Below are 57,671 nucleotides of genomic sequence, written 5' to 3'. Positions count from 1 at the left end.
GAAGTTAAATGGAGAGATTGCTAATACAAAACCATCTAATGGACGGTAATCTAAACGATTCCAAACGTTTTTCATACTATCAGGTTGAATTTGATATACTTGGTTTGCATAATCAACCCCGAAGCGCAAGAAATCTGCTAATTCTTGTGCAGAGTCTATCTCAGCTTGAATTACAGTTTTAGATTGTCCTAACATTGTTGCAGCATTCATTACATCACGGTATGGACCAGAAATTAAATCAGCAGCTTTTAAGAAAATAGCAGCACGATGTTCCCATGGCATATTTGCCCATGATTCTTTCGCAGCCATTGCAGCTTCAATAGCATCACGTAATTCTTTCTCACCAGCTTCTGAGTAGTTTGCTAAAATATGTTGGTGATTATGTGGCATAACTACTTTCTTAACTATATCTGTTTTAATATTTTGACCGTTAATAATAATAGGGATATCTACTACTATTTCGGATTGGCGTTTTAATTCCGCTTTTAATGTTTCTCTTTCTTTTGTACCCGGTGCATATGTATTACCAGGCTCATTTTTAGGTGTTGGTATTTTAAAAATTCCGTTACTCATGCTTTAACTTCCTTCCTGTTGTAAAAATTTTTCTCTCTTCTTGCATTCAATAAATTATAAAATACTTGTAATTACTAGTGCAAGTTAGCAGGCTCAAGTAATCTATGATTTTCCCAAACTAGAGAGGGGTTAGAGATATACTTCTTAATTTGTGTTTTCTCCATGGGGCTGATCTCTATTTAGAGAATTAATTTCAGTCTCCCTAGAATATTGAGTTCCCACTAAATCACTAAAAACAGTCGTATTTCTCTTAATTTGAGAAACAGCTGCAATGATTGGAATGGTTGAAAGAGAAGATCCTAATATAGAAAGTAGTAAGGATGCTGTCACGACATCTGTACCTTTAACTCCTGCACATCCCACTGTAAGAATAACACCTAATAAAGGAGTCTGTAAATTCATTTTAAAAATAATTGGAATTCTTATATAAATTAGCTATAAACACTGATAAAACACCTAATGTTGATGCAAAACCGTTCATATTAAAGTTCGGGGATAGCGGCAATGTCAAATTATAAATATTTTTTGACTACTAACTTCATTACTCTCTAATATAATTTTTTTCTTATTGAGTGTTAATGGTCCGATTACTAAAAAAGGCACAATTCCTTTTTTCAAGAATTGTGCCCTAAAGTGGATTAACTGAAATGCTAATAAAGTTGATTAAAAGCTGCGTCTCTTTGCCCAAGCTCCTTGCATTTTGCTTAGAAATACAATTTGCCCAATATGATATGCGTTATGCATTGCTAAACTCTTTAGTTCAATTACTAATGAATGATCTTCCCCTGGAACCTGTCTATACAAATCTTCAAGTTCTGATGTTGCTAGTAGTTTTTCAAGTTCGCGATGGACATAAAAGTATTCTTGTTTTGTTTTCTCCCAATTTTCTAACGTCTCAGTTGGTAATCGAAATGTAGAATCATTATTTTCTGCCTTTGGTTCATTCGCTGTTTCACCAAGAAATCGCATAAGGAATCTCTTTTCATAGAAAAGTAAATGACAAACTATTTCCCAAATAGAATTCATTTCCCCATTAGATGTTTTCCATTTTGCCTGTTCAAAAGTGATATTCTCTAGTACTTTTTCAAGCGGTGGAAACCAATCTTCTTTATCTAAGCAGCTTGCCCATTGCTGTAACAAAAGTGTCCTTACATCCATTTTCCATCCCCCCCAATTTCATCCTGATAATCGTTCATCCATTTGCCTAAATCTTCATTTACTAAAAGTTGATCTGGCATGACTATAAATTTCGAGGTATACCATCAGATTACCTTCCTTATTCCACAATTTGACCCATAAATGAAAAAAGAGACGATTCTACTAAAGAATCTACGATAAAATTATTAAGTCACATACACCTCAAGACGTATGAATATGTATCGGAATAATAGGTACATTAAATACTTCTGTACAAACTACTCATGCTGTAATTGGAAATAACAATATTTGTCTCTTATTATTTCTTGTAAAAATGTTTAGAACATTATTAGAAGCATTCACCATTATCATTGCATTATTTAATAATTGCTCTAGACTATTATATATGCATGTGCATACATTTTTTTAGGAGGGATACTAATAATGAAAACAATTGATTCACCTTTTAAACTTAAAGGATTACAACTTAAAAATCGGATTGTCATGGCACCTATGTGCCAATATTCTGTAGATAAAGAAGATGGAATACCGAACGATTGGCATTTTGTTCATTATGTATCTAGAGCTATAGGCGGTACAGGGTTAATTATTATGGAAATGACGGGTGTAACTCCTGAAGGAAGAATTACGAATCAAGATTTAGGATTATGGGATGATGCACAGATTCCTGCATATAAGCGTATTGTATCCGAGGTTCATAAGTATGGTTCAAAAATTGGGATACAAATAGGTCATGCTGGTAGAAAGGCCGAAGATGCAATCCAACCTGTTGCACCATCTGCTATACAAGGTGACGCTTTACCTGAGGAAACAAAATATGGTGGACTTACACAACCACGTGCTTTAACCATTCAGGAAATTGAACAAACAATTGAGCAGTTTAGGAATGCTGCAAGAAGAGCAGTTGAAGTGGGCTTTGATACAATCGAACTTCATGGAGCACATGGATATCTTCTCCATCAGTTCATGTCCCCTAGTATTAATAAACGGAACGATGAATATGGTAAGGATTTATCAAAATTCGGTGTAGAGATCATTCGCTCAGTGAAATCGGTCATGCCAGAGGATATGCCACTAATTATACGAATGTCTGCTATTGAATATATCGACGGAGGATATGGGTTGGAACATTCACTTCGTATTGCAGAGAAGTTCAAAGAAGCTGGTGTAGATATTTTCCACGTCTCCTCTGGAGGTGAAGGCGTTCCTGGCAAGTTAAAGCCTGGGAATTATCCTGGTTATCAAGTACCATTTGCCCGAGCTTTCAAAGAGAAACTAGGAATCCCAGTAATAGCGGTTGGCATGTTAGATAATCCACAAGTAGCAGAGGCAACCTTGTCCAATCATGATGCCGATTTAATTGCCGTTGCTAGAGGAATGTTAAATGATCCATATTGGAGTATACATGCAATTAAAGAAATAACAGGAAGTGTCAATCCACCATCTCAATATAGTAGAGGAATTCGATAACAGTGAATGATATAATTGGGACAGTATTTTTCGAAAGGCGATGGCTATGAATCAACCTGACCAATTAATCCATACTTGGGTAAATTTCTCAAAATTTCATAATAGAATTACACACTCATTAGATTATTTTCTTCAACAAAAATACCATTTATGTTTGAATGAGTTTTATTTAATGATGTTTATCAATGAAAGCCGTGAAAAGAAACTCCGGTTACTGCAGCTACAGAATATGATTGGTCTTAGCCAAAGTGCTTTATCCCGTTTGGTTTCAAGACTTGAACAACATGATCTTCATCCAGTAGAACGAGCATGTTATGTTGAGGATAAGCGTAGTGTTTATGTTGTACTAACTCCGAGTGGCCAACAGCATATTGTTGACATTTTAAATGAGGTTAATCGGATCTTACAACAGTCGCTCTCAGAAAAAGATATTAAAAACATAAGATTATTTGCTGAATAGAATCCTATAAAATGCATTACTAAGTCTCTTCTATGAAGTTACCTTGGTAATGCATTTTTTCAAGAAGTTGCTGAAATCATCAGGTACTGTCCTTTTAATATCACTCTTCCAATTTTCTTTATAGGGATTGCCCCACAATAGAATTAGCTAACGAATTCAATAATGAAAGCGAGCGTTGATTCTTATTACAGAACCGCGCTCGCTTGTTGAAGATCCCGCTACATTAGGATACAAAAAACACTAACTGTAGTAAACTTATTATCATTTTTCCATTATCTGTTACGAGTGAGGTACGCTTTTATTTGACTACATATAAGATTACAAGCTGATTGGCTCGCCACCTGTCACCCCATAAATCTGACCTGTAATATAACTCCCTTCATCAGAGGCTAGAAGAACATATACCGGCGCAAGCTCTACCGGCTGTCCCGCACGACCAAGAGGAGTATTTTGGCCAAACTCAGGAATTTTCCCTTCCAATTGTCCGTTATCCAACTGCAACGGTGTCCAAATTGGCCCTGGTGCAACCCCATTAACACGCACCCCTTTAGAAGCAAAGTACGAGGAAAGATTTATCGTAAAATTGCTGATTGCACCTTGTGTAGCAGCATAGTCCATTAAAGAGGCGGATGGATTGAAAGATTGAACCGATGTGGTAGTAATAATCGCACTTCCTGGTTCCAGATGCTCTTCAGCAGCTTTTACGGTCTCAAACATGCTGATGATGTTTACTTTGAAAGTATCATGCACTTGTTTGAGTGTTAAATCTTTTAAGGTTGGCTGTGCAATTTGTTGCGCAGCATTCAATACGAGCGTATCCAAACCGCCAAAAGCTTCCACCGTTTTTGTAACAATCTCTGTCGCTGTGCCATCTTCCCGCAAATCATACGGCAACAGTAATGCTTTTCTGCCTGCTTTTTCAATTAAATCTTTGACTTCGTTCGCATCTTCTTCTTCACCAGGGAAGAATTGGATGGCCACATTTGCACCTTCACGTGCATAGGCAATGGCGGCGGCACGTCCAATTCCGGAATCGCCACCGGTAATCAAAGCATTGCGCTCTTCCAGACGATTGTATCCTTTATATGATTCTTCTCCGCAGTAAGGTTTAGGAATCATTTTACTCTGCAGCGCTGGAGTGTTCTGCTCTTGATCTGGGAATTTTTCTGTATAAAATTTTTTACGTGGATCGGTTAGATGTTGGTTTTTCATTATAACCATCTCCTGTCTTGTAAATATTTAAACCTAGAGATTAAAAAGTTCAAAAAGCTTCACACTTTACAAACTTTCTCAAACTAATCTCTCGTACATTTTTTACCCTATGATCATCATTTTAAACAGCTTCGTTTTTTACCCTTTTCAAAATCACTAATTAATAAGAGCTACTGTGTTAACACCATTACCAAACTCAAAAGAAAGACGCTCTCCTTATTCAAGGAAAGCGTAATTGAATAGTGTTTAGCTTTAATACATATTATTATTTTTATTCGGAAGTGTTTTCCAAAAGTCTACTAAACATATAACACCTATTATTTTAAATATGCTATTACCTATTATAGAATTATGAATAGTAATTCCCCCGATAAAAAAACTACTCAATAATAACAGGAAAAAACCAACTAGAGTTTTCATAATTCCTCCAAACTTATTAAATTTACCCATAATATACCATATACCCGAATTACAGCGCGGTAAAATAAATTTTATTTATAGAGCCCTATATATAAATTAACATAGTTATCCATGTACATTGATAATGAGTTACTTCATTATATGGCCCTTTAATTGAATAAAGCACATTCCTTATTCAAGGAAAGCGCCAAATTGTTGAATAACCGTATTATTTATGGTTCTAAAACTTCTAATAGTGCCTTTATAAAACCTTACTTAAAATTCTCCATGTAAACCATCTACTTCACCAATCTTTTCTATGTAAATCCCTGTTTAGTTATAGTTTTTAGAGCATATATTCTCTCGGTCAATAATGGCTTTTAGTTTGTTTAAATAAGGGGTGAAGTTGATCTTTTTAAATTATAAATTCTAAATAATCCTAGCTGCAAATCGGCTTTCCATCGCTTCTTCTATAAAAAAGTAGTACAAACCATGGCCTTGGTTTGTACTACGAATGTTAATTTGTTTCGTTTTTTGATATTGTCAGATTTAACCATCCAAATATGATGGTAAGAACTGGGCTTAATAGGCAAAAGAAAGCATAAGGCAAATAGTCGATCACAGAAACGTTAAGCATTGAGGCAATAAATAAACCACAAACACTCCAAGGAACAAGCGGATTAACGACTGTACCCGCATCTTCCATTACCCGGCTTAAATTTTTCGGATGTAAGCCTAGTTCTCTATATTGTTTCTTAAAGGCTTCCCCTGTTAATAAAATGGATAAATACTGTTCTCCTACTACTATATTAATACCAATTGCAGTAAAGGCCGTCCCTGTAATCAATGCACCAACTGATTTTAATAAATTTTCAATTTTGTTTAGCAATGTTTGAATAATACCTAAAGCAAACAATAATCCACCCATGCTGAGGCTTAGCACCACAAGCATAATTGTAAAGAACATACTACTGATACCACCACGAGTTAAGAGTGAATCAATTACTTCAACCCCTGTTTCAGAAACATATCCGCTAAATAAAATTGCACAGTAATCACTAACTGATAAAGAAGTATGAAAAATTGATAAGAAAAGTGCTACAAGGGAACTAACAATAAGGGTTAAAAATGCCGGCACTTTTTTGAATGTGCAAACAATCAAGACGAGCAGTGGTACAATGGCATACCAATGCACAAAATTTGCATCTTGTAAACTAGCCTTATAGAACACAATTGTCGTGTTATCTACTCCTTCTACTGAAGGGGATAAAGTTGCATATAGGACACCGCTAATGAAAAACGCAGGAATCGTTGTCCAACTCATATTTTTAATATGTTCAAATAAATCAATATTGACAATGCTTGCAGCTAAATTGGTTGTATCTGACAATGGAGACATTTTATCGCCAAAAAACGCTCCAGATACAATAGCGCCAGCCGTCAAGACAAGCGATGCATCAATGGCTCCTGCAATACTTACAAAAGCAACCCCAATCGTCGCTACAGTCGTCAATGAACTACCAATTGCTGTACCAATAATCGCAGTAATGATAAATACAATCGCATAGAAGAAACTTGCCGATACGAGAGAAAAACCTATATATATAAGCGTTGGTATTGTACCGCTTAAAATCCAGCTACTAATTAGTATACCTATTAAAAGGAAAATATAAATAGCTCCTATTCCTGAAATGGCTCCAGATCTCATACTTTCTTCCAACACTTTAAATGGCACGCGTTTTAGCAAACCGTAAAAAATGAGAAGAATAATAGATAATAGAATAGGGATATGTGGTGTAGCACCAAACTTTCCTATCGAAATAGAAATGATTGAAATAACGATTATTAAAATGAATAATGATTCGAATACTGACGGTTTAGTTTTTGCCTCAATAGAAAACATTTGCTTACTCCTAGATGATATAATTTCACGCTTTAAACTTCAACGCTTCAACGCGGTAAAGTCATATATCATTCTAGCACGGATTTGCTAAATGTCAATAGAAGAAGAGATTTTAAGAAATAAAAAGATATCGGACCTTGATAGTATTCTATAGACGGATTTTACTTTGTAGTAGAGAAACTAAAATCCGGTTCATAAACTTTTATATTTTTTTCTATATGGAAAAAAGAAAAATAATAATATGAATCCGACTATTAAAGTTAAAAATGGAAATATGAAAGGGAAAAATAACGTAGGAATACCTTCCCAAGCATCTGTATAATAACCAACTGTATGAGGACCCACATTCCCTGCATTTAGTAGTTCTGTTTGTAACGCATTACGTTTTGTAAAACTAAAAGAATCATGGCTTAATGACCCACCTTCATCTAATGCATAGAGACTGTACATTAATTTTTCATCTGAAACCGAGCCAACAATATCTCCATTCGGCATTTCTTTTTTCAATTCTCTTGTTTTCTTCAAAAGCACAATAAATTGAGTTTTATCCTTCTTTTTATCTTCTAAAGTTAAATAAGCAAGCTCACCATAGTATCGATTTAACCCTTCTTCTTCTATCCTTATTGGATATTCTTTTAATGTATCTATTACCTTTCCATCTACTTTTACAGATAAATCTGCAATGCCAATTTTAAATTTATAGGGGTCTATATAACTTTTGCTTTCCTTTATCGTTTCCTCTATTTCTACAGTATGATCGTTGAAATAAAAAGTCGTATCCGTAGGAGGAAACCCTTTGCTTACATTTGTAATCGTGTAGAGTCCAACCATTCTTTGATTATGTATAAGCTCCATTATCATTTTTGATCCAATTGGCAAAGAAGTTAAAAATAATATCAGTCCCAATAAAAATAACATTAATCGTTTCATTGTTTATATTCACCTCTAGTTTTAACACCACTTTACACTTTCTTATATTGTTCCTATCCCCCACATTTACTAATTATATTTTCAACATATCATTATCTTAATCTTTAATAGAAAATCACCTTCTTATTAAAGAATTGCTCCCTCTAGTTAGTTATATAACTAATTTTGTTTACCTATTACCGGAAACATATAACTAATATCCTCTAACTCTTTTATGAAGCTTTCTAAATATGATTGGTCTGATACAAACTCGAAGGTAAGTACCGCACCACTTCCTACTGGATAGCATGTCTCTCCAGACCAACTTATATGACCTAATTTATTCATTTCACCTTCAAAATGTATAAAACCATCTAAGTTTTTCAATATTGCTTTTCCTGATAAATTCTTTTTCATCAACTTCAATTCATTTACAAAATCTCTAATATCATCTGTTCTTAAACTAGCATTAAAATCAACATAATAACCTGGAATTTCAACCTTTACTTTTGAATTAACCCAATTTCCATCCCAGTAATCCGTACTATTCGGATATTCCCTAGAAATGATATCGATTTCTACTTTCGTACTTTCACCTAATAAACGGAATTTCATTTTATCACCTTTATTTCTCTTTTTTAGTTAACTTCATTCCACTCCACTTTCTAAAATGGTGAAAGTCCTCTTATTACAATTAATTTCTGCCAATGCACCATATGGCAAAATACATTTCGGTTCAGTATGTCCGAAATTCAAATTATAAAGAACAGGCAAATCTACCAAATCATTTTCCTTCATGACAATTTGAATGACTTCCTTATATTCATCATAGTACTTCTCATCCTGCGGCTTTCCAAATATGATTCCGTTTGTTTTTTGTAAAATACCTTGTGCAGCATAATTTCGCAACCAATATTTTATAAGATGCGGTTCCGGTTTTTCTTCAGATGTTTCAAAGAAAAGGATGCTATTTTCCCAATACTTTTTCTCCGGCCAAATTTCTGTTCCTTTTGCAAACTCTAAAACTTCAATACAACCACCTATCAAACGTCCTCGTGCTACACCTGATCCTTGTAGTACTTCGTAACCTAAGTTTTTCTTTGTTGTACGGCGACGGTTTTTATTTTCTTCTATCCATTCTAAATGCTCACTTGTCCAATGGTTCGCTGGTTGAATTTCACCAATAACGTCATTTGAGAAGAGAGTTCGATTTACCATCTCAACCGTATAAGGATCCATGTCCACATTTTCAGCAAAATCGGTTAAGATTGCGGGACCATAAAAAGAAGATATTCCCCCTTTGTAACAAAATAAATGTGAGATGGTCACATCCGAGTAACCCATCAAAATTTTCGGGTTTTCACGTATAACATTAAAATCAATATAGGGTAGTAAACGAATGCTATCTTCTCCACCAATATTTGCAATGATACCTCGTATACTTTTATCCTTAAACGCCGTCATTAAATCTTCAGCACGAGCTTGCGGATGTTTATAAAGATAGTCTCCTCCCTTCAAACTATTGGGCATTGGTATAACCTTTAATCTAAAAACTTCCTCTAACCTCTTAACACCTTGTTCATATCGCCATCTTAGTGCTGGTTCACCTGCGCCACCCCAAGAAGGACTAACCGTCGCAATTTTGTCTCCCGGCTGCAATTTTTTTGGCTTAATTAACACATGAACCCCTCCTATTTATGTTTAATTTTAATTTCTATATATTTATTAAATTACCTGCTCTGATTCAACTATTTTGAACGAATATGAAATAAGTATAATTAATGGTTTTCCCTATTTAATTTTTTAAAAGATAAAATGCACCTTGAAAAATAGATCAAGGTACATTTCAAATCGATTATTAAATTGGTGATAGTTCGCTTTCTGTTACCCATTTATGGTTCTTTACTTCTTCACCTGTTGTAGAAGTGTAATCGACCATATAGACAGTCGTTTGTTCAGCGGAATCAATTGTTGCTGTAGCTCCGTCCATCCCTTCCATATGCTTAGCTTTAATCTTTGCTTGTACACCTGGTTCTAACGGAGATTCTCCAGCTCCTTCTAGCTCTTCATGAATGACCCATTTATGATTATTTACCGGCTCACCACCATTTGTCGGAGTGAAAGATACTGTATATACCGTAGTATTAAAAGCACCAACTATCGTTGCTTCAGCTCCTTCCATCCCAGCCATATGATCTGCTTTAATCATTGCTTTACTTCCTATTGGAAAAGTTGGTGTTGTTGCTTCTTGTAATCCTTCAGGAATTTCACCATCACTAGAATGATTCATTGTGGAATGGTCCATCCCTTCCATATCATGGTTTTCTGTTTCAGTTGTTTCTGTATTTTCATGGGAATTATGCTTTTCAGTAGATTCTTCATTATTATCTCCAGCACATGCAGAAAGTGTTAATGCTGCTGTTAAAGAAATGATACCCATCATCAATTTATTTGCCATTCTACTTCCCCCTACTTTTTTAATCATTTATACAACTCGTTTTATTCCATTTTCAATAGATAGTTGTTTTAACTTATTAATTGATCTCTACCTATTCGCTTTAAAAATTTATAAAACGTTTCCCGTTTTTTTCCCTTCTCTGAATAAATAGCGATAATCTTTTCTACTGCTTTATATAATTCGTCGGGTGTTATATTTTCTAAAAGTAAAGAACCAACCTCAGCGTCTTTCCCTTTGGCTTTTCCTCCAACATATAAATTGTAACGGTTTCTTATTTTCATTACACCAATGTCGCTTAACATAGGTTCGCCACAACCAATCGGACAACCCGTATAGGCAACTTTTAAAGTAAAAGGTACAGCCATTCCAGCAATACGTCGATTTAACTCTTTTGCTACAGGCATTCCTTCTTCTTCTTCTCCCTTGCAAAAGTTACAAGTTCTTAAGCTCTTTACAAAGTTGCCAACCGGATAACAAACTAACCCAACACGTTGAAATTCTTCGATAATTTCTTCTTTTTTATTTTCAGGTATTTCAATATAAAGTTGCTGGAAAGTAGTTAACTCTATTTCTTCGCTTTCGTCCATATAACTTGAAATCATTGCAAGTTGTTTGGCGTTTAGTTTTGCTCCGAAGCCGATTCCCCCATTAATAGCAATTTTGATTTTCTCGCCCTCCACATAACCCCTCCTTCCTTTTTCTACCATACATTGGTAAGGTATATAATTTTGCTGACACTAGACGCATTAATAAGTGTTATTTCCCATTTTATTTTTTTAATTTCACTCTTTGTAAACGTAATGCATTTAAAACTACCGACACGGAACTGAACGCCATCGCCGCTCCAGCAACCCAAGGGGCAAGAAATCCTGCTGCAGCAATTGGAATTCCAATCGTATTATAAGCAAAAGCCCAGAATAAGTTTTGCTTTATATTTTTCATCGTTTTACGACTCATTAAAATTGCATCAGCAATACTATTTAAGTCCCCTCGAATAAGTGTAATATCTGCTGCTTCCATTGCCACATCTGTACCTGTACCGATAGCCATCCCAATATTAGCTGTAGCTAATGCCGGAGCGTCATTAATACCATCACCAACCATTGCCACCTTTTTCCCCTGCTGTTGAAGTTTTTTCACTTCATTTGCTTTACCTTCAGGAAGCACTTCGGCAATGACTGCATCGACACCTACTTCTTTACCGATTGCTTGGGCAGTTCGTTCATTGTCACCTGTCATCATGATGACATTAATACCCATTTCTTGTAATCGACGTACAGCTTCACGAGAGGTTTCTTTAATCGTATCTGCGACAGCAACTAAGCCAGCGTACTGACCATTAATACCAGCTAGCATTGCTGTCTTACCGTTCTTCTCCAATTCCTCCATTGCTGGTAGAACAGACGTAACATTAATTCCGTATTGTTCCATAAGTTTACGTGTACCAATAACAACTCCTTGACCCGAGACTGTTGCTTGCACACCGAAACCAGGAATCACTTCAAAAAACTGAATGTTCCCAAGTTCTATCTCTTTCTCTTGAATACCTTGAAGGATCGCTTGTGCTAATGGGTGCTCCGATTGTTTTTCAGCTGCACCAATCAATGATAAAAATGTTTCTTCGTCTTGACCTTTTGCTACTAATACATCTGTTAACACCGGTTTACCATGTGTAACAGTACCTGTTTTATCGACTACTACTGTATCGATGCCTTGTGTTTGTTCTAGATGCTCCCCACCTTTAAACAAAATACCAAATTCTGCCGCCCGACCTGAACCTGCCATAATGGAAGTTGGTGTTGCTAATCCAAGGGCACATGGACATGCAATAACTAATACTGCAATTAATACTTCAAGTGCTGGTGTAAACTCACCTGGTTGAACCCAAATCATCCAAACTAGGAATGTAAGGATAGCAATCCCCACTACGATTGGTACAAAAATTCCTGAAATTTTGTCGGCTAAACGTTGGATTGGCGCTTTAGACCCTTGTGCATCTTCAACAACTTTAATAATTTGTGCTAGAGCCGTGTCACGTCCAACTTTTGTTGCTGTCATTTTAATAAAACCATTTTTGTTAATTGTTGAGCCGTATAATAGGTCACCTGCTGCTTTATCCACTGGTAAACTTTCGCCTGTTAACATCGATTCATCAACGGCTGTTGTTCCTTCTACTACTTCACCATCAACTGGAATTTTTTCACCTGGTTTCACTAAAATTGTATCACCTATTACAACTTCTTCTAACGGAACTTCTTTTTCTATTCCATCACGAATAACGATGGCTGTTTTCGCTTGAAGCCCCATTAATTTTTTAATCGCTTCCGATGAACGACCTTTTGCTTTTGCTTCAAACAATTTCCCTAACAATATTAATGTAATTAATACCGCGCTTGTTTCAAAATATAGATGTGGGTCGTGATGTTCTCCTGCTGTAATAATAGCTTGATAGACACTATAAAAATAAGCTGCTGAAGTACCCATAACAACGAGTACATCCATATTGGCGCTGCCATTACGAAGTGCTTTATAAGCACCAACATAAAACTGTTTACCTATTATAAATTGTACGGGGGTTGCTAAAATAAGTTGAACCCATGGATTCATTAAGAAATTAGGTACATATAAGAACTCTGTAAAGGAAAAGTGACCGACCATCGTCCATAATAATGGTAAAGATAAAATCGCTGAAATGACGAATTTACGTTGTTGATCTTTAATATGCTTTTCACGGTGATCTATCTGTTCCTTTTCATCTTGCTTTTGGTGTGCACCATAACCAAGTTTTTCGACCTTTGCAACGATATCCGCAATAGTTACTTCTGAAGGATTAAATTCAATCGTTGCTTTTTCAAGGGCTAAATTGACATTTGCTCTTGCAACGCCATCCAATTTATTTAGTCCCTTTTCAATGCGTGTTGCACACGCTGCACAAGTCATTCCTGTAATTTCAAACTCCGCTTTTTGTTTCACAACACCGTATCCAAGTGATTCGATTTTCCTTTCAAAATCAGCTTCACTCAATTTTGTCGGATCATATTTAATGGATGACTTCTCAAGAGCTAAATTGACCGATGCTTGTTCAACACCTTCCATTTTATTTAACCCTTTTTCAATACGTGTCGCACACGCTGCACAAGTCATACCTGTAATTTGGATATTCGCTTCTTTTACTTTACTTGCTTCAGTACTCATAACTTTTACACCTCTCTTTATACCTATATAGGGTATAATTTAATGAAAATGAGAGAGTGCTACGAAAGCACTCTTACTCTACATCATATCCTTGTTCTTCAATTGTTTCTTTAATTTGCTCTAATGAAACTTGAGATTCATTAAAGGAAACATCCACTAAAGCTTCGTCAAGGTTCACACTTACTTGGTCAACACCTTCTAATTTACCAACGCTTCCCTCTATAGCTTTAACACAATGTCCACATGACATACCTTGCACGTTTAATGTTACATTTTTCATAGTATCTTCTCCTTTTCATGTCTTTTGAATACACCATAGGGGTATGTTTCGTTTAAAAAAATTTATTTTTTCATTAACTTTTGTATCGTTACAACTAACTCGTCGATTACTTCATTATCACCTTCTGAAAGCCGATCTACTACACAACCCTTTATATGTCCTTCTAAAAGAATTTTTGCTACACTATTTAATGCAGATTGTGTGGCGGAAAGTTGAGTAATCACATCATCACAGTATACGTCCTTTTCTATCATACCTTTAATGCCTCGAATTTGACCTTCTATACGATTTAATCGAGTTGTCAAATCCTTTTTCACACGTTCTGGATGATGACTTTTTCGACAAGAGGTACTATTATCATCAGTATGACAAGCTTCTGCTTTCACTGAGTTATCCATCTATTCACCCTCCTAACTTGCATTCATCATAACATACCCGCAGAGGGTATGTAAAGTGATAAATATTTTATACTTATTCTCCCCCTCTCTATAAGCTTTATGGAACAGTTTAATAACCAGTTATTCCCCATCATTTTCTAAAAACAAAACGAGCACCGTTTTGACAATATGGTGCCCGATTTACGAAAAGTTTTAGTCCATAATTTTTACGAAGTATTCATGGTTGAATCGAATAAAATCACTTATTCTCTTTATCGTAAGATTAGCTATTTCATTAAATTTGGAATACAAAGGTTGAATCGATTTCGAAAGTTCCTTATTATTGTTCAGGTCCTCCCGATTAACAACAAACTTTTCCAGACTGCTAGGCCCGCTATATCTTTTAAGAACCGATTCCGTTTCTTCTAGAAGTTGGTACATGGTCCCTTCCCCAAAAAACTGTAGTCCAGTTTTAATTGCAGACCAAATTTTTGGTTGAGCTATAAAATAAGCACTCCACCAATAGAACTCAATTACAGATTCAATTGCATGATCATAATATATATGAAAAACAAACAACGCTTTTTGCCCAGACGTTAGTTCTTTATAAAAATGTACTTTTTCCATCGTGCTATTTTCTTGAGCCATTCTTTTTTTATACTCCAATATTAATGGTTTAAAGCAAGCATGAAATAAAGCTTCATCGGCTAAAGAATCGAACTCTTCTCTTTTCATTATAACGAGCATTCAAATATCACTCCCTTCCAATTATTATAAAGTAATTGAAAGGTAAATTGATAATGTTAACCATAATTTCACAGTTTTCTTTCAAATTGATAATTTGAAGGTATTGTTGAAATGAACAAGATTTGTTTTTAGTACTCAGAAAAGATGTCTGTGACTAGTCATGAAAACGTCAAAAAATCAGATACTCGTAAGTTATTGATTAGGAGCAAATTGTTGTAACTCGACTTGAAGAAGTAATCGGATTTGAGCTCTCTCCTATTATTATGTTGTGTACCAATGTGTTGCAGTCATTTGAAAGCTATTCGTTCTCAATGGACACCACCTTTGGCAAACTAGTTCTATCATTATTTTCCAAATGAGTAGACTTATAACATTTAGATGCTATTTGAGGTGTTAACATGAATATAGAAAAAAGATTATATGAAGAAGCAGTAGCACTAATAGAGAAAAGATACCCATTAGGTTGGGGCGGAGCTGCGGCAATGTACACAACAGACGGAAAAATCTTAACAAGTGTCGCTCCTGAAATTATTAATGCTTCAACAGAATTATGGTTGAAACAGGAGCTATATTAGAAGCTCATAAACTTGATACTCAAATTACCCATTCTATTTGTGTAGTAAGAGATAATGAAAAATCTGAATTTAAAATTCTAACATCTTGTGGGATATGTCAAGAAAGACTTTTCTATTGGGGACCAAACGTAAAAGTGGCTGTTTACACTCCTGAAAGAGATATTCTTTTTAAAACATTGGAGGAAGTTCAGCCTTTCCATTAGTATAAAGCGTATAGTTAATAGGTGAAAAAACTTAAATCGGAACAAGGGAACCCAAACAATTATGGAGTTCTTTTTCATTCATCTAATTATAAATAATAATAAAAAGATGGTTCAATTCGACCATCTTTTTAAATGATAAACGTATCCACTTTTAAATAGCTTTGTTTCTATTTTTTAAAGAATAATCTATGAAGCTGAATAATTATTAATGGTACAATTGCTAGCCCATAAATGGTTAACAATTGCAGTTGGTCTAGCATTGCTACATCGAATAATCCTACTATTAACACAACATTCAATAGTACAAACCCGATAAGAAAGGCAATCCACACCGAAAGATTCGAGAATAGGCCAATTTTAAATAGCGATTCTCTTGAACGACAGTTAAAGCCATGGAACAATCTTGATAAACATAATGTGGCAAAGGCCATCGTGCTGGCAACCATCGTATCACCTGTTGCTAACCCTCTTTGAAAAGCGATAATCGTGACAGCAGCAATAAGTAATCCTTCTAATCCTATTTGAGTAACAAAGCTTTTATTTAATAAAGGTTCATGTATTTTTCGAGGTTTTTCTTCCATCACCTTCTTACTATGGGGTTCTAAACCGATTGCGATCGCTGGTAAACTATCTGTTAGTAGGTTAATAAATAATAAGTGTACCGGTGCAAATGGAGAAGGTAATGCAAAAAGTGTTGCGTATAAAACTACTAATATCGCTCCTGCATTTCCAGACAATAAAAACTTAATGGCATTTTTAATATTTTCGTAAAGACTACGACCGTTGGAAATAGCTTTAACAATCGTTGAGAAATTGTCATCGCTTAATATCATCGATGAGGCATCTTTGGCAACTTCTGTGCCCATTATTCCCATTGCTACCCCGATATCAGCTTGTTTTAATGCTGGACCATCATTGACACCATCGCCAGTCATTGCCACGACATTCCCTTTTTCCTGCCAAGCTTTAACAATACGTATTTTATGTTCCGGTGATACTCGTGCGTAAACGGAGTAGTTTTCAACTTGTTCTCTTAATTCTTTATCTGATAAATTTTCAATTTCTTTACCTTCAATTGCTTCAGAAGGGTCTTTTAAAATGCCGATTTGTTTTGCAATGGCAGCTGCCGTTATTTTATGATCTCCCGTAATCATCACCGGTTTGATTCCTGCTTTAATACAATCTGCAACAGCTTGTTTTGATTCCTCTCGCGGCGGGTCCATCATTGCGACTAAACCAATAAAAATTAATCCATTTTCGTCTTTTTTGCCAATTTTAGTTGAATTCACTTCTTTATAAGCTAATGCGAGTACTCGTAACCCTTCGTTAGAAAAATTACTATTGATTTGTTTAATAATTTCTAGTTGTTTGAAAGTAATATTGGATACTCCTTGAGAAGTTCTAATTTTCACCAAACGGGGAAGCAGTACATCTACAGCTCCCTTTGTAATCATAATAGTTCGGTTGCCAACTCGATTAACAGTACTCATTAACTTACGGTTCGAATCAAAAGGTATTTCATCAAAACGTTCAAACTGCTTGCGAATATGAAGTTCATCGATGTTATATTCATTTCCTAAATGTACTAGAGCTATTTCTGTTGGATCTCCAATTTCCCGATCGCTAAACGTAACGGAATTATTACATAATAAAGCCATATGCAGAAATGTATGATGAAGTTCGTTACTAATTTGTAATTGGTCATGTTGAATAACTTCATCGTTAATTAATACCTTTTGGACTGTCATTTTATTTTGAGTCAATGTCCCCGTTTTATCTGAACAGATTACTGAAATGCTACCAAGACTTTCAACCGCATGGAGTTTACGGACAATGGCATTTTCCTTTGCCATTTTTTGAGTTCCAAATGCCAACACAATGGTTACAATCGAACTTAATGCCTCCGGAATAGCCGCAACTGCTAAGGAAACTGCGAACATAAATGAATCAACAAGCTCGCGACCACGTAAAATATCCAAGCCAAAAATAATTAAACAGATGATAATAATTCCAATGGCAAGACGCTTTCCAAATTGTTCAAGACTTACTTGAAGGGGTGTTTTCTTTTCTTTAGCACTATCTAGTAAATTTGCTATCTTACCAATTTCAGTATTCATACCAATTGACGTTACAATTGCTTTACCGCGGCCATTTGTAACAAAACTACCTGAGAAAACCATATTTATTTTATCCCCAAGTGCTACTTCTCTTTCATTAATAACTTGTGTCATTTTTTCGATTGGCAGTGATTCGCCTGTTAAAGAACTTTCGTTAATTTGTAAACTATGGCTTTCAATAATTCGACCATCTGCACTAATATAATCACCGGCATCTAAAACAAGAATATCCCCAACGACAACCTCCTTTGAAGGGATTTCAGTAACTTGTCCATTTCGAAGTACTTTTGCAACAGGGGCTGCCATTTCTTTTAAACTATCTAATGATTTTTCCGCTTTAATTTGTTGAACAGTGCCAAGTATAGCATTTAAAATGACAACAACTAAAATGACAATGGAACTTTGTACTTCCCCTAAAAATACAGAAATAACAGCGGCAACCATTAAAATAATGACTAAAAAGTCTTTAAACTGTTCTAGAAAAATTTGAATTGCACTTTTTCGTTCGCTCTCTTCAATTTCATTGTATCCATATTGTTTCTGTCTTGTTCGCACTTCATAATCCGTTAATCCTAGATGGTTTACTTCTAGTTCATTCATTACTTTTTGAACAGGTTCTCGGTAAAATTCTGTTGCATTCATAAAAATATCCCCCATATCCATGTATTTCGTTTTATCTCATGGCAAATGAAACTATTCTGTTAACATTTTATGATTTCTAGTAAGACAGAAGGATGCTATCCTTTCACTCAAATTTCCCTTAAAAAAATGACTTTCTGATTCCTAACTATTTTCAAAATGACTAGTTACTTTTATATCTATCTTTCATTTATCGCAACCATCTTTCTGTAACGTACAATAAATTATATGTATGAGAAAGATAAATATGTGAGATTATTTTCAAATGGAATATAGAATAAATGCCTAGTATAGAAGTACATTTTCTCTACTTAGAAAGGAACAATATGTTTTACATAGTAATAAAGGCTGCTCTAGAAGATTGAATACTAGCTTCTAAAACAGCACTTTTTAAAACATATAGTTTCTTCTATTACATTTTAAACAACCCGATTAATATAAGGGCAATACCTGGTAAAAACGAAAGTTTTTTAACCCAATTCATCTTTCTAAAGATTAAACCGATGTTGATGCCTACTATGACAAAAATGACACTTGAAACTGTTACAACAATCGAAAATAAAATCGGAGGTAAATCAATCAACGCCGCGCCAATACCAGCACCGAAAGAATCTAATGACAATGCTAGCCCTAAAAACAACGCTTCGATACTACTAATACTTCCCGAACGATCAAAATCTGCTTCTGTCGGCTTTTTTAATATTTTTATCATTAGTCCTAATCGTTTCATTTCAAATTCAATAACTTTTATTTCCTTTTTACTTAATTTTGAAGTACTGTCGGACGTGAAAAATTGATATAGAACCCATATCCCAATAACTACTAAAATAATCCCGCCTACTCTTTCTGCAGCTTCATAGGATATAAACAATTCGATTATCGAACCGATTCCCATAGCCAATAATAAAATGATGAAAGTGCAAGAAAAGATGATAAAAAACGATTTTAACGGTATTTTAACCTTTCGCATTCCGTATGTTAACCCAACTGTAAAACTATCAAGACTAACTGCAAAGCCTAATAGCAGTAAAGATAATACGTCACCCATGTTTTACTCCTTTCATACGCCATTACCTATTTATCGTATGAACTGGCTTATTAAAGTGATAATGATTAGGTTTACTGATTTGAATACATAAGTACTTTAAGCCACAAAAAAGGCGAACAACCTGTTAAAGTTATTCGCCTAAATTTTAACCCCAAATCTCTTTCGAAATATCGACAATATACTTCAGCTTTGCCCATTGTTCATCCTCAGTCAGAATATTTCCGTGATGAGTAGAGGCAAATCCACATTGTGGACTAATACATAATTGCTCTAATGGTACATATTTTGTTGCTTCTTCTATTCGCGCTTTAATATTTTCCTTATCTTCTAATTCTCCGTGTTTTGATGTGAACACGCCAAGTACTACTTGCGGTCCACCATTCGGGATATATTTTAACGGGTCGAAATCTCCAGAACGGTCATCATCATATTCCAAGAAAAATCCGTTTACTTTTTCTTTTGCAAATAAAGTTGGGGCAATTTTCGCATAACTTCCTTCAAACGCCCATTTAGAACGGTAGTTTCCTCGACATAGGTGAGTCGTTATAATAAGATCTTCTGGTTTATCTTCTAGTACTCCATTTACAACACGAAGAGCTAAGTCGATTAATTCTTCACGAGAATAGCCGCTATCATTAAATGGAATTTCAGGCGCGTTCAACCCTGCAATATATACATCATCTAATTGTAAATAACGGCAACCTGCATCATAAAAAGCTTTAATCGCATCGCGGTATGTTTGGATAATATCCTTTGTATATTCTTCAATATCTGGATAAATTTCTACATTTCGAATACCGGCATTAAACAATTGGTTTGGGCTAGGGATTGTTTGTTTTGCAACTGCTCGATCACCGACAATGTCTTTAAACTCAATAAAATCTTTTATATGTGGGTGATCCGGGTTAAAGGAAATTTTGCCGATTACCCGCACATCGTATCTTTCCGTTTCCTCCCCTTTAAAGGCGAAACCATGAGCTGGAACATATCCTTCTACTCCATTTAAATGTTCGAGAAAATCCGTATGCCAAAATCTTCGGCGAAATTCTCCATCTGTAACAGCTTGTAGGCCGACTTCAATTTGCTTATCGACGATTTTTTTAATTTCTTCTGTTTCAATTGCATGTAATTCTTGCTTTGTAATATTGCCTTCTTGAAAATTCTTTCTTGCCTTATGAATTCTTTCTGGGCGTAATAAACTGCCGACATGATCTGCTCTAAATGGAGCCTTTATAAGTGTTTTTGTCATAATGTAATCTCCCTCTTTCCTTTTATTCGCTTGATGTAAAGTAAGTGTAGCATAGGGAAATTATTATAACGTAACACATAAAATCTATTTCTTGCTATAGCTTTTAACTATAACTACTGCAGCTCTTCTTCGATCGATTCTTTTAAATATTGAATATACGTATGAGCCAACGTACTATTTGTGACGTTTTTATGGGTAATATAGCCAACATGGATTTGCTCATCCACCTTTAAAGGTACAGCGATAATGTCTTTACTATTTAATTTGTGACTAATCACCCCAGTTGAAATGGTATAACCATTTAAACCGATTAGTAAGTTAAATAAAGTTGCCCGATCCGTCACCCGGATATTTTTCGGTCGAGAAAGGGTGCTAAGAATCTCCTCTGAAAAATAAAAAGAATTGTAATCTCCCTGCTCATAGGATAAATACGGATAAGGGTCTAAATCGGATAATGTTACATAGTCTTTTCTAGATAGCGGATTTGCTGAACTAATAAACACATGGGGATTTGCTGTAAATAGCTCATGGAATTGTAAATTTCCTTCCCGTAAAAACTTGTGAATAACCTTTTTATTAAATTCATTCACATATAAAATACCAATTTCACTTCGTAGATTCTTGACATCATCAATGATTTCATATGTCTTCGTTTCTCGTAAACTAAATTCATACTCCTCTGGGCTATATTCTTTTAATAAACGTACAAAGGCACTTACCGCAAATGCATAATGTTGAGCAGATACTGAAAAGTGTTGTTGCGGAGATCTTGTATTCGTATATCGATTTTCAAGAAGTTCTGCTTGCTCAACGACTTGCCTAGCGTACCCTAAAAATTCTGACCCTTCAGGCGTAATCAAAATCCCTTTATTTGATCGCAAAAAGATTGTTATCCCTACTTCCTCCTCCAACTCTTTTATAGCATTGGAAAGGCTAGGTTGACTAATAAACAAATTTTGCGCTGCTTTGTTAATTGAACGACTTCGAGCTACTTCTATCACATATTTTAATTGTTGTAACGTCATATTCCATCCCTTTTCTTTCCTATTTATGTAACTAATAAAATTATACTTTAAATGCAAATAATAGAATACCTTATCAAATTATTCATTCTCCCAAAATGAAAATAGATATAAGAACTGTGGTAATTTCATAAAAATCGAACCACGCTATTCCAAATTTTCTACAAAAAAAAGAGCTCAATTTCACCTGTGGAATTGGGCTCTTTAACCGTAGCATATAATCATAATCGAATTTCTAAAAACAACGATTAATAATTAAAATAGTCTATTAATATTCCCCTTTAATGACAAAAAACGATCCTCGAATCGTTCCAGCTAATTTGGACTTTTGTCTGGCAAATTTAAACTTTCCTTCTAACTCCTTCGGTATTTCCATCCCTTCCGAAAGCTTAAATTCAACGGCCCGTTTCTTAGGATCATCTACCGTATACATAACGTTGATCGCAAGACCATCTTCATAGAAGACGTAGGCAAATTGAATATTTTCCACTTGAAATCGTGATGTTTCTAATGGATTCGCTGCAAACTCGATATCCCGCTCTTCTTTTAAAATTCGATTCACATAATCAAGGGTTTCTTGGCTTTCACTAGCTGGAACAACCGTAAATTCATGCTTGTATTTGTTCATAAAGTAACGGGCTTCATTAGCACGTAAACCAGCTAATGATTCTACTACAGGTGAAGATTCTAATCCAATTGTAGACACATTTTTAAAATCAACAATAGAAGTCATTTCCATCCCTCCGGTAATTTTATCGTCTGACGACAGGAATCCAAATTTCGCCAAAAACAATTTCATCGCACTGTCCCATCTCAACCGTTGCATTTGGTCCACCGACATAGGCAAAATCCTTTGCTTCTGGCAAGACTTGACCAAAGGCAATGCCTGTCAGTTGGTTATTCAATTCATTAATAGACGTTCCTTCGCCTTTTACAACGAGGTATTCCCCTTTAGGGAATTGAATTAATCTCGATTCGCCTAATTCCGGTGCCTCCTCTTCTGTTATAACGCCAGCATAATACATCATCTTGTTATTGACCGCCTCATTCACTGCAAAAATGTAATCATTCGTAGCGATGGCTTTTAATGCATCGAGTTTTCCATCTTCGCTGAAATTTTTCCAAAAATCTGCTTTTTCTTTGTTTAAACCGGCAAAATCTGTGTAATTGCTTTTTAACTCAGTTCCAAAACCTAAAACGATAAAACTTTCTTTTTCTTCTAATTTGTAATTTTCCATTTTCATAACCTTCCTTTTTTTAAAATTAATCAAATGATTTTGACTCATTCACTTGATACGTTTATGATAAGCTTAAATCATGTCAAAAAATGATACTGTTTAGGAGCCGAAATGAAAAAAGTTGAACGAATTAATATTATTATGCGGTATATAAACAACCGCGCCCATTTTACAATTTCTGAACTCATACAAGAATTCAACATCTCTCGTTCGACGGCTATTCGAGATATTCGAGAAATTGAGGCGATGGGGATGCCACTTGTTGCTGAAGTTGGCAGGGATGGGGGCTATTTTGTCATGCACAATTCTGTCCTTCCCGAAGTTCGGTTTACAGATAATGAAGTGAAAGCCCTTTTTATTGCCTTTATGGCCACAAGAAATCAACAACTTCCCTATCTAACAAGCCGACAATCTTTAGCTGAAAAATTACTCGGCTTAATTTCAAAAAATCAACAAGATGATCTTGTTCTGTTAAATCAAATTTTACTATTTGAAGGAACCAATCCAAATAATCCTGATTTACTGGAGCTATCTGATCTCCCCCACCCTATGTTGGAAAAACTCATTCAAATCTTACTTTTGGATAACTATTTACAGATTACCATGAATGAAGAGGATGGCGTGAAAACTTATCCAATTTATCTTTTGCACCTTTATAAAGAAAAAAGCGTTTGGATGATTGAAGGCTTTAACTTAAAGGAAGAAAGAAAACAAATTTTTCCTGTCGACAATCTCACCGATGTCATTGTCTATCCTTCGAAAAAAAGAGTAAGTAGGAAAAAGATTTTAGAAAAATTAAGGCATCAGGAAGAAGTATTCAACCTTGTCCTTGAAATAGGCCCTAAAGCAATCTCCCAGTACAAAAAGTATCATCCTTTTAAAGTTTCAATTTCCTATACGAATCCTTACCAAACGACAGCAATTTTAAAAACTTTTATTAATGTAAATAAAACAGAAGACCTGATTGAATTCACAAATTGGTTACTTTTCCTTGGCACAGATATTAAAATTAGAGAAATGCCAGAAGAAGTGTTAGAGCTTATAAAAGAAAGATACTGCTTATTCTTTCCATAAGTACTGGCTTTGCTATTTCCAATTTATTACTCTATTATTAATCGGAAGAGCTAAAAAATGAATCGGTTACACTAAGTTGGACAGATACTATAAGGGCTAGTAGACTTAACATACTAACCTAAAGGGAGCCTGCTATTATGCCACGTCAACGTCGAACTTTTACAACAAAATTCAAATTACAACTAGTAAAGCTTTATGAAAATGGAAAGTCTCGTGCAGATATCTGTCGAGAATATGAAATAACGCCTTCTGCGTTAGATCGCTGGATTAAAAACCATCAAGAGACTGGCTCATTTACTGCAGAAGACAATCGTACTGAAGAAGAAAAGGAATTAATTAGATTACGAAAAGAAAACCAACGTTTAATGATGGAGAATGACATTTTAAAGCAAGCAGCGCTGATCATGGGACGAAAATAGATGTGATTCGAAACAACGCTCACAAATATTCAGTATCAGCAATGTGTAACGTCCTCAACATCGCCAAAAGCACCTATTACTATCACGCCAATCTGCGTGAAAAAGAAGCACATGACAAAGAAGAAGTTGAGCTTTCCAACGATATTCAACGCCTTTTTAAGGAAAGTCGTAGTAACTATGGTACTCGTAAACTTAAAGTAGAATTAGAGAAACAAGGTAAGATTGTTTCCCGTCGTCGAATCGGTCGAATCATGAAACAATTAGGACTGGTATCAAATTATACTGTGGCCCAATACAAGCTGCATAAGCAAACCTGTAATGAAGCACCAATCAAAAATGAGTTAGATCGGCAGTTTAAAACAGAAGAACAATTCGCAATAGTTGTCAGTGATTTAACATACGTCCGTGTTGAGAAAAAATGGCACTATGTATGCTTATTTGTCGACCTTTTCAATCGAGAAATTATTGGTCACAGTACCGGTCCAAATAAGACAGCAGACCTTGTATATCAAGCATTAGCTAGCATAAAAGGGAATTTACATAACATGAAGATGTTCCACACAGACCGTGGGAAAGAGTTTGATAACAAACTCATTTCAGGGGTCTTAGAGACATTTGGGATTCAGAAGTATGAAGGCTGCCCTTATGATAATGAAATGGCCGAAGCGATGTTCAAAGTATTTAAAACCGAATTCGCAAATGGCGCACACTTCGCTTCTCTTGAACAGCTATCTCTTGAACTTAATGATTATGTTCATTGGTTCAATAACATTCGAATTCACGGAACACTAGGCTATTTAACGCCTGTGGAATTCAAGAATAGGTCCTTATAAAGGTTGTCCAGTTTTGTGTTGACATTCCACGGTTAACCCTTTTACCAATTGACATATCGAAAAATCCAGATATATAATTACTCCTATGGAACTTATTGATGTATTCAAAGCGTTATCAAACGAAACAAGACTCAATATCCTAGAGTGGTTAAAGGAACCCGAGAAACATTTCCCAAAACAAGGCGCTCACCTACCAAAGGAGGTAAGTTATAAAGGGGGAGTTTGTGTTGGGGATATTCAAGAAAAGGCTAAAGTTTCTCAATCTACGGTTTCTAGCTACTTAAATATGATGCAAAAAGCTGGTCTACTTGAATCAATTCGACATGGTCAATGGACTTACTACAGACGAAATGAAGAATTTATTCAACAATTAGCTAATTATTTTAAAACAGAGATCTAGTAAATGTTGATTTCTGTTTTTTTATCAACTTATATATCTATATATCTAGATATACAATTATATGAAAAAGGAGATATATCCCTATGCGATTTATATCTTATATACTTGCACTATTGGCAGGGGCAGCCCTTAGCTTTGAAGGAGCTATCTATGCAGAATTAGGAAAAACAATTGGACAAATCGAAACAAGTTTTTATAACTTCTTTATGGGTTCGATAATCATGGGATTATTGTTACTCTTTTTTGGGAAAGGGAAGCTTTCCTATACATTTGAAGCACCTAAATGGTCATTACTTGGAGGAGCATTAGGTGTTGTTTATTTAACATCAATCGTTGTCAGTGTCCCATTCGTTGGTGTCGGTATAACAATGGTTGCTGTCATTATCGGACAACTAATAATGAGTATGGTGATTGAACATTTCGGTTGGTTAGGCAGCAAAAAAACAATGATTAATAAAGAAAAGATATTTGCGGTTATATCAATGATTATTGCACTTATTTTAATCAACTAGGAGGACTAATGATGGGGATATTTATGATTTTATTTACATTGATTGGCGGAATCACATTAAGTGCCCAATCGTCTATCAACGGGACATTTAGTCGGAAAGCTGGGACAATTGAAACAACATTTCTAACCTTTTTAACGGGAACAATGTTTCTTACGATTTTCATTTTATTTTTCGGTGGCGGAAATGTGCTTGCACTTTTTGATGTGCCAAAATGGCAATTAAGTGCCGCATTATTAGGCACTATGTATCTACTATTAACGGTTATGGCAGTCCCTAGAATTGGCGTTATTGCAACGAATATTGCTGGAATAGCTGGTCAACTTGTGATTGGCGTAGTCATTGATCATTTTGGATGGTTTAATAGTTTAGTCATTGAATTTGATACGAAACGTATTTTTGCATTATTATTTATGATTCTTTCTCTTTATTTTATCTATAAAGGGAATAAACGCTCAAAGGAAATACTGAATACACAATAATACTATTCACTTTTTGGCAATCCTCCCTTTAAGAGGATTGCTGATTAAGTACCTCACACTTAACATTTACCAGAGCGGTTGTTTTAAAAAAGTTTCTAAATCCAATTTTAAATTTTCCTTTACTTCTTCATTTTCACAGTATGTTGCAAAGGTTAAATATCCAATTCGAATATATAAAAAGAACACAATTCATTTTTAGAATTGCGCTCAATGGTTAGTTGATTCTTCTACTATAAAATACTTTTTCTCTACTCTATTTTCCGTTATCTCCAAAAGGTTGAACAATCTGCTTTATCTAAAATATTAAAATCAATCATTTTTTCAAGTAATGCGTAATCAATTGGGCTATTCCACGGGAATCGAACGAGACCTTTCGTATGACTATATCCAGCCTGCACAATCTCATTAGTAAAATGAGTAATCCCTGCCTCTTCAGGGGCAACAGCTAAATGATGTTTCGCTACACTAAAGCCAATAATATATGTACCATGGTCGGTAAACATAGGCTGCTTCCATTTAACTACTGGCGTTAAATTTGGATATTTCTCACTTACCCAGCTTAAAACTTCTTCTGTTCGTTCCCGATGTTGCATATTTTCGATTTTCTCTAAAAATTCTGCGAATACTTCCATATTTTCTCCTCCTAGAATAGAAATAATATATTTTAAGCTTATACTGAAAAATTAAAATTTCCTATAAGTTTAATACAATAACCCTCATTTTAGATATTTATTATTTTATTTAACCCCTTATTAATGGAGTGATATGTAGTTTACTTCCTATATCTTTTATAATTGCCGTTTACATCAGAGCAATTTTAAACCAAACCTATTTTTTCACTGCTCAACATTTCTATCATTTTCTCGAGGGAAGTAGACGAATATTTATCTTTCCGGTAAATAAAAATCGTTTTCACTTTTCCAAATTGTTCAGGGATATCGTGTTGGACAAGCACTCCTTCATTCACATGTTTAGCTACTACACTACGAGGAAGTAAACTGATACCTAGCCCTGCAGATACACAACCAATTATTCCATCAAGAGTTCCAAACTCCATTATTTTTTCTGGTATCACCCCTTCATGGTGTAACCATTTTTCAAATCTTGCTCTGTAAGAACAACCATTTCGAAATACTAATATCGTTCTATTTTGTATCTCTTTTAACGAAGTTAAAGGTTGATGGAACGTATCCGTTACAAGGACCAACTCTTCTTCTATAAAAGTTTGACAAGAAAGTTCCGGATGTTCAATAGGACCTGCAACAAAGGCGCCATCCAATTCATATTGTAAAACACTTTGTACATTTTGCTCTGTTGGACCAGTTTTTAATGTAAGATCAACATCCGGATACTCACGATGAAACTTTGAAAGCAAAGCAGGTAAACGAACTGCCGCAGTTGTTTCCATTGAACCGATCGCTAAAGGTCCCTTTGGTACTCCATTATCATTCATTACTTCTTTTACCTCTGCTAAAAGTTGAAAGATTTTATCTGTATAAACAAGTAATACTTTCCCTTTATCCGTAAGAGTCGTTCCTCGATTGTGTCGATAAAATAACGTCGTTTGAAGATCACCTTCCAATTGTTGAATTTTTGCTGTGAGATTGGACTGGGCATAATTTAGTTCCTTCGCCGCCTTTGATATACTACCTGACGCTGCAACAGCTCGAAAAAATTTTAACGATTGGATATCCATCGTCATCCCCCTTTTTTGATATATAAATTAATGATGACTTCATATCAATTTTATGTATTATACCATATATCAAAAAACAGATATGATAATGATAGAAATAAAAAACAAAACGAGGGGGTGAAACATTTGAAGAAGCATCTAATTTTATTTTTAGTTGGCGGAATTTTCTCACTTATGATTGCAATGGGAATTGGAAGATTCGCTTATACACCTATCCTACCACTCATGCAAAAAGACCTTTCGTTTTCTGACACAGTAGCAGGTTACCTTGCTTCGAGTAATTATGCTGGATATTTGGCTGGTGCAATAGTAGCAGGATTACTTCCGTTGAAAAAGCATAAAACTAATTTTTTAAGAGTTAGTCTTATCATCAGTGTGTTGACCACCTTCGTTATGGGACTTTCCCACTCTTATGTTTTAATGCTTATCCTTCGTTTCGTTTCAGGAATCGCCAGTTCATTCATTTTTGTTATCGCTTCTAGTATTGTATTAGATAAATTATCTTCTGCCGGTAAAACAAATTGGTCAGGCATTTTTTATTCTGGCGTTGGGTTTGGGATCTTTTTTTCAACCCTTTTCATTCCAAGTTCTAACGATTTGTTTGGATGGGAAGGAGTATGGATAGGATTAGCGATTGTAAGCATAGTTCTTACGATCTTTGTATGGATGTGGCTAAAAGATTCCCTAAACACATTGACAAAAACGGAAAAACAAGATGAAAAAATTCAAGTACCTCCCCCAAAATGGCTAACATGGTTAATGATTGCCTATGGGTTAGAAGGCTTAGGTTATATTGTAACAGGAACATTCATCGTATCGATTGCAGAAAATTCACCAACATTTAGAATGGACTCATCCTTTGTTTGGATTGTTGTTGGGTTAGGTGCAATTCCTTCCTGTATACTTTGGTCAACATTAGCAAAAAAGCAAGGTTTTGTAATATCATTAGTTTTATCAATGATTTTACAAGCTATCGGAATTGCTCTACCTGTTTTCTGGACATCTCAAATAAGTCTTATTATTTCTGCACTATTATTTGGCGCAACTTTTATGGGAATCACTACCCTTGCTACTACATTAGCCCGTCAAATGAACCCGGCGAATAGTAGTCGAGTCATTAGTTATCTTACGGCTATCTATGCCATTGGCCAAATGATTGGTCCGACTATCGCTGGCGTTTTAACATCCTTCACTCAAAGTTATAACGCTGCTTTGATAGGAGCAGCTGGCGTTGTCTTTATTGGCGCATTGTTTCTTATAAGCGGGATTCGATTTGAACGAAGACCACCATTAGAAACTTCAGCCATAAAATAAAAAAGAAAAGAGGGAAATATTAATGCCATACGTAAATATTAAAATTACCAACGAAAACGTTACACCCGAAAAAAAAGCAGCCCTTATTAAAGGAGCGACTCAATTACTTGTTGATGTTTTAGATAAAAATCCGAACACAACGGTCGTTGTCATTGATGAAGTTGATACGGATAATTGGGGAATCGCAGGAGAATCGATAACGGTTCGAAGAAAAAACGGTCAGTAAATAAAAGGATAACAACGAATTGAAATCCAATGTTAAAGCAAAAAGGAAGACTCTCCTATTCATCTTCCCTTTTTGCTTTTTTCATTGTCTTCTTTTAATCATTTTTTCTACCAAACCGTATTGCTCGACATTTACACCCATAGTTTATTCGACCGTATAACAAAATAATTTGTGAATTTTTAAAAATTTGGATGGAATAAAGTTATTAATCCCGATTCCGACGTTGACTTTCCTTTATTGTTTTAACCATAGCTAAAAAGAAAATAATTACAAATATCCATAAATTCGATGATGGATAACATTTTTTTCCATACTCTTCATTTTCATTCAATTATATAATAAATTTTCAAATTATTTTTAAAATTAATCGAAATATTTTTTTATAACATGTTACATTCGAAATGTACCAAAGAATATGGATAGAAGGGATGGAACGTAATGAAATATAAAATCGAAACTTTTCCAAACTATCGTATTGCTTATATGCGACGTGTTGGTCAATACGGTCCTGCTAATATGGAAGTAATGGAGAAGTTAAAAAAATGGGCGAAGGAGAATAATCTTCTTAATTCTGCAATTTTGTTTGCAATTCCACTAGATAACCCAGAAACAACACCACCTAATCAGTGCAGATTCGATGCTTGCATTGTCATTCCAAATGATTTTCAAGTAGATAATTCAGTTCTTGAAAGGGAACTTTCTGGGGGTGAGTATTATGTTTATGAAGTAAAACATACAACAGAAGAAATACAAAAAGCATATCCGGCTATTTTTCAACATTTACAAAATAACAATTTCCAAATCGATCATAAACCAATTATGGAAAAGTACATTAGTGATATGATTAGTCACCCTTATTGTGAAATATGTGTACCTATTAAACAGTGATATAGTTTAATTTGTTGATAAGGTTATTTCTACATTACTTCAATTACAAACGAATAAAAGAAAAATAAAAAGGATTGAGTCCGGTTTAATACCGAATTCAATCCTCTAAACTCTACTTATAGAATGTTCTCATTTATTTGAATACTTCAATTTAAGGAAGCTTTTATGGAAAATATATTAAGATCATCAAGTTATTTAATTTTCCAAAAGTGATAGACATTAAGAGAGTTAATTTTTACAACAATCCAAGTCGTATTAGACTTAGTAATACATTACAATTAAACTAATCCTCCCAATAAAAAATCGCATCCATCACTAAATATTCTCTAGGTTCCCGATAAATTGTTGCTATTTCCGTTTGAAAAGATAAAGGTTGATTTAATTCTTTAGCCTCTAAAAGCTCATAATCAAACTCTTCCAAAACTTGTTTCAAGTTTTCTGCAATTGTTTGGAAATCTTTACTTATTTTTAATCGATGTGGACCACTAAGTAACGTCCCATGTGCTCCACCAACTACTTCGTTTGTTTCGGTACGTATTGTTTTATATCTGTCATCTTCACCCATAATTGCAACAGGTGCTAAACGACAAATATCAATAATGATCCCATCTGTCCTTATCTCTCGACGCCCATATTTCTCTTCAACAACTTTAACATCCTCTTTCCGATAACAAAATAATTCAACAAAGGAAGCGTATCCACTGCCAAAATGATTCCACTCTGCTTCACATACTAAATTTGGAATACGGTTTATTCGATGAAATAATCGCCGAATATGTGCTTCTATTTCTTGGTCATCATTTATACTATAGGGGAACTTATTCCCAACACTTTTCCCAGCAATTAAGTCTTGTAATTGTTCATTATTAAACATACATAAAACTCCTCTCCCTTTTAGTTTAAATGGAAATTAAATCTAAAATCCCCTTAAGTCTCCTACGTTTGATATTTAATAAACAACTTTAAACAATACTCGTATTTTTTTTAGATATAAATTTCACATTTTCCAAGACCATCTCTGGATGAAGTTCTGGAATCATATGTCCGATGTCTGGAATGATATTTAAAGTGGCATGGGGAATATCCTCTTTTAATCGCCGCGCTTGATCAATCACCCCAAATGGATCATTTTCTCCCACTGCAATTACTGTAGGAACTGTAATTTTTTTATATTCTTCACATAAGATTTTAGAGGTTTCAGGGAATACAAGCACATCCTCCCTATTTGCTCTAAAATGACTTGAACGGAATCCGATTGCATATAGCTCTTTTGCATACTTTTCTGGTACCTGCTCCGGAGCAAAAGTTTGCTTGGCCATTGAGAAAGCCATACTTTTTGCTAAAGGTGTTTTAAGTAATAAATTTAAAATCATTCCAGCAACTTCCTTTGGAAATTGTAGAGCATAGGAAAGGGTCATCGTACCGCTCCAAGAATGGCCAACTAATATGATTGGTTCATTGATTCCAAGTTCTTTTAACGCTTTATGAATAATAGAAGCTTGCGTAATGGGAGTAATTTTTCTTTTTTTAGGCCTTTCACTATATCCATAACCAGGTCTATCAAAGGCAATTGCATGATAACCTTGCTGAGCTGCCATTTGAACGGTTTCTTTATAATCACTGCTAGAGAGTATTCCCCCATGTAGAAATACAACTGGTTGACCGGTACCTTCTGAAATATAATGTAACTTTATATCATCATCTACTATTATAAATTTCCCAACCGGCTCATATAATTTTTCTGCCTTTTTAAATTGCCACTGATTATAAATGAACAGTAAACCATTTCCAACAATCACCATCAATATTATCGAGACAGCCATCAATTCATCCTTTCTTTTTACTTTTTTACGTTGATTTCAAATAAAAGTTGCATTATTTCATATAAAAATCAATAAAAAATAGACTAAGAACGTCTTACCTATAAAAATATTCCTTAAAAAATAAAACCTTAATTTTTCCCGCTATGAGGAAAAACTAAGGTTTTGTAAGTTGAAATAATTTTTATTTATGAAGATACCAATTCTCCCCATTTTGAAAGAATATTCTATCCTGCGCTTCCTTACCGACAGTTTCTTTAATTAATTGTATATCATCATATGAAAATCGATAATTCGCTCGAGTTGATGGTAAATCACTACCAAATATAAGAGAGTTTGGATTTTCTCTATATAATATTGTAATTAATTCTCTAATTTCATCTCGTTCATAACCTACCCGACCAAAACCCGTTAATCGAATCGGAACGTCTGCGTTCACAATTTTTTTCAACTTATCCATTGAACATTTTTGCATCCCTAAATGATCGATGGATACTTTTGGCAAGGTGAAAATTAATTCTTCTAGATCTTTATCAATCGTTTGTAAATTAAGATAGAGTTCTGTCTTCCAATTACATATCTTATATACTCGCTCTGAAAGCTCTTTAATTTCTTTCGGTGATGCAGATAACCCTCTATATAAGTTAAATCTTATTCCCTTTATTCCGATGTCATTTAATTTTAAAATCTCTTCATTGGTCGTATCAAATGGTAGTTGTGTAATACCTACAAAATGATTTCCTAATTCTGAAATGGCATCCGTAAAATAATCTTGATGATATCCTTGAAAGGAGCCTGATACAATGGCTCCTCCAGTTACTTCAATCGACAATTCTTGTAATTCATTTAAATAATCATTCACCGTATAAAAATCTGGGACAAATCCTTGATTTTCTACAAGTGGAAATTTTGGATCAATAATATGAAAATGTGAGTCAAATATTTTTTGCATAGCTACCCCCTATAATATAAACATTAAAATTACCGTTGCAACAATGGCAAACCCTAATCCGAAAGGCGTTGCTTTATAAAGTAAGTCATTATAAAATTTCTTAGATTCTTCTTCGCTCAACCCACTATTCCCAAGGATCAAACTACCACCTGTAGAGAATGGTGCTAAAGCTGTTGATTGGGCACCGATAATAATTGCCACTGCAATTAGCGAAGCACTGTAACCAGTAGGAGCGATGATTCCTGCAATCATTGGGAACATAAGCGGCGCAACAACACCTAACGTACTACTAAAGATTGACATAATTCCCGCAATAATTGTGACAGCAATAGGAACAATAAAGGACGGCATATTATTAATCATAGAAGCTAATAAATCAATGGTACCTGCTTCTACCGCCACATCAATTAACATTCCTACCCCAGAAACTAGCCATAACGTACTCCAAGGGATTCTCGTCAGTACCTCTTTCGATTGATTTCCAGCTAATTTTAAAATGTATGCTACGATTGCGAACACAACTGCCAGCAAAGTAATATCCGTACGTGAGTTAATAAACTGAATTGTTTCGTTTTCTGGCATAAAAGTGGCGAGCATCGGTATTCCAAGTACAATTACCATAAGTAGCACTATAAGAGAAATATTAACTTTTTGCTTTTTTGAAAACCTTTCTGGCTTTTCAATATTCAGTTCAGCAATTTTGCCATTTTTTCTATCAAAAAACATAAGGATTAACATGATAAATATTGGATAAATAAATGAAACAACAAAAATATCCCTTGTTAGTAAATTCGCCTGTTCAGCAAGAGCGGTTTCACTAATCAATGAATTAAAGAGTACGCCATGGGCACTATACATAAAATTCGCACCAGAAAGGGACCCTAATGAGACTGCAAAGGAAGCATGTAATTTATTCATTCCTGATGATTTACATAAGGCCATCGCAATCGCACCCATTACTGCCACAGAAGTAAAGAAACCAGCACCCATTCCAGAAACTAATGCCGTCACAAAATACAAAATTAATGGCAGCCATTGAGTATGTTTTTGAAATTTATAAAGTAATAAATGGGCAATTTTTTCTAAAGTACCATTTACAACTGCAAAATTAAAGAATAGCGCTAAAGTAAAAATAACTAAAAATAATTTTGTTGGGAACGTTGCCAATAAATCATTTATAGACATTCCTAAAACAAAACAACCAATAATATAAGCAAACGCTAAAGCTACTAATCCCGTATTTATATCAAGCTTTTCACCTAAATAAATCGCAATGATAATTGCTAGTATAATTAAAATAGAATAGAACATAGTTACCTCCTTCGTATATATCGCATATATGTAGTTTATGGATTTTTTTACTATGAAAAATGGTATTTAATATTGAGTTATAAATTTTTAAATAGATTCGTCCATATGCAATATTGATATTCGGCTTGTATAAACATCAATGGAAGCACTTACAAAATAGAATAAACTAAAAAACACCACCTCTTAACAATTCATTTTTTTATTCTAAACTTAAGACTGATTTGTATTTGTACATGTCTCCACGATAGGAAGAAGCACCAGTTAAAACACACTCATCTTTTACTTTTAAATCAACACTTCTATATAAAATTGGAGAGCCAACGGAAACACCAAGGACGGTTGAAATCTCTTCATTAGCAAGAACTGCTTCGATTTCAATTTCCCCTTCGGTAAGAGACATATCAAACTTATTTAAAAATAAATGGGAAAAAGAATAATTCACATACTCTTCATCGGTAATCTGTTCACCATACTTTTTTAAAAGATACCGATTATCGATAACAATCGGAATACCTTCTGAAAGTCGTAACCTTTTTACTTGATAAACTTCCTCTCCAGGTTTCACCCCCAGTTTCACATCGATACCTTCTGGACATGGTACGGATCCACGAAACAGCAACTTGACATGAAAATTTTTTAAATACCAACCTCGAAAAAAAGTATCCAATTTGGCAATATCTGTTTTTAATTTGTCCTTTCGAACAATAAAAGTACCTTTCCCTTGAATGCGTTGCAAAAGACCTTCCTCTACAAGTAATTGAACTGCCTGACGAATTGTCATACGAGAGACATTAAACATATTGATGAGTTCATCATCACTTAAAAATCTTTCTTTCCCAGCTTTGTGCAATTCATCTACTTTTTCTCTTAAACTATCTGCAATTTGAACGTACTTTGGAATATGAGGATTATAATTACTCATGCACACCCTCCTATGGATTTTCTAAATAAACATATACCTAATTTCATCTATACATCTAGATGACTTGTTTTACTATTTTATAGTACCAATACTTTAACGTCAACTTTGTTTTCTGAATTTTCAATTCCCCTTAGCATGAAGATTAATTTTTGAGCTTAAGATAGAAGGGAGATTCTTCTATTGAAAGAACCACCTTAAATAAATATGTAATACAACTATTGTCTATTTCCGGAACAACGAGCAATAGCTTGAACAGCGAGTTTCAACGCTTTAATTCGTCTTTCTAAAAGTGTTCTTTGGGGACTACCAATTTTAGATTTAGTATAAATTTTCTCCATTGATGGAAATAAACTAATCAGAACATTGTAAGCTTCAACTAAATCTTTCTGGGAATAAGAATGATTTCTTTCATTCCAAACGTTCTCTAGCATTGCTAAACCTTTTAACAGCTTTTAGTCGTTTTTTTACTAAGGTAATTTTTTTGCCATTTTGGCTCATTTGGGATAAGGCATTTTCGAGTTTACCGATTGACGATTGTAAAGATTTGATTGATTCTATTTGATCAACATTCGATACATTTTCCATAATAGCAATGTCCTTTCCTGTTTTAAAATATGGTGAACATCATTAACCTTAACTTGACTTAATTATTGAATCGACTTTTAAAAATCTAAAATTTATTTTAATTTTTAAAATTTTTTATTAAAATGATTTATATTGAATAATAAAAAGGAGAGAAACCATGAAGAAAATATTGAATATTTCATTAGCCCTTTTGCTAGTATCTGTATTTTGTTCAACTTCCACTCCTCATGCAAAAACAAAGGATAATAATAGTGATATTGATTTGTCCATTATTCCATATGTAAAAATCTTAGAAAAGCTTAATAATGAATATGGAATAAAAATGTATGTTTCAGATGAAGATAAAGTAAAATTTTATAAAAGTATATCAAATATGACTCCAAAACAATTTGAAAAGCTGCAAAGAAAACAATATAAAGAAGCACTAAAGTATATCCATGAAACAACACCTTCTTATGATAGTGCTGATGTTGGTAATCCTTATCCTACTCCAATTCCTAGGGCAGATAAAATAATTCCAGCCGTTCCGGTAGAGTAATTATTATTTAGCGTAACCGAAAAATGAAACAATTGAAAATAAATAGACCTCACATATTAGTCTTTATAAAATGTGTGGTCTATTTTTATAGCCTCTAAAAATTTCCTTTTATTAAAAAATATAAAAATTGAACCCCATCCTATTTTAGAACGAGGTTAGTAAATAAGTTATAAATTTACAACATCAATTTTATACGTTTTTTACAAGGTTAACTATATTACTGCTGGATGATTTGAATGAAATTTCCGCATGTATCATCAAAAATTGCTATTGTCATATCACCCATTTTTGTCGGCTCCATGATAAATTTTACGCCTAAATTCAGTAATCTTTCGTACTCCTTTTGAATATCGTCTACACCAAACATAGTTACTGGTATACCATCTTCATATAGCTTCTTTTGGTATTCTTTAGCAGCTGGATGTTGATTTGGTTCAAGTAATAGTTCTGTACCTTCTTGTCCTTCAGGAGAAACAAGTGTAATCCATCGATATTCTCCAGTTGGAACATCATGCTTTTTGATAAAGCCTAGCGTCTCCGAATAAAAATTTAACGCCTTCTCTTGATCATCTACAAATATACTTGTAACAATGATTTTCATATTATTTGTTTCCTCCTCGAATAATAGTGTGTTTTGTATGCTCCAAACAATATGGTTATCTACTAAACTATTTCGACTCGTTCATCCCATAAAATTATCTTTATTCTATCCATCCTTTTAACAAGTCTTTGAGAGGCTCATTATTGAACAGAAGTTCTCGATATTTCCCCTTTCGTTTTGAGAATACAAGACCTGCATCTTCCAATATAGATAGATGTTTTGCTATTCCTTGACGCGAAATGCTAAGGTTATGCTTCATTATGAGACGAGCGGTCAGTTCATACAATGTCATCTCGTTACGTTCCGATAATTCATCTAATATAAGCCGACGAGTCGAATCAGCCAGTGCTTTAAATATTGTGTCTGTATTACTATTCATATTTCAATAATACGCAACTAAATGGTTGCGCGTCAAGTTTGAGCAACTATTTAGTTGCTTGGAAATATATAAAAGGCTAGCAAAATTATTTCTAGCCTGTTCTACTTCTGATTTAATTAATCCAATGAGTGATAATTGATATCGGTCAAAATTGAATTTATCTTATCCAGTCGTTTTTTTGTTTGATCTGGATAATTAATTGCAAGAGCACTCATTATATAATCTACAATAAATATTGAAGATACAACGGAATTATGAAATGCGATACTACTAGCGTTACATGGTAAAACTAAGTCTGAATATGTGGTAATGGGTGCTGAATAGCTGTCTGTAATAGAAATAATTTTCACACCATTTTTTTTCGCTGTCCGTGAAAGATCAATAATTCTCCTTGCATAACGAGGAAAACTTATAGTAATTACTAAATCATTCTCATTCATATTAACAACGTTATCTACCCAATCACTAACATCAGCCACAACAAGACTTGTATTACCAAACAATCTATTTAGCCCATGAGTCAAGTATTGTGCAACCGGTAATCCACTCCTAACACTCGTACAAATAATCCGGTTAGCGGACAAAATCATTTTTTGGGTTTCTTCAAGGGTTTCATGTGAAATCATCTCAATCGTGTTTTGAATATTGTTAATTTGTTTCTCTGCATATCGACCCCAAAGATCGTCTTCTTCCATTCCTTTAATATTGGCTTCAAATCTTGTTTGGGGTGCAGCTTGGTTCCTTAAATTTTCTTGTAGTCCCTTTTGAAATTCAGAATAACCTGAATAGCCAAGGTTAAATGTTAACCTCATAATCGTTGTCGTACTTGTTTTTACTACACCTGCAAGTTGATCGACCGTTAAGAAGGCTACATCAAGTGGATGTTTAATGATATAGTCTGCCACTCTTCGTTGTGTTTCTGTTAATTCTCCAATTTTATGTTGTAATTTTTCGATTGGATTTTCCATATTATCTCTCCAGACAGGTGGTTATTGTAGTAAATATTCCACCTTGTTTCATTTGAGAAAATATTATCACGATTTCTCTATCTTGTAAAAATGAAATTTGTCAGCAGAAAGAGAACAGTTCAATCATTTCTCTCACTCATTAAAAATTAATAGAATTCACTACTTCAGGAAAAGTATCCTATATAGGACCATAGTCAAAAATCTAAATTTATGAACAATTTTACCGTAAAACAAACCTATCGTTGTAACAATAAAAAAAGCAGACTTATCCATTTGGAATTCATCTGCTCCGTTTATATTAACGAACAAGCTCAAACTCTTCACTCATTTTATTTGAAGAACTTTCTTCGACTTCATTTACTTCATTCACTTCCTTTTTTGGATAATAACCGAGAATGAAGCCAAATATACCAGCAATTGCACTAATCATAAATGTTGGTTCTGCAAACAATTCCCAAGTTTTCACAATCCACTCACCTTTTTGAAACAGAAGACCAGCTAACTGACCAAAGACAAGACATGTTCCACCGAATAAAAACAATAAAAGACAAGTTTTAAATAAAAAGGTAATATACTTTTTCATTTTTTCTACTCTCCCTTAGAATAAAACTGGCAAGAATCCCATTGCTATGAAATAGCCAATCAATAAAATTGGAACAACATAATATATGACTAACGGTATAAATGTTTTTTCAGGACTTGCACCAGCAAGTGAAGCGGCAATAAAAATTGATCCGGAAGCAGGAGGTGAAGCACCTTCAGTTGAGGCAAAAACGAGAATTGCTACTACTGCAAGTAACGGATCGACGCCTGCTGACACCATTGCTGTAAATGCAACCATACCAATCGCAGTTAAAGTTGCCGTTGATGATAATGGTCCGGCAACAATTGCAACTAGTAGTGAAATTATAAGTATCATTAACCACTTAGAAATATCGATAGAGCCCATTAATGTTGTTAAATCTTCAGGAAGTCCAAGATCTGTTAAAACTTGACTAGCTGCATAAGCAAATACAAGCAAAGCACCAATCGTTGAAAAACGAGGAATCGCATTATTTAAAAAATCAGACCAGCCCGCTACTGTTTTTGGTAGTTTTGTCCAGCCAACCATCATGCTAATCAAAATAATTAAAATCGGTATCCACGTAATAAGTGAGATACTCCCCATTGCATCTTCACCAATATTAGGATTTTCCATAAAACTTTCAGCAAGAGGACCAATCGTAACGACAATCGGAATTAATGCTCCAAAGAAAATCAATGTTGACTTCCATCCTGTTCTTAAGGCTTCTTTCAGTGGCTGAATAAACTCCGGTGAGATCGGTTTAATATTATCCCGCTTAACGAAATACATGATAAGGAATACACGATAAATGACTTGATAAATTCCTGAAATAAATAGAGCTACATACAAATCACCTTCTGAAACAACAGCTGCAATGGGTGCAAATCCAAGCATAATAAACATTGAAGCACTAGGAGGTAATGCTGCCCCTAGACCTCCATTACCAGCTACAATAGTAGCTGCCCGTTCACGTGTGAAATTGGACTGAACCATCCACGGTGCTGTTATGGAGCCAGTCGTAGCTGTATTTCCCGAGTTCGATCCTGCAAGCGTTCCCATTATTGCGGATGCAATTGTATCAACATATGCAGCTCCCCCAGGAAGCCGACCTAACAAGGAATTTAATATTTTCACTAAACTTGAAATGATTGCAGTATGATCGATAACATAAGCCATAAACACAAACGCAACAGAAGCATATAATACATCATTTGTTCCGGCAAACAAGAGACCGTTCCACATTAAATCTAAAAATTTTGAACCTCCAAATAAAGAAGTTGCAATAAAACCTACCAGCATTGCTTCTGCAATATTTCGTTTTAGAACTACATTCCAAAAAACAATAATGCCAATAAATACAAGTAATGCCCAGATTCCAACCCCCATACATACACCCTCTTTTTCATTTTTAGCTTTGTAGTAGTAACAACAACATTCATTGCCATTGTTTAAGTTGTAACTTTAAATTCCTCAATTACCTGTCTCCAATGTTTTGGCTTTTCACCATGATACTTCTCTTTTAAATTTAATGAAGCAAGTTTTTCAATTTTACTTTTTGCTGCTTTTGTCATCGATGAATCAATTTTGGCTGATTCTAGCATATTAATTGTGCCTCCAAGTTCAATAGAACGACGAGCTGCATGTAGTGCTGTTCCTGTTACCAAACGATTCATTGTTTCTTCGAATGTTCTGCCATTGATTGTTTCACTAAGTGAATCAATGACAAGTTTTTCTACATTAAAATGTTGAGCAGCTTCCAACATTTCAAGGTAGAGTCCAACAACTCCTTTCATATAAATACTTCGTATTAATTTTGCGGCTGTTGCTTCACCAGGTATTTCACTAACTTTCTCGATATTCATACCATATACAGTCATCATTTCAATAAATCGATCTGTTCCATTACCACTCGCAAGAATAGGAACCCTATGTTTATAAACTGGTAGAGGTCCCATCATCGCAGCATCGACAAATTTCCAACCAGAATTACTTATATTTAATCCTATCTGCTTTTTGATATTGGGAGATGCTGCCGAAACATCAATATAAACGCTTTCATTTGTAACTAGAGACTTCAATTTTTCACTAACTTCAAGTGCCTTATCTGCAGGTACAGCAACAATAATAGCCTTTACGTCTTTAATTGCTGCCTCCATAGAATGAACTATTGTAACGTTAGACTCCATAGCTCGACTTCTAATAAGTTCGCTATATTTCGGTTCATCCCAAAGCGGATCATATGCCTTCATTTTTTGTATTCCTTGCTCCTTTAAACCTGACGCTAACTCAAAAGCAGCCTCACCAAATCCTATAAATCCTAAATGCATATTCGTTTCTCCTTTTAATTACCAAATTCTCTCATTTTTTCAGCTAGCCATACTGGAGCTATACTGAATTTATCTGTATTCCCTACTTTTCGATTTTCCTCATAGCTTACAATTGTCTGTAGACGTTTTTCCTCATATTTAAATTTTGCTTCTGCTTTTTCCAGTACTTGTTCAATTTTTTCTTTTGATACAACAACAACTCCGTCATCATCACCGACAATTAAATCACCTGGAAAAACGGTAACTCCAGCGCAAGATATTGGTATATTGATAGCACCGGGGCCATCCTTAAATGGACCATTCGGAATGAATCCTTTTGCAAAAATAGGTAACCCAATTTCAATAAGACTTTCTTTATCACGGACAAGTCCATCTATAACAATTCCTTCAATACCAATTGCTTTTGCCGCTTTAGCCATTAATTCACCGAGATAAGCATTTTCTGTATGACCTTTTCCATCCGCGACAAGTACAAATCCTTCTCCCCCGCAGTAAATACCCTGGTGTAAGAAAAGATTATCTCCTGCTCTCATATCTACAGTTAAAGCAGTACCAACTACTTTCATTCCTGATGAAACTGGCTTTACTTTATAATCCATCGAACCAGTACATCCTAGAGCATCAGAAATAAGTGTTGTATTAAGTTTTTTAGCCCTTTCTATAATTTCCTTTGATAAAAGCGATGTTGTATAGCTCAATTGAATACTCCCCCTATTTTTGAAAAATGTTTAAATCTCTAACTTTATTTTTCTTTTAATCAAGCTGATAACGCTTTCAAAGATGGCATAACAGCTGACCATATGTAGTAAAAATAACAACTTAAAAATATTTTGTAATATTTATTACTACTTAATTGGAATAATATCATCGTTATTTATCGATGTAAATATTTTTTTGAACATTCAAACTTTAATTTTCTAAATCATATAAACTATTTTCTTGTACTGTTCGGAAAAAGACCGAAATACTTACCTTGTAAACGAAAAAAGAGTGCATTTTCCTTCTGGAAATGCACTCTTTAATCAATCGCTATCTATCTTTTATTTTTAACTGTATACATTACTCTATCAAATTTAGTTTCACCTTGCGATAAATGGCACCAATTTTTTTCATCGATAGGTTGAATTTTAAACTTTGATCCAACTTTTTCTAACATTCTTTGATAAGATTTAATATCCCAAGAATCATCGACATGTTCATATAAGTCTTTTTGTACAAATTCTTGGATAATAAAATTAGTAATAGAACTATTGTCCACTAAATTTCCAAAAAACTTCTTAACATAATCGATTCTTCTCTTCCTAACGGTTCATCGGTTAAGATATAAATTTTAAATACATTAACAATGTCATGTATATCTTCTTTCATCTAAAAAGCAAAGTGGTTCTAACCTTTTATCCTCTTCTGTAAAAGGTCCTCTCGTATCTTCGATAATGACATACGCTAACATTTTATTTTCTTTATAGAAACGAAAAATTTCTAAATCTCGTAATCTTAATTTTCTATCGATTGAAATCATTTTTCACCTATCCTAACAAATTAACATTTTCTGGAATATCTACTTTTACTACGGTTCTCTCTTATGAAAAGTTTTACTTTCCCGAGACCTATTTCAGTTTGATTAATGTTATTAAAAAATTTGCATGACTCCCCGGGAAGAATCGTGCAGATTTTTACGTTGAAGTTGGAAATTGTTACGGTTAAGATACTTTAACGAATACTTACTATTTTCTCAATTAACCGTGCCATTTCTTTAAGCTTCGGTAAAAATTCTTCTAACAACTGTTGTTTGGAAACACGACCTGCATGAACAGAACAGTTAATGGCAGCAATCACTTGACCATTTAATTTACGAATAGGTACAGCTATGGAACGAACACCTTCCTCCAACTGCTGGTCAACTCCTCCCCAGCCCTTTCTTCGAATGTCCATTAATATCTCGTACAATTCATCTTTATCAACAATCGTATTTTCAGTAAATTTTTTAAACTGAAACTTATTTAAACGTTCCTTTAACTCATCATCGGGTAAATAGGCAAGCAATACTTGGCCCATGGAAGTTGAAACCGCCGGCAAACGAGATCCGACTTCTAAATTAATCGACATTATTCTTTTTTCCGAAACTCTTGCCACATATAAAATATTATCATCATCTAAAATCGAAATAGAACTTGATTCACCGGTTTCTCTAACAAAAGATTCCATAACAGGTTGAGCCATCTGCCAGACGGATGTTTGAGAAGAAAGATAAACCGAACTTAACTCGATAATTTTCATAGTTAGTGAAAAATTTGCATGATCTGATTTTACATACCCTAAATATTCCAATGTAAGTAAAATTCTGCGTACTGTTGGTCGACTTAAACCGGTCATTTGGGCAATTTCACTTGTTGTTAATGAAGGATTTTCTACGCTAAACGTATTTAACACTTGAAACATCCGGTCAATTGATTGGATATAATCTTTACTTTCTTTAAAATCGTCCCTATTCATGTTCGATATCATACGATTGCCTCCACAAGTAAAAAATGTACGTTATGTGAAAATGTGTACACATAACGTACATCAACCGAAGGAAATATGCAATCAATTTATCCCATTAATTAAAGTTAACCAATAAAGAAAATTAGTATCTTTTTAGTAATTAAAAGAAACTTTATTTAGTACTGTTAAAGTACTTATTAATAATTTGTTAAACAGGAATAGCCAATTTAGCAGAAGGAACTAAATTCTGTTAATGTATTATTATAGAAAAAATTAGCATCGAACAAAAACTTTACCAAGCAATCGATTTGATAGAAAAGAGATATCCATCAGGCTGGGGTGGAGCCGCAGCCATGTATACGGAAAATGGTCAAATCTTAACCAGTGTAGCACCAGACGTTATCAATGCTTCGACTGAATTATGTATTGAAACGGGTGCCATTCTTGAAGCACATAAACTAAATACAAAAGTCACTCATACGATTTGTGTAGTAAGGGAAGATGAAAATTCCGAATTTACCGTTTTATCTCCCTGTGGTGTATGTCAAGAAAGACTTTTTTACTGGGGAGAAAATGTAAAAGCGGCTGTGACTAATCCAAATGGTAAATTGGAATATAAATCATTAAAAGAAATACAACCATATCATTGGTATAAAGCCTATCAAGGTTCATTTTAAATAGTGATATTGTTTAAGTTGTAGAAGACAAAAATAGGAACTTTCAGTTAGATGGAAGTTCCTATCTTTATTTAAATAAAGAATATTCAATTGTAAGACTTAAGCATTCCATCTAAAGATTTCCCTTTTATTTAAGTTCAATTTTATCTGTATGTTCATTCCCACTTTGATCAACCCATACGATTTCAATGGTGTAATCCACATTATCCTTTGGAGCATCTCCAAAATATAAATTTGGATAAGAAAAAGGATGTAAAGAGTATTTTGTACCATCAATATCTATGCCATTTTGGAACTTTATTTGTTCGAATATTTTTTTATCATCTTCTAAAAATAGCAATTTTTTAACTGTCAACTCTTCTTTATTTCGTTGTTGAACGGATACTTTCCATCCGATAGAGCTACCTCCAATTTTTTCATTTTTATATTCGGCTTCCCATATTTCATTTTCGGAAGTTCCTTGTAATTTGTTTTGAGAATTAGTCCAAAATACGAAACATCCTATAGCTATAATAATCGTTAAAACTAAAACACCGTAAAATTTCATCATTTTTCTTCTTCCTTTATTTTCAACTTTTCATCTCCTTCATATTATTATACACATTTTTCCAAATCCCTTTAAATTGAATGTTTTTTTATCACATATAGGAAAGAGCATGTAATTTGATCCAACTAATTATATTGAATCAAAACCATGCTCTTAAAATCTTTTTATTCCTTCATTCCCATAAGACGTAGACTATTTAATGAGACGAGTAAAGTAGCACCCATATCGGATAAAATAGCAATCCATAACGTTAACCATCCTGGAACGACTAGTAGCAATGCTAAAACTTTAATTCCTATCGCAAAAATAATGTTCATTTTAATAATATTTAACGACTTGCGACTTAACTTTACTGTAAATGGTAGTTTTCTTAAATCATCGGCCATTAAAGCTATATCTGCAGTTTCTAAAGCCGTATCCGTTCCAGCTCCTCCCATTGCGATTCCAACAGTCGAAGCAGCCAATGCAGGTGCATCATTGACACCATCCCCTACCATAGCGACCTTTCCAAATTGAGATTTTAATTGTCTTATCGAATTTAGTTTATCTTCCGGCATCAATTCTGCATTAACAGTTGATACCCCAACGTAACGTCCAATCGCATTCGCAGTACTTTGATTATCTCCTGTAAGCATTATTGTTTTATCAATTCCAAGTTGATGTAATTGTTGAATTACATCCTTACTCGATTCACGCACTTCATCCGCAACAGCAATGACACCTAGAAGTTCCTTTTCTGTACCGATGATCATGATGGTTTTCCCTTCGTTTTGAAGGTCTATGAATAACCGTTCTAAACTTTCGTCAATCGTTAAAAGTTCTTTAAATAGTTTCGTGCTGCCGACATAAACTGTTTTGCCTTGTACAGTTCCTTTAATCCCTTTGCCAGTTAAAGAAGCAAAATCTTCAACCACAATATTTTGATAAACGATAGATGCTTCTTTTGCTTTATTCATGATTGCTGAAGCAAGCGGATGACCAGAACGTGATTCTAATGCTGCTAAGAGGGCTAATAAGTTCTTTTCCTCCATATTTTCGTTCAATACATGAAAATCCGTTACAACTGGAACCCCTTTTGTTAACGTACCTGTTTTATCAAAAGAAATTGCTTTAATAGAGCCCATTTCTTCTAAATAAATGCCACCTTTAATTAAAACGCCTTTTTTTGCTGCATTTCCTATGGCAGAAACAATAGATATAGGAGTTGAAATGACCAAAGCACAAGGACAACCAACGACTAAAACTGATAACCCTTGATAAACCCACGTCGACCAACTTCCACCAAAAAGTAAAGGAGGAATAGCGGCCACAATAACCGCAATCACTATAATGATTGGCGTATAATATCTCGCAAATGTATCTATGAATGCTTGGGATGGGGCCCGTTCTGCTTGGGCTTCTTCAACAAGTTCAATGATTTTCGAAATCGTCGTATCCTCGACTAATTTTGTTATTCGAACTTCAAGTAACCCTTCTTCATTTAAGGTACCTGCAAATACTTCATCGTCTTCCTTTTTATACACAGGAACGGACTCACCTGTAATGGCTGCTTGATTTACGGTTGAATTACCTTTTACGATAATGCCATCCATTGGGATTTTCTGACCTGGTTTCACAATCATCATGTCACCAATTAAAATATCCTCTACAGGTACCAACATTTCTTGATGATTCCTTTTAATAAGAGCTTCTTTTGGAGCAATATCCATTAGTGAGCGAATGGATTGTCTGGCTTTATCCATGGAAAATCGTTCAAGCGCTTCACTTATTGCAAATAAGATGACTACGACCGAAGCTTCCGCCCATTCTCCAATAATCGCTGCACCAATTACTGCAATTGTCATTAATGTTTTCATATCAAAATCAAAACGACGTAAGTTTTGTAAACCTACAATAAAAAGGGAATAACCGCCAATGACAATGGATGTTAAAAATAATAATGAAGTGAGGATGTTTCCTTCCCCATTCACGAACATCGAGAGGTATCCAAAAACAATGAAGAGAGTTGCATAAAGTAAAGTATTGTATTTTTGATAAAATGCTTCATTTTTTACTTTAGAAATTTCCTTTTCTTCCCCGCTTCGGGAACTAATTTTATCAGGAAACACTTGAAGATTCTCAAATGAACCGGCTTTCGTTAGTTCTTCGATGGAAACTTCCCCTACAACACTAATTTTTGATGCGCCAAAATTCACTTTTGCATCATGTACACCTGGAAGTTCTTTTACATTTCTTTCAAACTTTCCTGCACAATTTGCACAGGAAAAACCTTCTACACGGTATACCTTTTTTTCTTCTATTTCTTTTGTAACATCATTCATTTCGAACTCCCTCCCTTTGATGGGCGAAAGCAACTTCAATTAGTTGTTTGACATGATCATCATCTAATGAATAATAAACCAATTTACCTTCTTTTCGGTATTTTGCTATTCCTAAATTTTTCAACAACCTTAAATGATGGGATGCAGTAGCTGTAGTTGCTCCTACAATGTTTGCCACATCACAGACACATAACTCTCCACCTAAAAGTGTAAAGGCAATTTTAATTCTTGTCTCATCAGATAAAGCTTTAAAAATTTTTGCCACTTCGAAGGGATTTTCCTTCGATAATTTATTTTGAATTGAAACGACTTTCTCCTCATTTATACACGTAATTTCACATACATCTTTTTCTTTATTCACTCTAGACACCCCATTTATTCAAATGAATATTTGATTGTTAAAACTAATATATTCAATAACATTCAAATAGTCAAATGATTGTTTGAATATTTTGTATAAATTTGTTCTCATTCAATTTTTTATTGTTCCCTACTTCCCATTTATTACGTCCACCAATACTATCCTGTATAAATTTTTTATAGAAATATTTTGTTATCCGCTTTTCCCCATTCGCCCCCCACAATCCTTGAGGAAATATTTATAGATTTTTCGTAAATATCTAAATCCATTTTGAAGGTGATCGAATGAAATTTAAATCAATTAAATAGCGACCTCAAAGTTGATATCGAATTAATAGATAACATTCTCCTTCGTTACATTCCCTTATACGAAAAGTTTCTACAATTTCATCAGTGAATAGAAGGATTGATGTTCCATTTTCCCTCACAATTTTTCTATAATTTAGTTCTAGATTTCAAGATAAAGAAATATGATAGTAAAGTGGTCATATTTTGCTCCCAACAGATTACGAAAAATGAATAAATTTTTATTTATTCTAGTCGATATTTAATCCATCTACTCCAGACACTTTTTACTGCTGTTTTCGTCTAGGAAGTATATAATAGTTTTAACGGAGGTACAGCATGTTAAAAATTAAAAGTATAGATTTTATTAAAACTGTTTATGATGAATCTCTTTCGCATAATATTTTTTCTATAGCAAATATACATTTTTCCAACTATCCACCGATTAACGGAGCCCTTCTATATTGGAAAAAGAATTTGTCCCGTTCGGAATTTACTCCTGAAGGTGATTATAAATTTTTCTATGATTTGGCCAATATAACTTATTACGCCTCTGTTAAGTTTCCGAAAAACATCAAATTAACGAGGGATCAAAAACAGGAATTGGCTTATATTTTATTAGACGAGCGCGGTTCAATCGGAACATATAGTTTAAAAACACATCCAAGTCGAAGAAAAAAATTCAATCCGAAATTATCTTTGGCAAAACTAGATTTCCCAAAAAACTTTGATATTAAATCCATTCCTTCATATGTTGGTCCAATTATCGATGAAATTGATATGACTCACATTCTAGATAATAATCCGGAGATGTCCAAACAATTTATTCATGATTATTGTTTTTGGAGATATAATCTAGTCAAATTGCATCCAACCGAATTTGAAGAATATCTAGATTACGTTGATTTTTCATATATTTGCTATGCTTGTGACCAATTAAATGAACAATATTTAATTGAACATCTAGATCAAGTGGATGTATCAACCCTTCAATACAATTATCCAGTTTTATCTAGACTATCAGCGTCTTTTAAAAACTACATAGTTGAACAACTTAGACGGCAAAAAATAAAAATCAACGAACATTTTGAAGGTGAAATCGAATTATTTATTGAAGATGAAACATATTTTAGCGAATATAGTACAATCCATCTTCTAGATGAAGACGAATTAATAGACGAAGACGAGGAAAAATTTGATTTCCACTTTTTTGAATATGATCGTGGACAATATAAGTGGCCTGGTAGCGAGCATATGGTCAAAGGTATCCCTTCATTAGCTTGTCAAATTTATGATGATATGGGCTATAAAAAACGGTCAAATAAGGAAATGGATAAGATTTTTAATGCCTATTCAAAAAAACAAATGGATTTAATGTGTGCGGTTTTTGAACCTCATTGGTTACATCGTTACCGGGAGCATTTAGATTGGCGTATTGTTTGTCAATATAACGGGTATTTGTCTGAAGACTTTTTAAATGCTCATTTATCTTATATTGATTTTGAAGCACTAGGAAACAATTTATGGTGTGAACTATCGGAAGCATTTATCGAGAAACATATTCATCACTTTAATCATAATCAACCCGTTCCAATAATTATCCGTCATCTTACAGAGGAACTATATTTAAATTATAGAGATAAAATTAAAGTAGATTCTGATTTGTTATATCAATATTACGGTGCTATCGGCAACGATGAATATGAACGTCTACAAGAATTATTAAGTGAATAGAACAATCGGTTATTAGAGGGCAGTGAAAGCTGCTCTTTTTTATTAATATTAGTGCAAACAAAAACAACCTTACTCTTTTCTTTTTATAAGTAAGATTGTTTATGGGATATTTTGAATGATTTGATAAACGTTCAAGTTTAATACCTCGTTTAATTTTCCTTTTGTATTTAATGTCATTTCAACGAATTTTTCTTCAAACTCCCCTTTAGGCACTTCCTTCTAACTTTTTTGCTTGTTCATTGAAAGCTAGTAGCTGCTCCTCAGAAAGTTGGAGCACATAATAATAAAAATTAATCGGCTCTAAACCAAAATCCATACATTTTGAAACATAATAATCATATCCTTCTCGATAAACAGACATATTTATTCCTCCTTTATTTGTTATATAACAGAATATTATAATTGAAGTTAATATATAACAGAAAAATCTACTTGTCAATATGTTTTCTACACAATAAAAAAACTCGCTCAAAAAGGCGAGTTCAAAATAAATTTTATGAAATTAAATTTTTCACTACTTTCGAAATCGTAGCTCCATCAGCTTTACCAGCAAGTAAAGGTTTAGCAATCTTCATTGCTTCCCCCATATTTAAACCTGTTTTGACTCCTGCTTCAGTTAGTACAGCTGTAATTTCTTCTTCAGATAATTGTTTCGGTAAGAAACTTTTTAACAATGCTAATTTTACTTCTTCTTTTTCAATTAAATCTTCACGATTTGCTTGTTTTGCCCCATCTAACGATTGGTTCGTTTGCTTAATTTCACGATTAACAACCGCAACTTCCTCTTCTGTTGTTAAAGCTGATCCCTTTTCTTTTTCTGCTTTATCTAATGCCGATTTTAAAAGCGTTAAGACACCCTTTGCAATCACATTTTTTTCTTTCATTGCTACTTTTAATTGCTCGAACACTATTTCTTTTAACATGTAGTTCTTCCTTTCGTTATATATACTTTTCCATTCATTAGGAATGGTTGAATACTATTACTATACACCGAATCCCTTCATGATACCAAGGCTAAGAAAAATCGTTTCCATTTTTCTAAAATACCTTTTAAAATTCGCAAAACTCTACTTGATGCAACGATAAAGATATTTTCATTTATATGATATATTTCTACAAAAAATCGTTTTCATTCTGTATTACGATTGTTATCTTACATAACTGTGTTATATTCAGAAAATTTAGTATTGAAATAATCTTCCTAACTTATATAATAGTCTTACCATTAAAGAGTGACACCTAGAGAGGATTTGAATGAGTTATGAAAGAGTTTTTTAATAAGCTATTAACTGGAATGAGTTTAGGAATTGTTGTTTGTTTAATCCCCAACGCCCTTGTTGGTGAAATATTAAAACTTCTCATTCCCTATGCACCATTTCTAGAAACGATATTAAATGTTTCTATCATCGTCATGAGTCTATTACCAGTCATTATTGGCGTAATGATCGGTATACAATTTAAATTAACGCCTATTCAAACATGTTCCGTAGGATTAGCTGCATTCATTGGAAGTGGAGTTACTACAGTAGCGACAGATGGAACGATGACAATCGCAGGTATTGGTACGGTTATTAATATTGGTTTAACAGCAGCGCTAGCCGTATTATTTGTGCAATGGTTAGGAACGAGATTAAAAGACTGGACATTGCTAGCAATGCCAGCGTTAACGATTTTTCTTCCTGGGATTATTGGATTATCAATCTTACCTTATGTAAAAAATAGTTCATTGATAATTGGTGAAGGGATTATGTATGTCACAAGCCTTCAACCAATCGTAATGGGGGCAATCATAGCCATGATTTTCTCCGTTTTAATTTTATCACCAATTTCAACGATTGGGGTTGCAACGGTTATTATGCTTTCAGGTATTGGTGCTGGAGCAGCAAACCTTGGTGTTTGTGCATCAGGTGTTGGTATGTGTATCGCAAGTTACCGTGCTAACAATTTTGGTACAGCGATTGCCCATATTGCTTCTGCTAAAATTCAAATGCGTAACTTCTTTATGAAACCAAAAATTGCCTTTCCAATGATTTTAACGGCAGGAATACTAGGAGGACTTGGAGGGCTATTCCAAGTAATCGGTACTCCATACAGCGCTGGATTTGGACTAGCAGGATTCGTTGGACCTTTAAAATATTTAAACTTAGTTGGCTGGAATACTGAAAGCATCATTATTTCAATTACATTATTTATTGCATTACCGATTATATTAAACTTAGTTTTCTTAAAACTTTTCGAAGCGAAATTAAAATGGTTAAAATATGAAGATTATAAAGTAACTTACGAATAAGGGAAAACACCATTTCTTAAGAAATGGTGTTTTCTTTATGGCGTTTGTAAAAAAGCAGTCAATTTTTCCATTTGACTATTTGCTAAGTTATATCCCATTTCATAACTTTGACGCATCACCTTTACATCTTTCTCCATACTTTTCATCGGATATTCCGGTCTAAAAATAAAGGCTTTTCCTTCTTCTTCTAATCTTTCACATAATGATAAAGTTTCATTATATTTATCAATACGAACTTGCATAAGTTCTACAAGTTTCGGATATTTCCTTTTCAATAATTTCATAGCCCATTTACTTTGGGAGTCCAATTGTTTACGATACCCCTTTGGTCGGGTTAGTACGAGAACATGTTTATTATAACCATCGTCTATCGCTTTTTGAATAGGAATGGGGTCAGCTAACCCTCCATCAAAGTACGGAATGTCATTTATTTTAATTTCGGGAAAAAGAATAGGAATAGCGCAAGTTGCTCTTAACATCATACATTTTCTATCCATTTCTAATGCATTCATATATTCTACTTCGCCTGTCATTGCATTTGTTACCCCAAACAATAAAGTGCCATCATATTTTTGATATGTATCCCAATCAAATGGATCTAATTGGTTTGGAATTAAATCATAGGCATAATCCAACCCAAATATGCTTTTTTCTTTAAAGAAGTTTCGAAAACCCATATAACGTTTATCATGACGGAAATTAATGAGCACTCGTAATGTACGTTCCTTTTGTTTAGAAATATAGGAACAAGCATTCATTGCACCAGCTGATATACCAATAATGTATGGCATCATTATCTGTTGATCTAAAAAAGCATCTAAAATACCGGCTGTATAAACGGTACGAAAAGTCCCTCCTTCTAATATTAAACTTGTATTATTTCGATATAATTCGTCCATCTTACCCCTCTTAACTTGTCATTTAGTTAAATCGTTTCATTCGATCAACAAGAACACTTTTTCTTGCATAACCGAATCGTTCATAAATTTGTTTTAATTGTTCATTATATCCTTGTTGCACATGATGATGAATCGTTGTGTAACGTAACATCGTAGCAGTTACTTTAAATCCAACATTTTTTGAAATTGTTTGAAAGATCCGTTCAATTGTTTTTACCGTAATTGGTTCATATTGCTTATTCCCAAGTCCTATCCATATGTAATCAATGTTTTTATAAAATGGGAAACAATTTTCAGTTTCTATTTTTAATAAGGATAACCAAGCCATTTGACTTTCTGATAATGGAAGTTTTCTATTTTTTGATCTCTGGATAATCGTAATATAATGATCATCCATATGACTCCATCTCATAGCTACAACTTCAAAGGGTTTTAAACCAAGTTCAAGTATAATATTCACAATGCAAAAGTTACGCAATGCGAGCCATTTGTATTCTGCTTCTTCACTATGTTTATACAAATGAAGCCAATAATTTAATACTTTTTCTAATTGATTAGTTGTTAATATTTTAAATGTACTTAAACTACTATTAACAGGCTTTAATAGTTCAACAGGATATGTATCAATGATATCCCGATCCTTTAAATACGATAAAAAGAATTTTAAAGATGATAGTTTTCGATTGATGCTTGCAACTGAATTATATGTTTTCAATAAATGCTCTTTATAAAATGATATAAACTTTTTTAAATCATTATCCAATGATACATCATTGTCGTTTATAAACTTTAAAAATTGCTCTGCATCGATACAATACTGCTTGATTGTATGGGGTGATTTCTTTAATGATTCTAAATAAGTTTTATAATAGTCGACTTGTTGGATCATTATTCCCCCTCCTTATTTACGTAAAGCGTGGATAATATGAATGTTACAGCTTAGTCATTGTGCGTGCGTATATAGTTTAAAGTATATAATAAGTGTCGGATAATATGCAAATACAAAAGTGACAAAACAAACAAGATATGATTAAAGCAAATTTGCCGTTAATTTATAGAGGGAAAATCTTTTTTTGTCAAAAATATATCCATTGTTAGAAGTTACTTTTTTATTAAATATTCTAAATTTAGTTCGATAAAAAGTGCTTGTTGTATATAATGGGGGTATCTAAGTTAGGAGGTTGTTTCCGATGCAAGTACGAACAACTCGATTGGAAGAAGAGGATGCGAAAATTATTTATCAAGAAACTGCTGGATTAGCGATTATTACAATTCATCGTCCCCAATTAAAAAACGCTTTAACGGCGAATATGTGGGAACAATTGGCAAAAATCGCCTTACAATCACTTGATAATCCGAAAAATAAAGTGTTATTGCTTCGTGGATCTGGAGAAAATTTTACAGCAGGATCAGATATTAAAGAATTTAACTCCATTTCTTTAGAAAAAGCAGAAGAGGCATTTGTTTTAATGGAAAAAACGATATCTACTATCGAACAATTACCCCTTCCTGTCATTGGTGTCATTAATGGTCCTGCAATGGGGGCAGGGTTGGAATTAGCATTAGCCTGTGATATTCGGATTGGTTCAGATAAGTCCCGTTTAGGTATTCCGGTCGGTAAATTAGGAATTACGATTAATAATAAATTTGCTAAACGTCTTGTCGATTTAGTAGGACCCTCGGCAACAAAGGATTTTGTTTTTACTGGTCGTATGTACAAAGCTGAGGAGGCCTATAGAGCAGGGTTACTAAACTATTTAGTACCCGAAAAGGATTTAAATAAATTTGCGATTCGTATGGGGAAATTAGTGGCAGGCATGTCACCAGCCTCCCTTCTTGCAATTAAACGGTCCGTACAAGAATGTATCGATTCAGTACCGGTATTATGGAATTCATCCACAACCTTTGTTGATCATAACGATTTTCCTGAAGGTGTCCGCGCATTTGTTGAAAAAAGGCAACCACGTTTTTCCCGTTATTAAAAAGAGAAAGGTCCGTTCCAAATCAATATGAAACACTGCCCATCCCTTATTTAATCCCTTTTATAAAAAGTCGAATATGGGACGGTTCAAATTCAAAATGGCGATTAAATTGCTCTGAAATCATACGCTGTATATTGGCCATTTCTTCCACTACACTATAGTTGATCGGTGATGATATATAAATGGAAAGATAAATAATCGGTTGTTTCTTCATAACAAATTGAACCGAATTCACTTTTGTAACAACTTTATTTTGACGAATAATATGTTGTATCAATTCTGAATAAACATTTCGGGAAATGGCGACTACTTGACGATGGAAATCTGGTTGAACAATTGTCGTTTCCCCTACTTTCACTTTATTTTTTGAAACAATATCAAATCCTTTCTGAACTAACCGTTTAAAAAAGTTTTGCCCTACTTGTTTATATGGGATAGGCATTACATGTTTCCCTTGGGTCACCCTTACAAACTTAGCCATTTGGATTTCCCTTTGGGACCTAATGTCTTCAATGCGGTAAAATACTTTAATAGGTGGTAAATGAAGACGTTCAGCAATCTTTTTGGTCATTTTATCTGAAGTTCCTATAATGAGAATCGATTGCACATGATGTTCACGAATTGCATCGACAACTTCCCTTTTATGTTCTTCATCCTGGAAAATAGCACGGCGAACAGCTGTAACCGTATTTTTCTCAAATTTCGCCGAAGTTCCAGCTTTTTTCTCCCCATTCATGATGAGGAGACCGTCATCGATAATCGCTTCTATTTGATGTTCATAAGCAAATTGAAGGGCACTTGTACTTTTCCCTGTGCCACTCGGACCACTTAATGAATAGACGATCATCTATCTCCCTCCAACCTATTTTTTACTAGTGTAATGGATGAACAAAAAATTAGCTATTCTTTAAAATCATGTATCCATTTCCACCGTTATATCCCTAAAGATTCTCTATAAAATATGTATTTTTTATCTTTTCTGATTTTATGGCGAATTATCAACCGTCCTATGTTAAAATGTGATTTATATTTGTTTGATTATAAGGAGTGTTACATCTTGAATATTATCCCCTCTAAGAAAATGTCATTATTTGAACCTGCCATTTTTGGTGATTTAAAAAATTACGCGAAACAACAAGAAGCAAAAGGAATGCATTTAATCGATTTAAGTTTAGGGAGCCCCGACATTCCCCCGCATGAAATGTTACGGAATCATATGTCTGAATTAAGCAAACGTTCTTCTTCCTACGGATATACGTTATCCGGTTCAAAGGAATTTTTAGAAGCAGTTGCCAATTATTATAAACGTGTTAATAAAGTAGATTTAGTGCCGGAAACAGAAATCGTACAAACAATTGGTTCACAAGAAGGCTTAGTCCATTTGCCAGTTGCATTTTGTGATCCTGAGGATATCGTATTAACAACAAATCCTGGTTACGTTGCCTATGCAGCCGGTATTAATTTAGCTGGTGCCAAGCCCTATTACATACCCCTTGATGAAAATAGAGGATTTCTACCAAATTTAAAGGCTATTCCAGATGACGTTGCCGAAAAGGCAAAATTATTGATTCTCAATATGCCAGGAAATCCTGTTCCAATGTCTCCTTCAATTGAATATTTCACTGAAGTAGTCGAATTTGCAAAAAAATATAATGTTATCGTTTTACACGATGCCGCTTACTCGGAATTTTACTTTACAGGTGATGCACCAATTAGCTTCTTAGCAACTCCTGGTGCAAAAGAAGTCGGTTTAGAGATTAACTCCTTATCAAAAAGCTTTAGTTTAGCTGGTGCCCGTGTAGCTTATATCGTCGGAAACGCAGAAATGATTTCGATTATAAAACAATTAAAATCCAATTTAGATTTCGGTATTTTCGACCCTATTCAATCAACAGCTGCCCTTGCCCTAGATCATGCAGAAGAAATTACAGCAACTTTACGTTCTACTTTTTCCGAACGCCATATTACTTTAATGAATGGATTAAAGGAATTAGGATGGGAAGTAGCTCCTTCTAACGGTGGAATGTTTGTATGGGCTAAATATCCTTATG

General features: G+C 34.1%; 60 protein-coding genes and 2 pseudogenes (2 of these 62 cut by a window edge). 17 read left to right on the top strand and 45 right to left on the bottom strand.

The window, feature by feature from the left end:
• From pruA to MHH69_RS08060, 3 genes are all read right to left on the bottom strand, one after another.
• Nucleotides 1-573, bottom strand: partial view of an L-glutamate gamma-semialdehyde dehydrogenase gene (gene pruA / locus MHH69_RS08070; RefSeq protein ID WP_122972758.1) — the 5' end (the start) only. 1,059 nt of this gene lie to the left of the window's left edge; the window shows 573 of its 1,632 coding nt (coding positions 1-573); its start codon is at nt 571-573; the stop codon falls past the left edge of the window.
• Between the two features lie 144 nt (nt 574-717).
• Nucleotides 718-936, bottom strand: a complete 219-nt coding sequence (locus MHH69_RS08065; RefSeq protein WP_341362071.1) for a hypothetical protein — start codon at nt 934-936, stop codon at nt 718-720.
• 300 nt (nt 937-1,236) lie between these two features.
• Nucleotides 1,237-1,731, bottom strand: a complete 495-nt coding sequence (locus MHH69_RS08060; protein WP_341362070.1) for a DinB family protein — start codon at nt 1,729-1,731, stop codon at nt 1,237-1,239.
• A 423-nt stretch (nt 1,732-2,154) separates the two neighbouring features.
• Here MHH69_RS08060 and MHH69_RS08055 point away from each other — a divergent pair, with 423 nt between their 5' ends.
• Nucleotides 2,155-3,201: an NADH:flavin oxidoreductase/NADH oxidase gene (locus tag MHH69_RS08055; RefSeq protein WP_341362069.1), complete on the top strand. Its 1,047-nt coding sequence runs from the start codon at nt 2,155-2,157 to the stop codon at nt 3,199-3,201.
• Between the two features lie 46 nt (nt 3,202-3,247).
• Nucleotides 3,248-3,661 carry a MarR family winged helix-turn-helix transcriptional regulator gene (locus MHH69_RS08050; RefSeq protein ID WP_122972762.1) on the top strand — a complete coding sequence of 138 codons (414 nt, stop codon included), beginning with the start codon at nt 3,248-3,250 and terminating at the stop codon, nt 3,659-3,661.
• Nucleotides 3,662-3,979: 318 nt separating this feature from the next.
• Here the strand turns inward: MHH69_RS08050 and MHH69_RS08045 are convergent, their stop codons facing one another.
• The 11 genes from MHH69_RS08045 to MHH69_RS07995 all read right to left on the bottom strand — a co-directional run bounded on the left by MHH69_RS08045 (nt 3,980) and on the right by MHH69_RS07995 (nt 15,141).
• Nucleotides 3,980-4,873: an SDR family oxidoreductase gene (locus MHH69_RS08045; protein ID WP_341362068.1), complete on the bottom strand. Its 894-nt coding sequence runs from the start codon at nt 4,871-4,873 to the stop codon at nt 3,980-3,982.
• A gap of 916 nt (nt 4,874-5,789) precedes the next feature.
• Entirely contained in the window at nt 5,790-7,175 is a 1,386-nt protein-coding gene (nhaC, locus tag MHH69_RS08040) for a Na+/H+ antiporter NhaC (RefSeq protein WP_341362067.1), read from the bottom strand.
• Nucleotides 7,176-7,367: 192 nt separating this feature from the next.
• Entirely contained in the window at nt 7,368-8,105 is a 738-nt protein-coding gene (locus tag MHH69_RS08035; RefSeq protein ID WP_341362066.1) for a hypothetical protein, read from the bottom strand.
• 159 nt (nt 8,106-8,264) lie between these two features.
• On the bottom strand, nt 8,265-8,699 hold the full coding sequence (locus MHH69_RS08030) for a WapI family immunity protein (RefSeq protein WP_122972766.1): 435 nt from the start codon (nt 8,697-8,699) through the stop codon (nt 8,265-8,267).
• A 33-nt stretch (nt 8,700-8,732) separates the two neighbouring features.
• Nucleotides 8,733-9,764 (bottom strand): S66 family peptidase, encoded by a 1,032-nt coding sequence (locus tag MHH69_RS08025; protein ID WP_122972767.1) that lies wholly within the window; start codon nt 9,762-9,764, stop codon nt 8,733-8,735.
• 178 nt (nt 9,765-9,942) lie between these two features.
• Entirely contained in the window at nt 9,943-10,542 is a 600-nt protein-coding gene (locus MHH69_RS08020; protein ID WP_122972768.1) for a YdhK family protein, read from the bottom strand.
• Between the two features lie 68 nt (nt 10,543-10,610).
• A complete protein-coding gene (locus MHH69_RS08015; protein ID WP_341362065.1) occupies nt 10,611-11,222 on the bottom strand; it encodes a nitrite reductase in 612 nt (203 codons plus the stop codon).
• 88 nt (nt 11,223-11,310) lie between these two features.
• Nucleotides 11,311-13,737, bottom strand: a complete 2,427-nt coding sequence (locus MHH69_RS08010) for a heavy metal translocating P-type ATPase (protein WP_341362064.1) — start codon at nt 13,735-13,737, stop codon at nt 11,311-11,313.
• A 73-nt stretch (nt 13,738-13,810) separates the two neighbouring features.
• Nucleotides 13,811-14,017, bottom strand: coding sequence for a copper chaperone CopZ (gene copZ, locus MHH69_RS08005; RefSeq protein ID WP_122972771.1), 207 nt, complete (start codon nt 14,015-14,017; stop codon nt 13,811-13,813).
• 62 nt (nt 14,018-14,079) lie between these two features.
• The gene (locus tag MHH69_RS08000; protein ID WP_122972772.1) at nt 14,080-14,415 is read right to left on the bottom strand and encodes a metal-sensitive transcriptional regulator; all 336 of its coding nucleotides are present in this window, start codon (nt 14,413-14,415) and stop codon (nt 14,080-14,082) included.
• 192 nt (nt 14,416-14,607) lie between these two features.
• Nucleotides 14,608-15,141, bottom strand: coding sequence for a hypothetical protein (locus MHH69_RS07995; protein ID WP_122972773.1), 534 nt, complete (start codon nt 15,139-15,141; stop codon nt 14,608-14,610).
• Nucleotides 15,142-15,539: 398 nt separating this feature from the next.
• Between MHH69_RS07995 and MHH69_RS07990 the strand changes: the two are divergent.
• Nucleotides 15,540-15,919, top strand: a pseudogene (locus MHH69_RS07990) (cytidine deaminase).
• Between the two features lie 167 nt (nt 15,920-16,086).
• Here the strand turns inward: MHH69_RS07990 and MHH69_RS07985 are convergent.
• The 6 genes from MHH69_RS07985 to MHH69_RS07960 form a co-directional block, all read right to left on the bottom strand.
• Nucleotides 16,087-18,678, bottom strand: a complete 2,592-nt coding sequence (locus tag MHH69_RS07985) for a calcium-translocating P-type ATPase, PMCA-type (protein WP_341362063.1) — start codon at nt 18,676-18,678, stop codon at nt 16,087-16,089.
• Nucleotides 18,679-19,087: 409 nt separating this feature from the next.
• Nucleotides 19,088-19,723: a sporulation membrane protein YtaF gene (ytaF, locus tag MHH69_RS07980; RefSeq protein ID WP_341362062.1), complete on the bottom strand. Its 636-nt coding sequence runs from the start codon at nt 19,721-19,723 to the stop codon at nt 19,088-19,090.
• Nucleotides 19,724-19,868: 145 nt separating this feature from the next.
• Nucleotides 19,869-20,972: a 5-methyltetrahydropteroyltriglutamate--homocysteine S-methyltransferase gene (locus tag MHH69_RS07975; RefSeq protein WP_122972777.1), complete on the bottom strand. Its 1,104-nt coding sequence runs from the start codon at nt 20,970-20,972 to the stop codon at nt 19,869-19,871.
• 113 nt (nt 20,973-21,085) lie between these two features.
• Entirely contained in the window at nt 21,086-21,997 is a 912-nt protein-coding gene (locus tag MHH69_RS07970) for a LysR family transcriptional regulator (RefSeq protein WP_122972778.1), read from the bottom strand.
• A gap of 265 nt (nt 21,998-22,262) precedes the next feature.
• On the bottom strand, nt 22,263-22,727 hold the full coding sequence (locus MHH69_RS07965; RefSeq protein WP_341362061.1) for a phage tail protein: 465 nt from the start codon (nt 22,725-22,727) through the stop codon (nt 22,263-22,265).
• Nucleotides 22,728-22,746: 19 nt separating this feature from the next.
• Entirely contained in the window at nt 22,747-23,238 is a 492-nt protein-coding gene (locus MHH69_RS07960) for a GyrI-like domain-containing protein (RefSeq protein WP_341362060.1), read from the bottom strand.
• Between the two features lie 105 nt (nt 23,239-23,343).
• On the opposite strand from MHH69_RS07960, the gene MHH69_RS07955 reads away from it, so the two are divergent.
• The 5 genes from MHH69_RS07955 to MHH69_RS07935 all read left to right on the top strand — a co-directional run bounded on the left by MHH69_RS07955 (nt 23,344) and on the right by MHH69_RS07935 (nt 26,949).
• Nucleotides 23,344-24,306: a helix-turn-helix transcriptional regulator gene (locus MHH69_RS07955; RefSeq protein WP_341362059.1), complete on the top strand. Its 963-nt coding sequence runs from the start codon at nt 23,344-23,346 to the stop codon at nt 24,304-24,306.
• Between the two features lie 137 nt (nt 24,307-24,443).
• Nucleotides 24,444-25,558, top strand: a protein-coding gene (locus MHH69_RS07950) for an IS3 family transposase (protein ID WP_341362058.1) whose coding sequence is annotated in 2 segments (ribosomal slippage) — nt 24,444-24,723 and nt 24,723-25,558 — 1,116 coding nt in all. Because the reading frame shifts where the segments join, the coding sequence is not laid out codon by codon here.
• Between the two features lie 85 nt (nt 25,559-25,643).
• Nucleotides 25,644-25,958 carry an ArsR/SmtB family transcription factor gene (locus MHH69_RS07945; RefSeq protein ID WP_122973665.1) on the top strand — a complete coding sequence of 105 codons (315 nt, stop codon included), beginning with the start codon at nt 25,644-25,646 and terminating at the stop codon, nt 25,956-25,958.
• 83 nt (nt 25,959-26,041) lie between these two features.
• A complete protein-coding gene (locus tag MHH69_RS07940) occupies nt 26,042-26,470 on the top strand; it encodes a DMT family transporter (protein ID WP_122973664.1) in 429 nt (142 codons plus the stop codon).
• A gap of 11 nt (nt 26,471-26,481) precedes the next feature.
• Nucleotides 26,482-26,949, top strand: a complete 468-nt coding sequence (locus tag MHH69_RS07935) for a DMT family transporter (protein ID WP_341362057.1) — start codon at nt 26,482-26,484, stop codon at nt 26,947-26,949.
• A 263-nt stretch (nt 26,950-27,212) separates the two neighbouring features.
• Here MHH69_RS07935 and MHH69_RS07930 read toward each other — a convergent pair whose 3' ends face one another.
• Together MHH69_RS07930 and MHH69_RS07925 are read right to left on the bottom strand one after the other, a co-directional pair.
• Nucleotides 27,213-27,581 (bottom strand): iron chaperone, encoded by a 369-nt coding sequence (locus tag MHH69_RS07930; protein ID WP_122973662.1) that lies wholly within the window; start codon nt 27,579-27,581, stop codon nt 27,213-27,215.
• Between the two features lie 185 nt (nt 27,582-27,766).
• Nucleotides 27,767-28,645 (bottom strand): LysR family transcriptional regulator, encoded by an 879-nt coding sequence (locus MHH69_RS07925; RefSeq protein ID WP_122973661.1) that lies wholly within the window; start codon nt 28,643-28,645, stop codon nt 27,767-27,769.
• Between the two features lie 126 nt (nt 28,646-28,771).
• On the opposite strand from MHH69_RS07925, the gene MHH69_RS07920 reads away from it, so the two are divergent.
• From MHH69_RS07920 to MHH69_RS07910, 3 genes are all read left to right on the top strand, one after another.
• A complete protein-coding gene (locus MHH69_RS07920; protein ID WP_445954566.1) occupies nt 28,772-29,959 on the top strand; it encodes a YbfB/YjiJ family MFS transporter in 1,188 nt (395 codons plus the stop codon).
• Nucleotides 29,960-29,981: 22 nt separating this feature from the next.
• On the top strand, nt 29,982-30,185 hold the full coding sequence (locus tag MHH69_RS07915; protein WP_122973660.1) for a tautomerase family protein: 204 nt from the start codon (nt 29,982-29,984) through the stop codon (nt 30,183-30,185).
• A 438-nt stretch (nt 30,186-30,623) separates the two neighbouring features.
• The gene (locus MHH69_RS07910; protein WP_122973659.1) at nt 30,624-31,073 is read left to right on the top strand and encodes an AraC family transcriptional regulator; all 450 of its coding nucleotides are present in this window, start codon (nt 30,624-30,626) and stop codon (nt 31,071-31,073) included.
• A 283-nt stretch (nt 31,074-31,356) separates the two neighbouring features.
• Here the strand turns inward: MHH69_RS07910 and MHH69_RS07905 are convergent, their stop codons facing one another.
• The 6 genes and pseudogenes from MHH69_RS07905 to MHH69_RS07880 form a co-directional block, all read right to left on the bottom strand.
• Nucleotides 31,357-31,947, bottom strand: coding sequence for a hypothetical protein (locus MHH69_RS07905; RefSeq protein ID WP_122973658.1), 591 nt, complete (start codon nt 31,945-31,947; stop codon nt 31,357-31,359).
• An 88-nt stretch (nt 31,948-32,035) separates the two neighbouring features.
• Nucleotides 32,036-32,896 carry an alpha/beta fold hydrolase gene (locus tag MHH69_RS07900; protein WP_341362055.1) on the bottom strand — a complete coding sequence of 287 codons (861 nt, stop codon included), beginning with the start codon at nt 32,894-32,896 and terminating at the stop codon, nt 32,036-32,038.
• Nucleotides 32,897-33,077: 181 nt separating this feature from the next.
• Nucleotides 33,078-33,845 (bottom strand): 2-pyrone-4,6-dicarboxylate hydrolase, encoded by a 768-nt coding sequence (locus tag MHH69_RS07895; RefSeq protein ID WP_122973522.1) that lies wholly within the window; start codon nt 33,843-33,845, stop codon nt 33,078-33,080.
• Nucleotides 33,846-33,854: 9 nt separating this feature from the next.
• Nucleotides 33,855-35,156, bottom strand: a complete 1,302-nt coding sequence (locus MHH69_RS07890) for an SLC13 family permease (RefSeq protein ID WP_341362054.1) — start codon at nt 35,154-35,156, stop codon at nt 33,855-33,857.
• Nucleotides 35,157-35,355: 199 nt separating this feature from the next.
• Nucleotides 35,356-36,078, bottom strand: coding sequence for a GntR family transcriptional regulator (locus MHH69_RS07885; protein ID WP_341362053.1), 723 nt, complete (start codon nt 36,076-36,078; stop codon nt 35,356-35,358).
• A gap of 215 nt (nt 36,079-36,293) precedes the next feature.
• Nucleotides 36,294-36,663: pseudogene (locus MHH69_RS07880) on the bottom strand (hypothetical protein).
• A 157-nt stretch (nt 36,664-36,820) separates the two neighbouring features.
• Here MHH69_RS07880 and MHH69_RS07875 point away from each other — a divergent pair.
• Nucleotides 36,821-37,201, top strand: coding sequence for a hypothetical protein (locus tag MHH69_RS07875; protein ID WP_341362052.1), 381 nt, complete (start codon nt 36,821-36,823; stop codon nt 37,199-37,201).
• Nucleotides 37,202-37,418: 217 nt separating this feature from the next.
• Here the strand turns inward: MHH69_RS07875 and MHH69_RS07870 are convergent, their stop codons facing one another.
• From MHH69_RS07870 to MHH69_RS07830, 9 genes are all read right to left on the bottom strand, one after another.
• The gene (locus tag MHH69_RS07870; protein ID WP_341362051.1) at nt 37,419-37,802 is read right to left on the bottom strand and encodes a VOC family protein; all 384 of its coding nucleotides are present in this window, start codon (nt 37,800-37,802) and stop codon (nt 37,419-37,421) included.
• Nucleotides 37,803-37,902: 100 nt separating this feature from the next.
• Nucleotides 37,903-38,181, bottom strand: coding sequence for an ArsR/SmtB family transcription factor (locus MHH69_RS07865; RefSeq protein ID WP_341362050.1), 279 nt, complete (start codon nt 38,179-38,181; stop codon nt 37,903-37,905).
• A 116-nt stretch (nt 38,182-38,297) separates the two neighbouring features.
• Nucleotides 38,298-39,149 carry a MurR/RpiR family transcriptional regulator gene (locus MHH69_RS07860; protein WP_341362049.1) on the bottom strand — a complete coding sequence of 284 codons (852 nt, stop codon included), beginning with the start codon at nt 39,147-39,149 and terminating at the stop codon, nt 38,298-38,300.
• 298 nt (nt 39,150-39,447) lie between these two features.
• Nucleotides 39,448-39,732, bottom strand: a complete 285-nt coding sequence (locus tag MHH69_RS07855; RefSeq protein WP_341362048.1) for a hypothetical protein — start codon at nt 39,730-39,732, stop codon at nt 39,448-39,450.
• Nucleotides 39,733-39,747: 15 nt separating this feature from the next.
• Entirely contained in the window at nt 39,748-41,100 is a 1,353-nt protein-coding gene (locus MHH69_RS07850) for a TRAP transporter large permease subunit (RefSeq protein ID WP_341362047.1), read from the bottom strand.
• 62 nt (nt 41,101-41,162) lie between these two features.
• Complete coding sequence (locus tag MHH69_RS07845; RefSeq protein ID WP_341362046.1) at nt 41,163-42,041, bottom strand: DUF1932 domain-containing protein; 879 nt, start codon at nt 42,039-42,041, stop codon at nt 41,163-41,165.
• 14 nt (nt 42,042-42,055) lie between these two features.
• Nucleotides 42,056-42,739 (bottom strand): RraA family protein, encoded by a 684-nt coding sequence (locus MHH69_RS07840; protein WP_341362045.1) that lies wholly within the window; start codon nt 42,737-42,739, stop codon nt 42,056-42,058.
• 650 nt (nt 42,740-43,389) lie between these two features.
• Entirely contained in the window at nt 43,390-43,560 is a 171-nt protein-coding gene (locus tag MHH69_RS07835; RefSeq protein WP_341362044.1) for a hypothetical protein, read from the bottom strand.
• Nucleotides 43,561-43,751: 191 nt separating this feature from the next.
• Complete coding sequence (locus MHH69_RS07830) at nt 43,752-44,546, bottom strand: IclR family transcriptional regulator domain-containing protein (protein ID WP_341362043.1); 795 nt, start codon at nt 44,544-44,546, stop codon at nt 43,752-43,754.
• 251 nt (nt 44,547-44,797) lie between these two features.
• On the opposite strand from MHH69_RS07830, the gene MHH69_RS07825 reads away from it, so the two are divergent.
• Entirely contained in the window at nt 44,798-45,202 is a 405-nt protein-coding gene (locus MHH69_RS07825) for a cytidine deaminase (protein WP_341362957.1), read from the top strand.
• Between the two features lie 127 nt (nt 45,203-45,329).
• Here the strand turns inward: MHH69_RS07825 and MHH69_RS07820 are convergent, their stop codons facing one another.
• The 3 genes from MHH69_RS07820 to MHH69_RS07810 all read right to left on the bottom strand — a co-directional run bounded on the left by MHH69_RS07820 (nt 45,330) and on the right by MHH69_RS07810 (nt 48,431).
• A complete protein-coding gene (locus tag MHH69_RS07820) occupies nt 45,330-45,752 on the bottom strand; it encodes a hypothetical protein (protein WP_341362042.1) in 423 nt (140 codons plus the stop codon).
• 161 nt (nt 45,753-45,913) lie between these two features.
• On the bottom strand, nt 45,914-48,070 hold the full coding sequence (locus tag MHH69_RS07815) for a heavy metal translocating P-type ATPase (protein ID WP_341362041.1): 2,157 nt from the start codon (nt 48,068-48,070) through the stop codon (nt 45,914-45,916).
• Nucleotides 48,063-48,431 carry an ArsR/SmtB family transcription factor gene (locus tag MHH69_RS07810; RefSeq protein WP_341362040.1) on the bottom strand — a complete coding sequence of 123 codons (369 nt, stop codon included), beginning with the start codon at nt 48,429-48,431 and terminating at the stop codon, nt 48,063-48,065. The genes MHH69_RS07815 and MHH69_RS07810 overlap by 8 nt, the downstream gene beginning before the upstream one ends.
• Nucleotides 48,432-49,054: 623 nt before the next feature.
• Here MHH69_RS07810 and MHH69_RS07805 point away from each other — a divergent pair.
• Nucleotides 49,055-50,449, top strand: a complete 1,395-nt coding sequence (locus MHH69_RS07805; protein WP_122973532.1) for a nucleoside-diphosphate sugar epimerase — start codon at nt 49,055-49,057, stop codon at nt 50,447-50,449.
• A gap of 205 nt (nt 50,450-50,654) precedes the next feature.
• On the opposite strand, the gene MHH69_RS07800 is transcribed toward MHH69_RS07805, so the two are convergent.
• Complete coding sequence (locus MHH69_RS07800; protein ID WP_341362039.1) at nt 50,655-50,810, bottom strand: transcriptional regulator; 156 nt, start codon at nt 50,808-50,810, stop codon at nt 50,655-50,657.
• A gap of 133 nt (nt 50,811-50,943) precedes the next feature.
• Nucleotides 50,944-51,372 carry a GatB/YqeY domain-containing protein gene (locus tag MHH69_RS07795; protein WP_122971767.1) on the bottom strand — a complete coding sequence of 143 codons (429 nt, stop codon included), beginning with the start codon at nt 51,370-51,372 and terminating at the stop codon, nt 50,944-50,946.
• Nucleotides 51,373-51,710: 338 nt separating this feature from the next.
• Here MHH69_RS07795 and MHH69_RS07790 point away from each other — a divergent pair, with 338 nt between their 5' ends.
• Nucleotides 51,711-52,739 (top strand): PTS transporter subunit IIC, encoded by a 1,029-nt coding sequence (locus MHH69_RS07790; RefSeq protein WP_341362038.1) that lies wholly within the window; start codon nt 51,711-51,713, stop codon nt 52,737-52,739.
• Nucleotides 52,740-52,774: 35 nt separating this feature from the next.
• On the opposite strand, the gene MHH69_RS07785 is transcribed toward MHH69_RS07790, so the two are convergent.
• Together MHH69_RS07785 and MHH69_RS07780 are read right to left on the bottom strand one after the other, a co-directional pair.
• The gene (locus MHH69_RS07785) at nt 52,775-53,638 is read right to left on the bottom strand and encodes a patatin-like phospholipase family protein (RefSeq protein WP_341362037.1); all 864 of its coding nucleotides are present in this window, start codon (nt 53,636-53,638) and stop codon (nt 52,775-52,777) included.
• 22 nt (nt 53,639-53,660) lie between these two features.
• Nucleotides 53,661-54,527, bottom strand: a complete 867-nt coding sequence (locus MHH69_RS07780; protein ID WP_122971764.1) for a tyrosine-type recombinase/integrase — start codon at nt 54,525-54,527, stop codon at nt 53,661-53,663.
• A 301-nt stretch (nt 54,528-54,828) separates the two neighbouring features.
• On the opposite strand from MHH69_RS07780, the gene MHH69_RS07775 reads away from it, so the two are divergent.
• Nucleotides 54,829-55,620, top strand: coding sequence for an enoyl-CoA hydratase/isomerase family protein (locus MHH69_RS07775; RefSeq protein WP_122971763.1), 792 nt, complete (start codon nt 54,829-54,831; stop codon nt 55,618-55,620).
• Between the two features lie 46 nt (nt 55,621-55,666).
• On the opposite strand, the gene MHH69_RS07770 is transcribed toward MHH69_RS07775, so the two are convergent.
• Entirely contained in the window at nt 55,667-56,467 is an 801-nt protein-coding gene (locus tag MHH69_RS07770) for a hypothetical protein (RefSeq protein ID WP_122971762.1), read from the bottom strand.
• A gap of 210 nt (nt 56,468-56,677) precedes the next feature.
• Between MHH69_RS07770 and MHH69_RS07765 the strand changes: the two genes are divergently transcribed.
• Nucleotides 56,678-57,671 carry the 5' portion of an aminotransferase class I/II-fold pyridoxal phosphate-dependent enzyme gene (locus tag MHH69_RS07765; RefSeq protein WP_122971761.1) on the top strand. Its footprint extends 170 nt past the window's final position, so the window shows 994 of its 1,164 coding nt (coding positions 1-994); it begins with the start codon at nt 56,678-56,680; its stop codon lies beyond the right edge, outside the window.

The organism is Ureibacillus sp. FSL E2-3493 (assembly GCF_038077515.1).
GTDB lineage: Bacteria > Bacillota > Bacilli > Bacillales_A > Planococcaceae > Ureibacillus > Ureibacillus halotolerans.
Note: the sequence above shows the minus strand (reverse complement) of the source record. Positions and strands in the feature narration are given on the sequence as shown.

Excerpts from the sequence above, each read along its gene's own strand:
- MHH69_RS07925 (WP_122973661.1), bottom strand. The coding sequence starts at position 28,645 with ATGGATATCCAATCGTTAAAATTTTTTCGAGCTGTTGCAGCGTCAGGT.
- MHH69_RS07915 (WP_122973660.1), top strand. The coding sequence starts at position 29,982 with ATGCCATACGTAAATATTAAAATTACCAACGAAAACGTTACACCCGAA.
- MHH69_RS08045 (WP_341362068.1), bottom strand. The coding sequence starts at position 4,873 with ATGAAAAACCAACATCTAACCGATCCACGTAAAAAATTTTATACAGAA.
- MHH69_RS07965 (WP_341362061.1), bottom strand. The coding sequence starts at position 22,727 with ATGACTTCTATTGTTGATTTTAAAAATGTGTCTACAATTGGATTAGAA.
- MHH69_RS07905 (WP_122973658.1), bottom strand. The coding sequence starts at position 31,947 with ATGTTTAATAATGAACAATTACAAGACTTAATTGCTGGGAAAAGTGTT.
- MHH69_RS07870 (WP_341362051.1), bottom strand. The coding sequence starts at position 37,802 with ATGAAAATCATTGTTACAAGTATATTTGTAGATGATCAAGAGAAGGCG.
- MHH69_RS07960 (WP_341362060.1), bottom strand. The coding sequence starts at position 23,238 with ATGAAAATGGAAAATTACAAATTAGAAGAAAAAGAAAGTTTTATCGTT.
- MHH69_RS07795 (WP_122971767.1), bottom strand. The coding sequence starts at position 51,372 with ATGTTAAAAGAAATAGTGTTCGAGCAATTAAAAGTAGCAATGAAAGAA.
- MHH69_RS07985 (WP_341362063.1), bottom strand. The coding sequence starts at position 18,678 with ATGAATGCAACAGAATTTTACCGAGAACCTGTTCAAAAAGTAATGAAT.
- MHH69_RS07940 (WP_122973664.1), top strand. The coding sequence starts at position 26,042 with ATGCGATTTATATCTTATATACTTGCACTATTGGCAGGGGCAGCCCTT.
- MHH69_RS08020 (WP_122972768.1), bottom strand. The coding sequence starts at position 10,542 with ATGGCAAATAAATTGATGATGGGTATCATTTCTTTAACAGCAGCATTA.
- ytaF (WP_341362062.1), bottom strand. The coding sequence starts at position 19,723 with ATGGGTGACGTATTATCTTTACTGCTATTAGGCTTTGCAGTTAGTCTT.
- MHH69_RS07775 (WP_122971763.1), top strand. The coding sequence starts at position 54,829 with ATGCAAGTACGAACAACTCGATTGGAAGAAGAGGATGCGAAAATTATT.
- MHH69_RS07955 (WP_341362059.1), top strand. The coding sequence starts at position 23,344 with ATGAAAAAAGTTGAACGAATTAATATTATTATGCGGTATATAAACAAC.
- MHH69_RS07780 (WP_122971764.1), bottom strand. The coding sequence starts at position 54,527 with ATGATCCAACAAGTCGACTATTATAAAACTTATTTAGAATCATTAAAG.
- MHH69_RS07785 (WP_341362037.1), bottom strand. The coding sequence starts at position 53,638 with ATGGACGAATTATATCGAAATAATACAAGTTTAATATTAGAAGGAGGG.
- MHH69_RS07945 (WP_122973665.1), top strand. The coding sequence starts at position 25,644 with ATGGAACTTATTGATGTATTCAAAGCGTTATCAAACGAAACAAGACTC.
- MHH69_RS08000 (WP_122972772.1), bottom strand. The coding sequence starts at position 14,415 with ATGGATAACTCAGTGAAAGCAGAAGCTTGTCATACTGATGATAATAGT.
- MHH69_RS07900 (WP_341362055.1), bottom strand. The coding sequence starts at position 32,896 with ATGGCTGTCTCGATAATATTGATGGTGATTGTTGGAAATGGTTTACTG.
- MHH69_RS08055 (WP_341362069.1), top strand. The coding sequence starts at position 2,155 with ATGAAAACAATTGATTCACCTTTTAAACTTAAAGGATTACAACTTAAA.
- MHH69_RS07770 (WP_122971762.1), bottom strand. The coding sequence starts at position 56,467 with ATGATCGTCTATTCATTAAGTGGTCCGAGTGGCACAGGGAAAAGTACA.
- MHH69_RS08060 (WP_341362070.1), bottom strand. The coding sequence starts at position 1,731 with ATGGATGTAAGGACACTTTTGTTACAGCAATGGGCAAGCTGCTTAGAT.
- copZ (WP_122972771.1), bottom strand. The coding sequence starts at position 14,017 with ATGAAAAATGTAACATTAAACGTGCAAGGTATGTCATGTGGACATTGT.
- MHH69_RS07850 (WP_341362047.1), bottom strand. The coding sequence starts at position 41,100 with ATGGGGGTTGGAATCTGGGCATTACTTGTATTTATTGGCATTATTGTT.
- MHH69_RS07895 (WP_122973522.1), bottom strand. The coding sequence starts at position 33,845 with ATGCAAAAAATATTTGACTCACATTTTCATATTATTGATCCAAAATTT.
- MHH69_RS07855 (WP_341362048.1), bottom strand. The coding sequence starts at position 39,732 with ATGAAAAAGTATATTACCTTTTTATTTAAAACTTGTCTTTTATTGTTT.
- MHH69_RS07875 (WP_341362052.1), top strand. The coding sequence starts at position 36,821 with ATGAAGAAAATATTGAATATTTCATTAGCCCTTTTGCTAGTATCTGTA.
- MHH69_RS08010 (WP_341362064.1), bottom strand. The coding sequence starts at position 13,737 with ATGAGTACTGAAGCAAGTAAAGTAAAAGAAGCGAATATCCAAATTACA.
- MHH69_RS07845 (WP_341362046.1), bottom strand. The coding sequence starts at position 42,041 with ATGCATTTAGGATTTATAGGATTTGGTGAGGCTGCTTTTGAGTTAGCG.
- MHH69_RS07815 (WP_341362041.1), bottom strand. The coding sequence starts at position 48,070 with ATGAATGATGTTACAAAAGAAATAGAAGAAAAAAAGGTATACCGTGTA.
- MHH69_RS07830 (WP_341362043.1), bottom strand. The coding sequence starts at position 44,546 with ATGATATCGAACATGAATAGGGACGATTTTAAAGAAAGTAAAGATTAT.
- MHH69_RS07975 (WP_122972777.1), bottom strand. The coding sequence starts at position 20,972 with ATGACAAAAACACTTATAAAGGCTCCATTTAGAGCAGATCATGTCGGC.
- nhaC (WP_341362067.1), bottom strand. The coding sequence starts at position 7,175 with ATGTTTTCTATTGAGGCAAAAACTAAACCGTCAGTATTCGAATCATTA.
- MHH69_RS07860 (WP_341362049.1), bottom strand. The coding sequence starts at position 39,149 with ATGGAAAATCCAATCGAAAAATTACAACATAAAATTGGAGAATTAACA.
- MHH69_RS07800 (WP_341362039.1), bottom strand. The coding sequence starts at position 50,810 with ATGTCTGTTTATCGAGAAGGATATGATTATTATGTTTCAAAATGTATG.
- MHH69_RS07910 (WP_122973659.1), top strand. The coding sequence starts at position 30,624 with ATGAAATATAAAATCGAAACTTTTCCAAACTATCGTATTGCTTATATG.
- MHH69_RS07995 (WP_122972773.1), bottom strand. The coding sequence starts at position 15,141 with ATGCTCGTTATAATGAAAAGAGAAGAGTTCGATTCTTTAGCCGATGAA.
- MHH69_RS08030 (WP_122972766.1), bottom strand. The coding sequence starts at position 8,699 with ATGAAATTCCGTTTATTAGGTGAAAGTACGAAAGTAGAAATCGATATC.
- MHH69_RS07970 (WP_122972778.1), bottom strand. The coding sequence starts at position 21,997 with ATGACGTTACAACAATTAAAATATGTGATAGAAGTAGCTCGAAGTCGT.
- MHH69_RS07935 (WP_341362057.1), top strand. The coding sequence starts at position 26,482 with ATGGGGATATTTATGATTTTATTTACATTGATTGGCGGAATCACATTA.
- MHH69_RS07820 (WP_341362042.1), bottom strand. The coding sequence starts at position 45,752 with ATGATGAAATTTTACGGTGTTTTAGTTTTAACGATTATTATAGCTATA.
- MHH69_RS07790 (WP_341362038.1), top strand. The coding sequence starts at position 51,711 with ATGAAAGAGTTTTTTAATAAGCTATTAACTGGAATGAGTTTAGGAATT.
- MHH69_RS07865 (WP_341362050.1), bottom strand. The coding sequence starts at position 38,181 with ATGAATAGTAATACAGACACAATATTTAAAGCACTGGCTGATTCGACT.
- MHH69_RS07885 (WP_341362053.1), bottom strand. The coding sequence starts at position 36,078 with ATGAGTAATTATAATCCTCATATTCCAAAGTACGTTCAAATTGCAGAT.
- MHH69_RS07930 (WP_122973662.1), bottom strand. The coding sequence starts at position 27,581 with ATGGAAGTATTCGCAGAATTTTTAGAGAAAATCGAAAATATGCAACAT.
- MHH69_RS07805 (WP_122973532.1), top strand. The coding sequence starts at position 49,055 with ATGTTAAAAATTAAAAGTATAGATTTTATTAAAACTGTTTATGATGAA.
- MHH69_RS08035 (WP_341362066.1), bottom strand. The coding sequence starts at position 8,105 with ATGAAACGATTAATGTTATTTTTATTGGGACTGATATTATTTTTAACT.
- MHH69_RS07890 (WP_341362054.1), bottom strand. The coding sequence starts at position 35,156 with ATGTTCTATTCTATTTTAATTATACTAGCAATTATCATTGCGATTTAT.
- MHH69_RS07835 (WP_341362044.1), bottom strand. The coding sequence starts at position 43,560 with ATGATTTCAATCGATAGAAAATTAAGATTACGAGATTTAGAAATTTTT.
- MHH69_RS08050 (WP_122972762.1), top strand. The coding sequence starts at position 3,248 with ATGAATCAACCTGACCAATTAATCCATACTTGGGTAAATTTCTCAAAA.